Below are 55027 nucleotides of genomic sequence, written 5' to 3'. Positions count from 1 at the left end.
TGTGTGGGCCGACCTATGTGGGCCAGGTGCCAAGATCCCTTGTCGCGAATGAGTACGCGAAGGCGGATTTCTTCGTTCTGCCGACGATCTGCGATAGTTTCGGAATTGTCATTGTGGAGGCCATGGCGGCGGGACTGCCCGTCATTACCACGCCGAACTGTGGCGATATTGTCCGCGACGGTATCGACGGGTTTATAGTGCCGATCCGCGATCCGGAGACATTGGCGGCAAGGATGGAAGAACTATCAGAGGACCGCGGAATGCGTGCGCAAATGTCCGCCGCAGCAAGAGAGCGAGCTATGGAATTTAGCCAAGAAGCCTATGCAAAACGCCTCTTGCACGCGGTTCGAGCGTTGGACGCAACCTTCCAAAATAAGGTTATAGGATAACTGCGCATGCTCGTAAGTGATCTGTATATATTGACGATTGTATTTTTCTTGGCCGTTTGGGGGCAGGCTTGGAGAAAGTTTCGTGATCCATTTCACCCATTGATCTTCCTGATGCCACAGTTTGCCTTTCTCTACGGATTCATGCCGTACAGTTTATACAGGGAAGATCCTCAAAGGTTCCTTCTCTGGGTTGGAGGCGATGATGTCTATAGATATCAGTCAATATCTATTGGATTGGTATTGTGTCTGGTTGCTGGGGTAAGCTACGGTAGCCGAAGATTGACCCGATCCAAGGTTCGCTGGCAAACGGTGCAGCTACACGGAGAGAAGGCCATCCGATTGGTTGGATTGGCTCTTGGTCTGGTTGGGTGGGTGGCCTGGCTTTACATCGTGAGGGCTTCAGGTGGCTTTGAAGGAGCGTATGGGTCCGCGTATGGCGGTGGCTGGGTGCCAAACGGGTACATACGCGAGATGCGGTTTGTAGGTCTTGGCGGAGCACTTCTAATTTTCTTGCCTAGAGTAGGGCGTGGCATGCGTTTGTTAGATTGGCTAATGGTCGCAATGTGTGTTGCGCCAACACTTAGCCACGCCATCTTAGGAGCACGACGTGGCCCAGCACTTCTCTCGCTTGTCGTTCTGGTGGGTGGATATATATATTTTATGCGGAAGAGAGTTTCGGTCATCCTGGTCGCAGGTGGAGGAATGTTGGCTGGATCTTTGATGCTGTTTTTGGTTGCAAACAGGAATTCACTATACCTTGGCTCAAAGGCGGTCAATTTTTCCAGTCCGTTGGAGCATATGAACCGCTGGGTGTCCAACGAGTACCTTATCGGCGGGGCTGCGGTACGATATGCAGATCAGTATGGGGCTTTCTATGGTGCGCGGGAGTTAATTTGGCTTATTGGACGGTTCTTGCCGCGGTCCGTGTGGCCTGATGTGTATGTGCAGTTGCCGCAGCTGTTGGGTGTTGAAGTGGACTTGCGCAAGAACGGTGGCGTGAGTCGCGAGGGCATAGCTTCAGTTGCAAATTTTGAACCCAGCGTGGGGGCTGCAGAGGCATTTACGGGGAGCTTGTGGATGGAGTTTGGTGCCGCCTCATTCATTGTCGCCTTTTTGATCGGTCTATTTTACGTAAGAGTATGGAAAGCCGCGAGGTCCAGCATTTCTGCGCGGTTGATTTATTTGTTCATGGTCGCACTTTCTGTTTACTTGGTTATGCAGTCAATCGACCCATGGCTCTACCGACTGATCCTATTTGGGCTACCGGTGGTTCTTGTTGCTCGCATATTAGATCGGCGAGGTGGGCGCCTTAGCCGGACCGCTGTGGTGGGTCGGAGTCGAGAATCCCAAGTGTACACTTCTCCTCTGAAGCCCGATTTTCGGTTCACTTATGAAAGGATTGAGGATGAGTGAGAAACGGCAGAAGATATTAGCCGGACCTTTTCGCGGAGCGACGACATATCTTGATTGGCGGCGCTCCAAGCGCAAGGTCTTTGGGGTTTATGAGCATGTGTTGAATAATTGGATGACAGAGAAGATTGGCAAGCACGACACATTTTTTGATGTAGGTGCTAATAATGGCTATCACACTTATGGCTTTGCCTGGGCGGCCAAGAAGGCTGGGCACAGGCGGCCTGTTGTAGTGGCTGTGGAGCCGACAGTTAAAGAGCAGCTTCGTGAGCCGATGACATGGAACGAATACACTGGCTGCGATATCCAGTTGGTCGAGAAACTGTGCGGTACCGTCACGGACGATGCGACGATCTCTCTACCTGACCTGCTCGCGGGGCACGATGCCGGTTTGGTGAAAATCGATATTGAAGGTGCGGAGGAACTGCTGTTTGATGAGTGTCCCGAGCTTGCGGAGAACGTCAACTTCGACTGGTGTATCGAGATTCATGGGGATGACCTCATTCCCAAATTGGCAGGTGTCTTTTGTGATGCGGGAAGAAGTTTCTTATTGCAGGAATTAAGGCCATTGCCATTTATCGGTTTGGAAGCTCGGGCGATTCACACGACATGGTTGACCACTATCTAAATCGAAGAATAGCAGTCATCATCCATCGTATCGGACCGTATCACGCGGCCCGTATGCGTGCGCTGCAGCAGAAGACCGGTGCAGTGCTTGCGCTGGAAACCTGCGGGCGGGATCTGACTTACGATTGGGAGGTCGTTACCAAGAGCGACAAATTTGAGCGCGTGACGCTGTTCGCCCGAGAGGAAGAGATCACCGCTAGAGTTCTCGGCCCTGCACTCCGCCGAACCTTGAGCGACTGGCGCCCCGATTTGGTCGCTGTGCCCGGCTGGGGTGACGCGGCGGCGCTCTATGCGCTCGACTGGGCGCATCGCCATAGCGTCCCGGCGATCCTCATGTCCGACAGCCGTGCCGGGGATTCCCCGCGCAGTCGCCTGTCCGAGGCGGTCAAGCAGCTCGTCGTGCGCAGCTCCGCAGGGGGCCTGGTGGCCGGGCAGGGGCATGCCACCTATCTTCAGGCGCTGGGCATGGACGGCGCGCGCATCGCCACCGGCTATGACGTGGTCGACAATGCGCATTTCACCAATGGTGCTGAGGTGGCCCGCTCCGATCCCGGCGTGCGGGGTCGGCTGGGCCTGCCCGACCGCTACATCCTGTCGATTGGCCGACTGGTCCCGAAAAAGAACCTGTCCGCGCTGATCGCCGCCCATGCGGCCGCGCGCGACAAGCGCCCTGAGACGCCTGACCTGCTGCTTGTGGGCAGCGGCCCGGAGGAAGCAGCGCTACGCGCACAGGCGGGCGAAGGCGTCGTTTTCCGTGGTTTCGCCTCTTATGCAGATGTCCCGGCGCTCATAGCTCTGGCGGAGGGGCTGGTTCTGGCGTCGACGGTCGAGCAATGGGGGCTGGTGGTGAACGAGGCCATGGCGGCGGGGTGCCCGGTTCTGGTGTCGGAGCGTGCGGGCGCGGCGGAACTGCTTCGCGACGGCGAGACGGGCATCCTGACCGCGCCCACGGTTTCCGGTCTGACGGAGGGGGTGCAAAGGCTTCTCGACGCCGATCGCCCGGCCCTCGCGCGGGCGGCGCAGGACGCGATCGGCCTCTGGGGTCCAGAGCGTTTTGCCACGGGTCTCCTGAGCCTGGCGGATTGTCGCCCGCTGAAGCCTCTTGCCGCATCTATGCTGTCTCCAATTTTGCGCAAGCTTGCGGCACGGACCTTGGGCGCGGGGGTCGGGGCGTAAGGCAAGGAAACGATAGCAAAACAAGTGCGATGAAAAGATGTGTACATGCAAAACTCAATATGAAATGGAGTTTCATACCGCATCCATCGGCTCCGCGATATGCTTGCTTGGTTGGGATTCTGGTTTTTATACTTTAGGTACTTGGGGGCGATATGACACCTAAAACTATTTCAATTGTGAAGAGTCGTAGGGAATTCAGAGCTAAGCTGTTTCGATTTTTTCTTGCGAAGAATCTCAATAAATTTGCAAGGGACCAGGCAGATAGAGGGGTTCCAAGGCTCGCTTGTTTTTCGCAGGATTTCATTTCAATTGATATATTTTTGAATGGATTCTATGAACGTGAGGATCTAGATCTCACTAAAAGATATTTGCAAGAAAGGTTTCCTGTTGCGCTGTCGGGGACATTTGTGGATGTTGGGGCAAATATCGGAAACCACTCTTTATATTTTTCAAGATACGTAAAGCGCGTCCTTTCAATCGAGCCCAACCCCAGAACTTTCAAGGTTTTGGAAGTGAATGCTGCGATGTTCGGCGGGACTTGCTTGAACCTCGGAATTGGAGATGCTTCCGGGGTTCTAACCCTTTCTGTCCCGTCAGCGGTAAACTCGGGCCGCGCGAGTTTCAAAAGTGATAGCGGAGATAATTCCTCAAAGAAGATTGAGAAACACTCAGTGCAGGTGAAGACTCTGGATGACGTTTTGAGTGTCGTGTCCGATGTTAGCTTGATAAAGGTCGACGTCGAGGGTATGGAGGCTGAAGTGTTCGCGGGTGCAGAGGCCGTGCTGCGCCGACAACGCCCCGTGGTGCTTTTTGAGCAGGGCCGCCGGGACTTCTCTCAGGGACAATCGCGGGCTATAAACCTGTTGAAGAAATATGGCTACGAGTTCAGTGCGATTCAACGATCGCCTAGTGCGCAGGGTGGAAATTATTTGTCTTTCTTCTGGATCAAGGCTCTATTGGGGAGGCTTTTTGTGGGCGAAAGGTTGGAGGTTGTGGACGTAGACTATTTTCGATCGGATGCTTACAGCATGATAATTGCGACGCCCGAAAAAGGGCAGAAATAAGTCTATATGATATTTGAATAATTTGAACGCTTGGATAAAATGGTGACCCATCGTTTTCGATTCCACATCGGATATACTGAATCCGGGTCGAGCTCACTTCGGCAAAACGTGCTGATACATCATCCCGACATCCGTTATCTAGCTGGCAAGACGCTTGATCGGGGCCTAGCGGGTGATTGCAACGCCGGAGCGGGCGCATGCATCTTACCACGCCCTCATATACGAATCCGAACGGAAACTGGTGGCCCTGCGCGGCACCTGGCAAGAGGCGTTCCTGCCGTTTTACGATCCGGCCCGGATGAACGTGGTCCAGGACGAGCGCCTTGTGATGAACAATCGCCCGCCGGCTGTCATCGCCGCCGGCTTGCGCGCCATCGTGGGGCCCGCGCAGTTCCTTATGGTGGCGCGGGATCATGTCGGGCTGAAGCCTTCACAATACGACATGAGCCCATTCTACGAACGCGGTCCGGACCGGGGCGATCTACGCTTCACGCCGTGGCTGCAAGAGATGCTCGACAAGGCCGATGAAAACATGACCTCTTCGCAGCGCTACGGAGACATGGTGGACTTTTACGAGGGATTCTTCGTCGCGGAAAACCTGGAGGCCGCCGCCTTTGAGGAGCTGTCTTCCGACCAGGTGTTGCAGGAGGCCCTGTCGGGGGCTTTTGGGATTGATGCGGCTGAATTCACACGGATAGCAGGCATCAGCAAGAAGGGCGACGCCACCAGCCATGGCTTCAAGAAGATCACCCGCGGTATCCTTGGCGGTCGAAAGGCCGGCAGTTATCTGAGCCCGGGCCAGATCCTTTTTGCGCGGGCGGTGCTGCGCGAGCTGTTTCCGGGAAAAAAGACCGACGTCGACATGGAATACAGGACCCGGATACAAACCTATTTCACGGGCCAGAGGGTAGCCGACCTAGCCGGGCGCGAGGCGATCTCGGTGGTGCACGGGCATGACTGAACGTCCGCGCATCCTCCTCCACCCGGGCTATCCCAAGACCGGGACGACCTCCCTGCAGGCCAATGTCTTTGCCGGTCATCCGCAATTGCGGTATCTTTCGAACCATTCCGCACCGGGAGATGCGTTCCGGGATGCGCCCGAAACCGCCGAGTTTCACGCGTTGATCCGGGACATGGCGCTGGACAGCGGGCTTCGGATCGGAGCCCTGTGGCGGACGCATTTGGTGCCTGCACTCGACCGCGACCGGCTCAACGTGATTTCGGACGAGACCTTCCTGAGCAACGAGGGACCGACCACAGAGATCGCGGAGTTCTTGCGCCGCTTGACGGCCGAAACCGGGGGCCAGGTGCAGATCCTGATCACGCTGCGGACCCAGGACGATATCCTGCGTTCGATGTACGACATGTATCCCTGGCGCCACGGGGACCCGGAGCGGCGCTTCCTGCCCTTTCCGCAATGGGTTTCCCAGACTCTTGACCATGCCGGAGAGAATATTGCGGGCGCGCTGCGCTTTTCCGATGTCGTCACGCTCTACCGTGACCTCTTTGGCGCGGAAAACGTCACCGTGATATCCGTTGAAAGGCTGTTCCGCGACGGTGCCGCGCAGGCGCAGCTTTGCGAACGGCTGGGGATTGACGCAGGGGCCTTCGCTGATTTGATCGCGCGTAAGGCGGCCAATACCTCCGACGATCATGCCACAAAGAAACTGGTGCGTCGGGTGCTGGGGCCTGTCAAGGGGTCGTCGTTTCTGACACCTTGGCAGATCCGGGTCATCCGCAAGCTCCTTGCACGGGTGGTGCCGTCAAGGAAGACAGAGATCGGTACAGCGGAGCGTGCCCGCATTAAGGCATTCTATGCCGGGCAGCGCATCGCCGACCTGCCCGCGCTCGGAACGGAGGGGTTGATCCTTTGAGCAAGTATGACGAGACACCGCTGGTATTCATCCTGGGCGCCGGGCGGTCGGGGACGAACTTGCTGACCTTTGCTTTTAATGCCGAAAGCCCGGATTTCGGAAATCTCGGTGAAAACCGCTATATCTGGACCAAGGGGCAGGCTGACCCATCGGATGACCGGCGCCGGGCCACTGAGGTCACGCCTCGCCTGCGCCGTTACCTCCACCGCCATTTCGCCCTGCGTGCGCGCCGTTTCGATGGGCCGGCCACAGTGTTCCTCGACAAGACGCCGTCGAATGCCTTTCGCATCTCCTTTGCAGCCGAGATCTTCCCCAAGGCGAAGTTCATCCACATTATCCGCGACGGGCGCGACAACCTGCTGTCTCGCAGCCGCCAGTGGAAGGCTCAGGAACCGAACGAGGCCGCTGCCAGCGAACCGATGTCGGCCCTCGCGGGAAAGCTGCGCTTTCTGCGCGGGCGTTTTGCCACACTGCGCCTGCTGCTGCGCGAGGGGGCCCTGCCGGCCGACCGCATTCCCGCCATCCTGCGCGAAAGCGCGCGGCGCCAAATCCTGCCGCTGCTTACGGGGCGGTCGGTGATGTATGGCGAACGTGTGCCGGGGCTTGACCGAGTGCTGGCCGAGGAGGGCGTCGACGCCGCCGCCATCGTGCAATGGCGCGAGTCGGTCATGACGGCGCATCGCGACGGGGCGGCGCTCGGGCCGGAGCGCTATCTCGAACTGCGTTACGAGAGCTTCATCGCCGATCCCGTCGGGGAATGGCATCGCATCATGGCCTTCCTTGGCCGCGCGCCCAGCGGGGCGGGGGATGCCTGGCTGGTGAAAAACGTCATGGAGCGCAACAGCCACAAATGGGTCGACCCAGAAGCAGTCACGCGCATTTCCCGCGTCGAACGCCATTTGCGCCCCGCGCTTGAGGATCTGGGTTATGGCTGGGACATTGAGGCCACGCGATGAAATACCGTTCCGAGGTTGACGGGCTCAGGACGATTGCAGTCGTTCCGGTGATCCTGTTCCACGCAGGCGTGTCGGGGTTTTCCGGCGGGTTTGTCGGCGTGGACGTTTTCTTCGTCATCTCGGGCTACCTGATAACCGGGATCCTCGCCGAGGAAATGGCCACGGGCCGGTTCTCGCTGGTGAACTTCTACGAACGCCGCGCCCGTCGCATCCTGCCGGCGCTTTTCGTGGTGACGGCTGCTTGCCTGCCCTTTGCTTGGGCGTGGATGCTGCCGTCCGAGATGCTGAACTTCACCCGATCGCTGGTGGCAGTTAGCCTGTTTGCCTCGAACATCCTGTTCTACCTGCAGGCGGGGTATTTCGGCCCGAATGCCGAGGAACTGCCGCTTTTGCACACCTGGTCGCTGGCGGTGGAAGAGCAGTTCTACATTTTTTTTCCGCTGCTGTTGCTGCTCCTGTGGCGGCTGGGGCGCACGCGGGTTCAGATCATCCTAGGCGTGCTGGCGCTGGTCAGCCTCGGGCTGGCGCAGGCCTTCGTGATCTCTGAGCCGGACGCGACGTTTTACCTGATCCACACCCGCGCCTGGGAGTTGTTCGCCGGGGCGCTTGTGGCGCTGTGGCAGCGGCGCTCGGGGAGTCGGGTGCAGGGGGCCAACGAGATCGGGGCAGGCGCGGGCCTGCTGGCGGTACTGGGGGGCATTTTCCTGTTCGATGACGCGACGCCCTTCCCCTCGCTCTGGGCACTCTTTCCTGTTGGCGGGACGGCGCTTATCCTCCTGTTTGCCGGGCCGGACACGCTGGTGGCGCGGCTTTTGTCGCTGAAGTCGATGGTCTGGATCGGGCTCATCAGCTATTCGGCCTATCTGATCCACCAGCCCTTGCTGGCCTTTGCGCGGGTGCGTTCGATCGGCGACCCGGAACATTGGCTAATGTATGGTCTTGCGGCGCTGACCTTTCCGCTGGCCTGGCTCAGCTGGCGTTTCGTGGAACAGCCGATCCGCAGCAAGGCGCGCGTGGGGCGCGGGGCGATCTTTGCGGGCTCTGCGCTGGGGCTGGCGGCGTTCATCGCGGTGGGCATGGCGGGGCATGCCACCCGCGGCATGCCGGGGAGGTTGCCTGAGGAGGTGGTCCGAATGGCGGCATCGGGTCAGGAGAAAAACCCCCTGAGTGGGGCCTGTATGTCCTGGGAAACGCCAGAGGTGCCTGAGCCAAAATGCGTCTTTGACGGGTTCCCCAAGGTGGCAATCTTTGGGGACAGTCATGCCGATGCGCTGGCCTTCGGGCTGCGCCCCGCCTTGCGAAAAGCCGGATACGGCGTCTTTGAGGCGACGGCACAGGGATGCTTGCCCCTTCCCGGGTTTCGCAGGATCGCGGATACGGAGGCAAACTGCAGCCGCAAGAACCAGCGCCTGTGGGACCTGGCCGATCAGAATGGCTATGACGTCGTCGTCCTGGGGGGGCGGTGGTCCGTGAACATCCTGGGGACACGGTTCGACAATGGCGAAGGGGGCGTGGAACCGCCTGGCCAGAACGGCGCGCTGGAAACCCTGGACTGGTCGGGTGCTTTCGGCGCGGCCACCGATCCGGCGCGCCGCGCCCGTGTGCTCAAGCTCATGGAAGCGGAACTCAGGGCGCGCCTAGAACATCATCGTATCGTTTTGGTCTACCCGGTTCCCGAGGCGGGATGGGATGTGCCGAAGGTCGGCGCCAAGGCGATGATGCGAGGTGACAAACGGGACGTCAGCACTTCCCACGATCTTTATAAGACCCGCAATGCCGAGGTGATCGCCCTGTTCGATAGCATCAATCACCCGAACCTCTACCGGGTCCGTCCAGAGCAAGTGTTCTGCGACACCGTTCTGCCCGGCCGCTGCGCCACCACACTGGACGGCCAGCCGCTTTACCGCGATGATGATCATCTGGCTCGCCTTGGCTCGGACCTTCTGTCGGAAAAGGTGCTCGAAGTGCTCGCCACCATTTCCCCAAACGTTACGCAGGCCTCCCAGTGACTGCTTCTCTGCCGCGCCGGACCTCTGTGGTCATTCCTTGCTACAACGGGGCCGCCTTTGTGGCGGCGGCCATCGACAGCTGTTTGTCAGAAGGCGTGCCGGGTGGGCAGATCATCGTGGTGGACGACGGGTCAACCGACGCCACGGCCGACGTACTGGCCGGTTATGCCGACCGGATCCGCGTACGCAGGCAGGCGAATGCAGGCGCCTCAAAGGCCCGCAACGCCGGGCTGGCGCTGGTCGAAACACCTTACATGCTGTTTTTTGACGCTGATGACCTCTATGACGGAGGGATAATCGCCGCGCTTGAGGCCGAGATGATCCGCAGTAGGGCCGATATCGGGTTCGGCGCCATACAAAACGTGCGGCCGGATGGCAGCCTGGGCCGCAGGGTCCGCCCGCCCGACCCGACAGACCCGCAGCGCTTCCTGGAGGCTTGGCTGTCCGGGCATACAGTCCAGACCAATTCACACATGTGGCGCAGCGCGTTTCTGCGCGGCATTGGCGGTTATCGCGCCGAGATGAAAACGCTGGAGGAAATCGAGGTGGTGGTGCGTGGCATTCTGGCCGGTGCTACGCTCGCGGTCACGGATACCGGCCAGTCACTCTACATTGATCGCGGCAATGCCGACAGGGTGCGATACGGCAATTCGCCAGAGGTGATCCGCTCTGCGGTGGATGGTTTCGCGGCGGTTGAAGCGTCGCTGAACACGCACGGTCAGCGCCGGGCCCTGGGCAAGCGTTATTATCAACAGGCCCGTTCGGCGTTTCGGCAGGGATACAGCGCCCTTGGCCATGAAGCTCTGGCCCGGGCGCGCGCCTGCGGGTTTCGCGGGCATCTGGGCACACGCGGTCACCGCATCCTCTGCGGAATATTCGGGCTTGAGCGCAAGGAACGCTGGTCGGGGAGGCAATTGAGATGAGCGTTCGCAAGCCGCGCAGTTTCGCTAGGGATGTTTCGATCAACCTGATCTTCCCGCCGCTGATGGTCGTGATCACGCTGATCTCGGTGCCGCTTTACCTCGCGCAGATCGGACTGGAGCGTTATGGCATCCTGACACTAGTCTGGTCGATCACCGGCATGTTCGCCTTTTTCGACTTTGGCATGGGCGCGGCCACGACCTACCTCGTGGCAAAGGCCCGCAATGGGCAGGCGGGGCCATCAGTCGGGTCGGTGATACTGACCACCGGGCTGGCGAACGCGGGGATTGGTATGGTCCTGGCGCTGGTGTTCTGGCTGGGCGTCGGGCCTCTGGTTTTTGGCAACGTCAAGACCGACGCCGCCCTTGCCGCCGAGCTTTCAGCTGCCATGGGCTGGATCACGCTCCTGCTGCCGGTGGGGCTGGTGACATCGATCCTGAGCAATGCCATGGACGGCGAACGGCGATTCTTGAGTGGAAACCTGATCGGAACAAGCGTCAACATCGCCACGGTCATGGGTACGCTGGCCGTTTCATACTGGATCGGACCAGAGCTTCCCAATCTCGTCCTGACGGTCTTAATCACGCGCATTCTGGGTCTCATGACCTATGCAATGGCGGGTTGGTCCTCCTTGCAGGGGGGACGCCTGATGACTTGGTCCGAATTCCGGAGTACTCTGCATTTTGGCGGCTGGCAGGTGGTATTTTCCAGCATCTCGGGCATCACAAGTTCGGCGGACCGTTTCGTCATCGGCTGGATCGCGGGGGCCGGGGCCACGGCGCTTTATGCCATTCCCATGAACTTGACCGCCCGGCTGCGCTTTCTGCCGGAGGCGCTGATCCGGACACTCTATCCCCGCCTTTCAGAAGCCTCCGGCGAGGACGTACGGCAGGACCTGGGGGCGCGCGCTTTGGATGGCATGCTTGCCGGCATGGCCCTTCTCATCATACCGGCCATCCTCGTTGTGCGGCCGTTCTTTGCGGTCTGGCTGGGGTCGGACTACGAAGCCAGTGCCGGTATGATCGCGCAGATCCTGTTGACGGGTGTCTATGTGCAATCTTGCCTGCGGGTGCTTTTGGTGCTGCAACGCGCATCGGGGCGGCCAGACCTGCCGGCACGGCTGCGTGCGGTTTCGGCCCTGCCCTTCCTGTTGGCGCTCGTGCTCGGCGTCTGGGTGGACGGGGCGCGAGGAGCCTCGGTGGTGATTCTCCTCAGGTTCGCCGCCGAATGCGTCTGGGCTCTGCATGTCTCGGGCCTGCTGTCCCGCATGGCGCCCCGGGTCGTTGGCTATTTGTTCTTGTGCCTCCTTGCGATGCTGGTTGCGGCACTTGGCTACGGCATCTGGACCGGTGCGATCCTCACTGCGACAAGCTTTCTTGCCCTGGGTGTTCTGGCGCTCTGTCAATCGCCGGATATCGCCAGTCTCGCCAACCGGCTCCTCCGGAAATCGGTTCGGGCGGAGCAGATCTAATGCAAGTTTCGAGCGCGGTTGCCGCCGCCCGTCTGCGCGGGACCCTGATCGCCATGAAACCTAGGCGGATCCTCCTGCATGCTGGCCGGGTCAAGACTGGAAGCACCTTCCTTCAGGCGGCGCTGATGGAGGCGGCGCTTGATGCGTCCGGATGGCTATTCCCGCGCAGCCTGCTTCACATCGGGCGGTTCCAGCCGCGTGATCGTGGCGTCCGCCTGAATGGCCATGCCATCCTCAGCCGCCTATCGGTCGGCATGACGTTTGATACAGGCTTGCTCAATGCGTTTCACACGGAAGCGCTGGCCAGGCCCGGGCATAGCTTAATCCTGTCCGCCGAGGATCTCGGCCGCGATCCGCGAGACAACCGCATGCAGGCGCTCGGGGAGATATTCGAAGGCTTCGACGTCGAGATCGTGATGTATCTCAGGCGGCCGTCGACCTGGATCAATTCCGTTTACATCGAGCGCATCACCAGTGGCCACGGCCGGGAGTTCCGCTCCTACGACGACTTGGCAAGTGATCTCTTCGCGGCCGCGCGGACCGCGCCATTCATTGCGCAACTCCGGCAGTGGAAGACGCCGCCGAAGCTCGTTTTCCGCAATTACGACACGGCCCGGGAAGCCGACGGGGGCTTGCTCGGCGACTTCGCCCGCGCGTTCGACCTCCCGCGGGTCGAGGCTCCGGAGCGGGTCGACATTAACCGATCCCCGGATTTTGCCGCTGCCCGCGGCATCCGGGTGTTCAATGCCTTGAGCCGGGGCGTGACGGGCGACGTGTACGAAGACCTGTACGGTCAGCTTCTCGACAATCTGGTGACCCTCGAAGGCGAGATGCGTGGATCCTTCCTGACCGAAGAGCAGGCGCGGGAGATCGATGCGCGCTGGTTCGCGGAAAACCGCGCGCTTGTTGACGACGGTCACATGGATGAAGCGGACTATGCCGCTCTGATCGATGGTGACGAGGCGCGCATCTTGCCGGACGCGGTCTTGGAGGGGCAAGTCATGACCATGGTTTGCGAGCACCTAGCGCGAAGCGGGATCAACGGCTTTCAGGCGGCCCCAACTTTGTCCGGGATCGGGAAGCTGTTCTTGCGACATGGTCTCGCCGGGTTGCGGCGACGGTCCAGAATGTTATTGAGGGGGCGGGTATGACCGCTGAAAAACCTGTGTTTCTGCTGGGTCTCGGTGCGCAGAAGGCGGGGACGACCTGGCTGCATGATCATCTTTCGGGGCATCCGTCAGCGAATTTTGGTATGATGAAGGAATATCATATCTTTGATGCGTTGTACGTTGAGGACATGCGCTACTTTCTCGACAGGCGTGATGTCACACCGTCGTCCAGTCCGCGCCAGTTCCTTTCGATCCTGAGGCGGACGGGACGACGGCCACAAACCCTCGAAGCACTACGTGCGCGGCTTCGGGCAGGGGCAGACAGCTACTCCGGGTATTTTCGGGACCTTGTGAACGCGGTGTCCGAATGCCACCTGACTGGAGACATGACGCCGGAATATGGATGCCTTCCGCGGGACGTTTTCGCCGAGATTCGATCGCATCTTGAAGCGGCTGGATTCACTGTTCGGCCGGTCTTTCTCCTGCGTGACCCGGTTGCGCGCTGCATCTCTGCGGCTCGGATGTATATAGGTCGGGAGGCCAACAGGCTGAATGCAAAAACCTATGCCCAAATCGGTCTTTGTACGGCGATGGATGTACATCCGTTCACGCCACACGCGGAAATACGTACGCGCTATGATCGGACCCTGACAGAGGTCGAGGCCGTATTCCAACAAGATGAATTTTTTGTCGGGTTCTACGAAGAGCTTTTCTCGGACGCGGAAATCAGGCGCCTTTCGCATTTCCTGGGAATTCCCCATGTTTCGCCAGATTTCGGCAAAGAAGTGAACGCAAGCTCGACCCCCAAGACCAAAATCGACCCGGCACTGCGGGCCCGGATCGCGACCCATTACCGTCCAGTCTATGAGGACATGTTCCGCCGTTTCGGCGAGGAGCGGATCCGCAGGCTCTGGCCGTCTGCCGTGCTGCTTGACTAGGAGGACGCCATGCCGCCAGAGACACCCGTAAAAACCGCCCTGATCTTGTCGAACCTTCGGGCCGAGGGCGGTCCTGCGCTGGCCGCGGATCTAGCGGCGGTATGGAATGCGCAAGGGCGGGCTGCGCCGGTGGCGCTCCTGCTCAACGACGATGACATGACCATGCGCGATCGCTTCGACGCCCTTAGCGTGCCGATCGTCAATGCCGCTGTCGGGCCGGTCACGCCGAAACGCTATCCCGCGATCGCTTGGCGCATGCGGCACGTCTTCCGGACCGAAAGCATTGGGGCCATCGTTTCCATTCCCAACGGGGTGCATGGAGCACTGTTTGCCGGGGCCGCGCTAGAGGGGATCCGTCAGCGGGTGGTGCATTTGGGCAATTATCCCTGGCACTGGCAGCCGGATTTCTGGAAATACCGCTTGCTTATGCGCGCCTCTGCGCCGCTGACGCCGGACCTTGTCTGCGTGACGGAACATGTGGCGCAAGGAGCGCGGGAACACTTCGGTTCCGTGGCGAAAAACGTGCATGTGGTGTGCAACGGGATTGATCTGTCGGCTTTTGCCTTTCGCGGCGATCCGCGCCCGACCAAAGCGCCAAAGGTGGTGATCGTTGCGCGTATCGACAGCGGCAAGGATCACGCCAACCTGATCGACGCCATCGGCCTGCTGCGCGCGCTGGGCATAGCTGCGACGCTGGACATCGTCGGAGAGGGCAGTCTGCGCGAGTCGCTGGAGGCCCAGGTGGCCAAGGCTGGTCTGGCTGAGGCGGTGCGCTTTCTCGGGCGGCGGCGCGACATCCCGGACCTGCTACGGGCGGCGGATGTCTTTGCCTTTTCGGTTCGCCCGGAGGAAGGCTTGGGCATCGCCCTGATCGAAGCCATGGCCGTCGGTGTGCCGATTGTCGCGACGGATGTGGGCGCCTGCCGCGAAGTGCTAGATGGCGGGGGCTGCGGTGCGCTGGTCCCGGAAAACGACCCGCAGGCCCTGGCCGATGCGATTGCCCGAGCCGCCACGGCGCCCGATGCCGCGCAGGTCCGGGCCGCGCGGGAGCGCGCCGAGAAAGTGTATTCACAGGCTGCCATGGCGGACGGCTATGCAAGGATTCTGGGGATATGAACTGCGGCGCCGCGAAGGAGATCACCACGGTCCTGCATGTGATCGCTACACTGGACCGGGCCGGTACAGAAATTGTCTGTCTTGGGGCTGCACAGGGCTTGGCGGCTCAGGGTGCGACGAACCGGGTCGTGGCGCTGTACCGAAAAAGTGGTAGCATCGTTCCCGCGTTTGAGCCGGTTACAGGCGCGCCGGAGGTCCTACCTGAGGATCGGCGCGGACGCCTTTGCGCCTTTGGCGAATTGCTGGATCGGGTGCGGCCAGACGCAATAGTCTTTCATTTCTTCACTGTGGACCACGTGCTCATGTCGGCTGTGGCACGGCGCAAGGGTATCCGTCGTATCGGGGTGGTGCAGGGTAACCCGGCATCCACCGACCGGAAAACACGGGCAAAGTTGCGTCTTATCCTTTGGGCGAGTCGCCGCCTGCGGCTGCGGTTGATCAGTGTCTCGCGTTACATTGAAGACACCATGGCGGAACTGGGCAGCCTGCCCGCAGGCTCAACCGTGATCCACAATGGTTGCGACATCGGGGCCATCGCGAGCCGGGCCAAAGCGGCGCGATCCGGTGCCGATCCGACGGAGGCGGTGGTCTTGATGGTCGCCCGGCTCGATCCGATAAAGGATCACGCGACGCTGATACGGGCCCTTGCGCTGATGCCCGTGTCCGTCAGCGGGCGCCGCGTTGTGTTGGAGCTTGTCGGCGAAGGCAGTCTGAGAGCTGACCTTGTGGCATTGGCAGCGGCGGAAAACGTGGCCGACAGGGTCCGTTTTCTTGGCGCACGCAGCGATATCCCGGAACTTCTGGGGGGCGCCGCTGTCTTTTGCCTGTCGACGACCCGGGACGAAGGATTCGGCGTTGTTCTAATCGAAGCATTGGCTGCAGGTTGCCCCGTGGTTGCAACTCATGTACCGGCTTGCGCAGAAGTGTTGGACGATGGAAAATTGGGTCGATTGTGTCCTGAGCAGGATCCCGAGGCACTAGCCAGCCACTTAATTGCAGCAATGAACTCGGACGCCGAGCCTCCCCCAACGCTGCCAGAAATTGCCAAGCGATACGATATTAAGTTAATGGCGAACGGTTATCTGGAAGTTCTGTTTGATCGAGATCATACAATATCGGTCGGCGCGGGGCTCAGTTCCTAAACTTCTACTGAGCACGCGATTCCGAAATCGTCTTCGAAACAACTACAACTTTAAAGTCAGCTTGGCACTTTGATTAGGTGCCTTTCTGCTAACACGTTGAACAAAAAGCGCTTTCATTCCAATAAGTTGTCCCATACATTGACTTCTGCATTCTCAATGTATCGTTGAACGACCTCCACACTTTTCCAACCACCGGCCCGCATGATTGCGCTTGTACTTTGTCCTGCCGCGAGAAGGTCTTGGGCCGCGCCAACACGCATCGAGTGTCCACTGAAAGCTGCTGCAATTGATGCGTCAAGACCAGCGGCGCGGGCTGATTGTTTGATGATGTCCTTGACTGTGGTGTCACTTAGACAACGGTCAATGGCGACGTTTTGATAGATTGGACAGAACAAAGGTCCAATCTCGTGCGGCCGCCAGGCGAGCCACGCATCGACCAGTTTGGCTGACCTCAATGACGTGAACGCAACCCGGCCTTTTCCGAATTGGTCGGTCTTGCTTCGCCTGACAAGCACACTCATTGTACCGTCGCTCTGCCAGATGAGATCATCTGCCCACAATGCAATGAGCTCGGATCTCCGGGCGAGGATGTCGTAGCCAAGAGAGAGCATCGCCCTGTTACGCAGACCCCATGGGGTATCTGGCTGGACCGAAAGGAATATCTCGAGGTAGTCCCGCGTCATCCCCTTCGCTTGCCGAGGGCGACTGGTCTTGCTGCGGCGGACGCGCCGCATTGCTAGGTTCACGTCTTCATCTCGCGTTGGATCATCCAGGCCCAGCAATCGGTGTGCTTTTCGGATTCCGTACAGGCGCCTCTGGACAGTCGATGGCGTGAGCGATTTGCCCTGTTCTTCAATGAACGCAGACACCGTAGCCGGGTGAGCAGGGAATGACACAAGATCCGAAGCCGTACACCAAGTCTCGAACGCCTCGACATCCGCGTAGTAGCTGCGCATTGTCGACAGGGCGTAGGCGCCCTCGAGACGTCTAAATGCGGACCTCCAATCTGTGTTCAACGGCGTCGTCATGGTGAAATTTATGATACCAATTAGATCATAATGCAAGAAGAAACCGCCACGTCGGCGCAACTACGTGCTGCGCGATCAGCGATCGGCTGGAGTGTCGTCGAACTGTCCTTGGAGTCTGGCGTGAGCACCGCCACAATAAAGCGCTATGAAGCGGGAGAAGGCGTGCCAAAAACCCGAAAGGGGAACTTGAAAGCGCTCATGAAAGCTTTCCAATCGGTAGGCATCGAGTTCATCGGAACGCCCGAAAGCGCTCCGGGGATTCGAATCCATTCAAGGCCAGTTGATCAACGCACAGAATGATGCCGTCCGAAGTTTTGTCTACCGCAACCCGGCGTTCGATCTGGATGGCCCTCACGCTCGGACTTACTGCAGTGATAGCTTACCTGACCCTAGTCCCGCGCCCGCCTGCGCCGGTGCATTTCCCCCACGCCGACAAAGTGTTCCATACGCTGTCATTCGCGGCGCTCATGTTCCCTACGCCGCTCCTCAGGCCAAGACGCTGGCATCAGGTTGCGGTACTCGCATTGCTTTTCGGTGCAGCCATTGAGCTCATTCAACCGACCTTTGGACGCGAAGCGGAATGGGCGGATTTCGCGTTCGATGCACTTGGCGCGTTATTGGGCACATTGGCGGGTTTTGGTGTAGCGCGCGTTTTTCAGACGTAGCGAGTGATTGACAAGGATCCGACGGACTTCGGTGCTGGACGCATGACGGACCTGACTACATATCGTCAGTAATCTCATGAGTTGCTCTGATTAGGTCGCGTATGTGCTTGCGCATTGCTTTTGCTTCCGCCGAATAATAACCGTGCTTAAGGGCGTTCTTGTTCCCCTTGGGTGCCCCAGAACCCACAGCACCGCCATGCATGCGGCACCGAGCCTTGCCCGCAACGGCCGGTGCACGACATGGTTTGCCGGAACGCGTCTTGGCGCCGCATCTTGGACTTGCGTCAAGCCGAGTGGTGTCGTTCTTCTGGCTCCTCGTCATGCCTTCACCGCGGCTGCTTTTTTCGTGTTGTGTTCTTCAAGCCTTCAGGCGTTTTGTTTGCTGGCACCGGCTTCGCATTTTCGATCTTTTTTCCCTCTCGGCGTTGACCACGTTCCACATGGCCGACGATCGCCTGGCCGCCTTCGTTGACCGTAACGTGCTCAACCGTAACCTTTTGCTGACCTTTCCCTCGGTGTTTGTCGAGCGCAGCAGCTTGTTTGAGATAAAGCGACATGAGCTTCTCGGCTTGTTTCAAGGCCGCATCGCGCCCAATCGACGTCTGGTTTTCAAGGGCTGCGCGGCGCAAGCATTCCAGGGCGGCAGCATGAGTTGCGACCATTTGTTGAGCAAGGAGGCCTTCAAGTCCGTCTTGAGGGTCCAGGCTTTCGATCTGCTCCAAGGCACGGAGCATGCGCTCGTTCCTTTCGGTTTCGGATAGAGAAGCGGGCAACTACAATAGCTCCGAAATCTCTTCCACTTTTCGAAGAACGACACTGATCTCCTTCGTTTCGAAAAGCTTGCGTGCAAAGTCGCCAGGTATGGGTTTGTGGACCGGAACGATAGGTATGCCATCAGGGTCTTTTTTGAGTGTCATCGCGAGACGTCCATCATTGAGTTTGGGTGAACGTTAGCAGAACATTCTCAGGAATTCAGCTCAATAATGCCGACGTATTTTCGGGTGCATGGGGTTGTTCCTCGGATTCCGGACTTGGCCACCCTCCCCCCCACAAGTTGGATATTGCGGCATGTGCGTCGGGCAATCCCCGATAAAACTGAATATCGTGGGTTCGCCGAAGACCCGTCACTGCACCTTGTAGGTCAAAAATGAGCCGCTATGCTGCGCCGCAACAGAATGCATCTCAGGGTAAGATTTTCTATGACGAAACGGGCTTTGATCACCGGTGTTACAGGCCAGGACGGCTCCTATCTTGCGGAGCTCCTTCTCGAAAAGGGCTATGAAGTTCACGGCATCAAGAGGCGCGCGTCGTCCTTCAACACGTCGCGCGTGGATCACATTTACCAAGATCCGCACGCCAATGACCGGGTGTTCAAGCTCCATTACGGCGACCTGACGGACACCTCGAACCTGACCCGGATTATTTCAGAGGTCGAGCCCGATGAGGTCTACAATCTTGGTGCTCAAAGCCACGTCGCTGTCAGCTTCGAAAGCCCCGAATACACGGCCGACGTTGACGCGACCGGAACGCTCAGATTGCTCGAGGCGATTAGGTTTTTAGGGTTCGAGAAGAAGACGCGGTTCTATCAAGCGTCAACTTCGGAGCTCTATGGTCTGGTGCAGGAAATTCCGCAGCGCGAAACGACGCCGTTTCACCCGCGCTCGCCATACGCGGTTGCCAAGCTCTACGCCTATTGGATCACAGTCAACTACCGTGAGGCCTATGGCATGTATGCCTGCAACGGAATCCTCTTCAACCATGAGAGCCCGCGCCGAGGCGAAACGTTCGTAACACGTAAAATCACGCGTGGTCTGGCCAACATTGCTCAGGGTCTTGAACCTTGCCTATACATGGGTAACGTGGCGTCCCTTCGGGATTGGGGTCACGCCAAAGACTATGTTCGGATGCAATGGATGATGCTCCAGCAGGACCGACCAGATGATTTCGTGATTGCAACCGGTCAGCAATTCTCCGTGCGAAAGTTCATAGAATGGGCGGCGGCGGATCTTGGGATCACACTTCGGTTCGAAGGCGAAGGTGTCCAAGAGGTCGGCATTGTTTCGGACGTAGAAGGTGAAAATGCGCCAGCAATCAAAACGGGTGACGTGATTGTCCGGATTGACCCAAGGTACTTTCGTCCGGCAGAAGTGGACACGCTACTAGGTGACCCTACCAAAGCGGAAAGAGAACTTGGCTGGGTCCCCGAAATCACGGCCCGAGACATGTGTGCAGAAATGGTGGCCGAAGACTTGAAAGCCGCCAAAAGGCACGCGCTTTTGAAATTGCACGGCCTTGAGATGCCAGTGTCAGTCGAGAATTGAAGGAGTAGCCATGTCAACCTTTGTTGCTGGGCATCGAGGCATGGTGGGGAGCGCTATTTTGCGCAAGCTTGAAGCCTTGGGGGAGACGATCATCACCCGCAGTCACGGGGAGTTGGACCTCACAGATCAAGCCGCCGTCCGCAGTTTCATGCAAGCTGAGAAACCGGATCGCGTTATCCTCGCCGCTGCAAAGGTGGGAGGGATCTACGCGAATAACGCGTATCCGGCGGAGTTCATTTACGAAAATCTAATCATGCAGGCGAACGTCATCCATCAGGCATTTGAGGCAGGCGTCGGCAAGCTTCTGTTTCTGGGATCATCTTGCATTTACCCGAAGTTTGCGGAACAGCCTATCCGGGAAGACGCACTCCTCACCGATACCCTAGAGGCGACAAACGAACCCTACGCTGTCGCAAAGATCGCAGGGCTGAAACTGTGCGAAAGCTATAACCGCCAGCATGGAACGGATTATCGCTCCGTAATGCCGACAAACCTCTATGGCCCAGGCGACAATTTCCATCCAGAGAAGTCACATGTTCTTCCTGCGCTGATCCGGCGGTTTCACGAGGCGGCACATGCAGGGGCGTCCGACGTTGTTGTATGGGGAACCGGGACGCCGAGGCGCGAATTCCTTCACGTCGACGACATGGCAGAGGCGTCTCTCTTCGTCATGGGCCTGGACAAAGAAACCTATGAGCAAGAAACCCAGCCCATGCTAAGCCAAATTAATGTTGGCCTCGGACAGGACGTGACAATCCGTGAACTTGCGGACGTGGTGGCACGAGTGACAGGGTTTCAAGGGACAATTTCTTTCGACACATCGAAACCCGACGGAACACCACAAAAACTACTCGACGTGAGCCGCTTGTCGCGTTTGGGGTGGACTGCAAATATCGGGTTGGAAGATGGGATTCGAAGCACTTACGACTGGTTTCTTCAGCAAAGTGATGCGGAACTGCGGCAGGTGTAACGCCGATTTATTAAATCGAATTCAATAGCATGTTTATAATATGAAACCCACCTCGATCACGCCGGTTTTGCTTTGCGGAGGCTCGGGAACGCGCCTTTGGCCCCTGTCGCGCAAGAGCTACCCCAAGCAATTCGTGCCGCTGGTGGGCGAGACGACTTTGTTTCAGGCCTCGGCGCAGCGCCTTTCGGGTGGGACCGGAAAGCTGGCCTTCGACAAGCCCATCGTGGTGACCAATTCCGATTTCCGGTTCATCGTGACCGAACAGCTTGCAGGCGTCGCCATCGACCCGGGCGCGATCCTGATCGAGCCGGAGGGGCGCAACACGGCGCCCGCCGTCCTCGCCGCCGCGCTTCAGATCGCGCGGACCGATCCCGAAGGTGTCATGCTGGTCGCGCCATCGGACCACGTCGTGCCGGATGTCGCCGCATTCCACGCCTCGGTCGAAGCCGGCTTGTTGGCGATCAGTCGAGGCGAGCTTGTTACGTTCGGCATCACGCCGACCCGCCCGGAAACCGGCTACGGCTACCTTGAACTGTCGGAAAAGCCCGACGGATCGGGGTCGCCCGTCAAGCTTTCCAAGTTCATAGAAAAGCCCGATGAGAAGCGGGCGGAAGAGCTTGTCGCGGCCGGAACCTACCTGTGGAACGCGGGCATCTTTCTTTTGCGCGTGTCCGACATCATTTCCGCGTTCGAGGCCCATGCCGCAGGCCTCGTCGCCCCGGTGAGCCGTGCCCTGGACGAATCCGAAGTCGATCTGGGGTTCATCCGGCTTGCGCCCGGCCCGTGGGCGGAGGCCGAGGATATCTCCATCGACTATGCCGTGATGGAGCGCGCAAGCAATCTGTCGGTCGTGCCGTTCGCCGCCGCGTGGTCCGATCTCGGCGGATGGGATGCGGTCTGGCGCGAAGAGGGGCCGGATGCGACGGGTGTCGTCACGTCGGGGCCGGCCACGGCGATCGACTGCACCAATTCGCTTTTGCGGTCGGAAAGCGAACGGTTGCAGGTGGTGGGCATCGGGCTCGACAATATCATGGCGGTCGCGACACCCGACGCGGTTCTCGTCGCCGACATGAGCCGGGCGCAGGACGTCAAACTCGCCGTCGAGGCGCTCAAGGCAAAGGGCGCGGCGCAGGCGACCGAGTTTCCCAAGGATCACCGCCCGTGGGGCTGGTTCGAGAGCATCGTGGTCGGCCAGCGGTTTCAGGTGAAGCGCATACTCGTCCATCCGGGCGCGTCGCTGTCGCTTCAAAGCCACTTCCACCGATCCGAACACTGGATCGTGGTCGAAGGAACGGCGAAGGTCACGGTGGACGACGAAGTGAAGCTCGTGACCGAGAACGAAAGCGTCTACATCCCGCTTGGCGCGGTGCACCGGATGGAGAATCCGGGCCGCGTGCCGATGGTTCTGATCGAGGTTCAGACCGGCGCCTATGTCGGCGAGGACGACATCGTGCGGTATGAGGATATCTACGCCCGGACCTAGCCGAACTTTGAGGTGTGGTCCCGCGTTGTGACGGGAACACGCGGGAGGGACAGGATGCAGGTGCCGCAGACGATCAGACGACTGACGGAACGGGTCGAAACGCTGACGATCGTGGTCATCCTGATCGTCGCAGGGGCGCTCTGGGCCTTCGTCGGATTGGTCGACGAGATGATCGAGGGCGATCTTCATGCCTTCGACGAGGCCATTCTGATGGCGCTTCGCGTTCCCGGCGACCCATCGGATGCCATCGGCGGACCGCAGGTGGAAACCGCGATGCGGGATCTGACGGCGCTGGGCGGGATCACGGTGCTGACGCTTCTGACGCTTTCGGTTCTGGCCTACCTGCTCTTGCGGGGAAAACGGGCCTCGGCGCTGTTTCTGGCGGTCGCTATCGTTGGGGGGCAGCTTCTGTCGCACGGGTTCAAGACGCTGTTTTCGCGCCCCCGGCCGGACCTCGTGCCGCATGGCGTGGATGTCGCGACCGCGTCGTTCCCGTCCGGCCATTCGATGATGGCGGCGGTCACCTATCTGACGCTTGCGGTCATGCTCGCTCGTCTGGACGGTCACACGAAGGTCCGGGTCTTTTTCGTCAGCCTTGCCGCGATCCTCGCCCTCGCCGTGGGTGTGAGCCGGGTTTACCTTGGCGTTCACTGGCCGTCCGACGTGCTCGCCGGATGGACGCTTGGCGCGGCGTGGGCGCTCCTCGTCTGGCTGATCGCGCGGTGGCTGGAACGCCGCGGTCGGATCGACCGCGAAACGAGTGGCTGAGGGTCAGCCACGCCGCGATCCGACCTCGTCCAGCACGCGCGCGATCAGAAGCGCGGCCCCACCGAGGATGAGCGAGCGACCCAGCGAGTCGGTGATGTTGCTCGGCGCGAACGCTTCCACCCCGTCCCGGCCCCTGATGGCGGCACGGCGCAACCGGCTGGCCGCGTTTTCGTCCCCGTTCCTGCGGGGCTTCGGCACGTTCCCGATCCGGGGTTTCGCGGCGATGAGCGCGACGCCGAGCGCGAGCATCCCTCCGGCATATAGCACGGGCGCGATCCGGTCATTCGACACGGCCTCAAGGGCCTTGTCCGGCGTTTCGAAATGTTTGGGTAGCTGAACAGTCATACTGATCTCCTTTCGCAAGGAAACCCACGAAGCCCGGCTTCCGTTCCGCGAAGAGTGCGGTGACGGCCTTGCCCAGCGTGTTAGGTGCCGATGAACGCCGCGCGCCGTTCCAGTAGGGCCGCGCAGAGGTAATCGACGAAAACACGGACGCGACGGACTCGTCGAAGGTCGGAATGAAGCAAGACCCAGATCGACCGCGACTCGTCCAGCGTCGTGCCGGGAACGCGCTGGAGTTCGGGGAAAACGTCGGCGGCCCAACCCGGAAGGATCGCCATCCCCGCACCGGCGCGCGCGAGGTGCATGTGCATCTCGGGGTCGGGGATCGAGTGTCGTATCCGCGCTTCGGGATAGGGCGATGTGCGCACCCGCTCCAGAAGCTGCGTCACCGGACCATAGCCGATCCATTGAAGCCCCTGTCCCTTCGGCCCAGCTTTCGGCAGCATCCGGTCGAGGTAGTCGCGCGCCGCGAAGATCCCGATGGAGGCGGGGAACAGCTTGCGCCCCATGACATCTTCATCGACCTCCGCCATCGTGCGCACGGAGATGTCGGTTTCCAGTTTCTCGATGGAATCGACCGAGAACGAGAGCTGGAGCTCGATGTCGATCTCGGGGTAGAGCGCCGAGAAATCGGCGAGGACCGGCGCGAGAAGGAAATGCGCGTTCACCGGGTCGGCAGACAGGCGTATCAGACCCGACGCTTCGCGGTCCAACCCCTGCACGGCATTGAACCCCTGCAAGAGGGCTTCTTCGGCACTCAACGCTTGGGGCAGCAGGGTCCGTCCGGCGGCTGTCAGTTGGAACCCCTCGGTCCCGCGTCTGAACAGCTGCACGCCGAGCTGGGCTTCGAGTGCTTCGACCTGCCGTCGAACCGTTGCATGGGTTCCGCCCAGTTGATCGGCGGCGGCACGCAACGACCCGTGTCGGGCGACCGCGAGAAAGGCGGGCAGGGATTTCCAGTCAAACATAGGTGGAACGTTTTCGATCCATTGTGGAGTGTTTCGGACAATATTCGGATAATTTGTGATCCGCTAGGTCTTCTGCGTCAAGCAAACACAGGAGACGACCCATGCACCCGACAGCCGAAACCCTCACCGCGTGGAGCATCACCGCTTACGGTGGCCCCCAGACACTCGCGCCGGTCACACGCGACGTTCCGGCCCCCGCGCCGAACGAGTGCCTGATCCGTGTCCGCGCCTCGGCGGTCACCCGGGCCGACGGCATGATACGGGCGGGACTGCCCCGCTTCGCCCGCCCATTCATCGGTTGGTCGCGCCCGCGTCACGACCTAATCGGGACGTGCTTGTCGGGCGAGGTCATCGCCGTCGGGAACCGGGTCACGCGCTTTGCCGTCGGTGACGAGGTTTACGGTATGGCGGGCATGTCGTTCAGCGCGAATGCGAGCCACATCTGCGTGGACGAGGGTGGCGTGCTCATGCACAAGCCTGCCGCGCTTTCGCACGAAGAAGCCGCCGTGATGGGGGACGGGGCGACCACCTCGTTCAATTTCCTGCACAACGTCGCCGAACTTCGGGCCGGTGAGAAAATCCTTATTCTCGGCGCTGCGGGGAGCCTTGGAACGGCCGCCGTCCAGATCGCCGCCGCCATGGGAGCCAATGTGTCCGGCACCTGTAGTGCTGGCAACGCAGGCCTCGTCGCGTCGCTTGGTGCAAGCCGGGTGATCGACTACAGGCTCGAAGATTACGCGAAATCCACGGAACGCTACGACGTGATCTACGACACGCTCGGGATCAGTTCGTTCCGCGAAGCCCGGTCCGTCCTGACCCGGAACGGCCGATATGTCTGCCCGGTTCTCGGGTTCGGTTTGCTCTCGGCCTCGCTGCGCACCGCGATCATCGGGGGCCGCAAGGCGCGGTTCTCGGCCACCGGAATGCTGAAACCCGAGGTTCAGCGCGCCATGCACGCCAAACTCGTCGATCTCGTTGAGGCCGACGGTTTCGCACCCGTGATGGATCGCAGCTATCCGCTGGCCGAACTGGTCGAGGCGCACCGGTACATGGAAACCGGGCGCAAGCGCGGCAACGTCGTCGTCGTTTGACGAATGCCGCGGACCTTCGCCCCCCAATCCCAACTTCACCCATCCGCGCCGGGCCTACGGCGCCATCCCATGCCACAGAGGACCAAAACCATGACAAACGACCTGAACGCTCACCGTCCCGCCGCACGCCTGTTCGGCATCTTCTTCATCCTCGCTTTCGCGAGTTACGGCGCAGGCTCTGAATTCGTCGCCTCGGTCACAGGCAATCCACTGGGACTCGACGGCGTTGCGGGCATGAAGACCTCGCTCCTGATCGGTGTGCTCCTGATGGCCGTCGTCCATTCCATCGTAAACATCGGGCTTTCGGTTCTGGCCTTTCCGGTCCTGAGCACCATCAATGGATACGTGGCACGCGGCTACCTTGCAGCCGGTATCGCGGCGACGACCACCGCCATCGTCGGCGCCCTGTTCGTCGCACTCCTCGCCCCGCTCGGTGATGCTCTCGTGGCCGGGGAAGGTGGCGGCCATTTCGAAACCATCGCTATGCTGCTCGAGCGCGGGGGCTTTTTCGGCTACCAGATCAGCATGACGCTTTGGGGCGTCGGGGGGCTCATCCTGTGTTCGGCCCTCTTCATCGGGCGTCTGGTGCCGCGTGCGCTGACGGTGTGGGGCTTTGTCGGCTACATCGTCTTCATGGGCGGCACGATCGCCGAGATGTTCGGATACGGCATCGGCGTGATGCTTGCCCTGCCCGGCGGGCTGTTCGAATTGAGCCTGAGCTTCTGGTTGATCTTCAAGGGCTTCAATCTGCCCAAGACGGTCCTGTGACCCGCGTCCGGACCGGCTTCGGTCCGCCCGGAAATGCGTCGTTCCGCGTATGAGCGAACTTCGGCGCTGGTCTCCACCAAGTTGACAGACCGTTTCAAACTTGGAAATCAGCGCCACATTTCCCGCCTCTCCGCCCAGAATTCCGCACGGTCGAGGGCGTTTCGCACGCCGCGCGCCATAATCGGACCGAGCTGACACGATTTGAGCCGATCCGCCCAAATCGCGCCATTCATGGGCAAGGATCGTGCGAATTTTCGTCAAAGACTGGAGGTAAACCATACCTATGCCGCGGCCAGAACGGTCGCACCAGGGGAAGAATACCATGATGTCGTCCTGCCAGACCGCATTGAGAAAATTCGCCGCCGACGAAGGTGGAGCCGTCACGACAGATGCGGTCGTGTTCTGGGCCGGCCTCATCCTGATGGCCCAAACGGTCGTCACCGATGTTTCGCATGGCGTGATGATCGTCGCTGACGGTATTTCGGGCGCAATCGAAGAAATCGCCGCGACGAACCTGACGCTTCAGGAAATCGCCGGGTTGGCAGGGCAAGACGCGACGCCGACGGCGGGCGAGGGCACGCAAACGCCGTCTTCCGGCAATCCGGGCAACGACAAGGACGTCGGGCGGGCGGGCGAGAATCCGAACGGAACGGATGATTGGGGCACAGGCTCACAGGGCCGCAGCCAATAACGGCGCTCCGTTGTGCCTGACATGCTCTAGGTCGGGAAGCGTTCATGGCTGCTTCGGCGATGCCACGACCCACCGTCAACGCTGCGCTTCTCTTGCGAAGCACAAAGCGAAATCCATCCAGAACATTTGTGATTTCAGTGGTGAGCCGTGCAGGATTCGAACCTGCGACCCACTGATTAAAAGTCAGTTGCTCTACCAACTGAGCTAACGGCCCACTGCGGAGGGCTGACTAAGGTGCGGGGGGCGGGTGGTCAAGAGAAAAAACCGCATTCTCTTTCATTCATTTCTCACGAGGCGTATATGCGCGTCATGAGCGATCTGCCGACCGATACGGGCCTGCCCTTCATGAAGTGGCACGGGGCCGGAAATGACTTCGTGATCTTCGATTCACGGGGGCGCCCGGCTGTGACCACCGAAGCTCTGGCGCGCGGGCTGGGCGACCGGCACCGCGGCGTGGGATTCGACCAGCTCGCCGAGATTCGCGACAGTGATGCGGCCGACATCGACCTCGACTTCTGGAACAGCGACGGCAGCCGGGCCGGGGCCTGCGGCAACGCGACCCGCTGCGTGGCGCGGTATCTGTTCGACCAGACCGGGAAAGACGCGCTCACGATCCGCACGACACGCGGGGTGCTCGAGGCGCGTCTGGTGGAGGGCGAGGTTCATGTGAATATGGGCCATCCCCAGACGATGTGGGACGAGATCCCGTTGTCCAAGCCGATGGACACCGCGCATCTGCCGCTGGACGGTGATCCGATGGCCGTGGGGATGGGCAACCCGCATGTCGTGTTCTTCGTGGATGACGTGAACGCCGTGGATGTCGAAGCGCGTGGCCGGGCGGTCGAGTTCGATCCGCTCTTTCCGCAACGCACCAACGTCGAGTTCGCCGAAGTCCGGTCGCGGGGCGAGATTCGCATGCGGGTGTGGGAACGCGGCACGGGCATCACGCTTGCCTGCGGGTCCGGGGCCTGTGCGACCGCCGTGGCCGCTGCGGAACGGGGCCTGACCGAGCGCAAGGTTCGGATGGAGGTTGACGGCGGCTGGCTGACGCTCGACTGGCGCGACGATGGGGTCTGGATGACCGGGCCGACCGCGCATGTGTTCGACGCCACCCTGACGAAAGCCTTTCTGGAGTCGCTGTGATGACGGCGCAGCCCCCTATCTTCGCGACCCTTGGTTGTCGCCTGAACGCCTATGAGACCGAGGCGATGAAGACACTGGCCGAGGGGGCTGGCGTCGAGGGCGCGGTTGTGGTGAACACCTGCGCCGTGACGGCGGAAGCCGTGCGCAAGGCGCGGCAGGAAATCCGGCGGTTGCGGCGTGAGAACCCCGAGGCGAAGCTGATCGTTACGGGCTGTGCCGCCCAGACCGAGCCCGAGACGTTCGCGGGTATGGTCGAGGTCGATCTGGTCGTCGGCAATGCCGAAAAGATGCAGCCTGCCACCTGGGCGCGGCTCGGCCCCGATTTCGTGGGCGAGACCGAGCGTGTGCAGGTCGACGACATCATGTCGGTGACAGAAACAGCCGGGCACCTGATCGACGGGTTCGGCACGCGCAGCCGGGCCTACGTGCAGGTTCAGAACGGCTGCGATCATCGCTGCACCTTCTGCATCATCCCTTACGGCCGGGGCAATTCGCGCAGCGTGCCGGCGGGCGTCGTGGTCGATCAGATCAAGCGACTGGTGGACAAGGGCTTCAACGAGGTCGTTCTGACGGGCGTCGATCTGACCTCATGGGGGGCGGATCTGCCGGGCGCGCCGCGTCTGGGCGATCTGGTCATGCGTATCCTGCGGCTGGTGCCGGACCTGAACCGCCTGCGCATCTCGTCCATCGATTCCATCGAGGCGGACGAGAACCTGATGCTCGCCATCGCGACCGAGCCGCGCCTGATGCCCCACCTGCACCTGAGCCTTCAGCACGGCGACGACCTGATCCTCAAGCGGATGAAACGGCGGCATCTGCGCGACGACGCCATCGCCTTCTGCGAAGAGGCGCGAAAGCTGCGTCCCGGCATCACCTTCGGGGCCGACATCATCGCGGGCTTTCCGACCGAGAGCGACGCGCATTTCGAGAACTCGCTGAAGCTGGTCGAGGACTGCGACCTCACGTGGCTCCACGTCTTTCCCTATTCCGCGCGTGAGGGCACGCCTGCTGCGCGCATCCCGCAGAAGGTGAATGGCACCATCATCAAGGACCGTGCCGCGCGGCTGCGTGAGGCAGGCGACGCGGCGGTGATCCGGCACCTGACAGCGCAGGTCGGCCAGACCCATGCCGTGCTTATGGAGAACCCGCGCATGGGGCGGACCGAGCATTTCGCCGAAGTCACCTTCGACTGCGACCAGACCGAGGGCGACATCGTGAGCGCCACGATAAAAGGCTTTGCCAACGGTCAGTTGGTCGCCTGATGCACCCGAACCCGGCCTTCCGCAAAGCCGATACGGCCCGCAACCTCGCCTTCGCACGCGAACGCAGTTTCGGAACCCTCAGCATCAACGGGGCCGACGGGCCGCTCATGGCGCATGTGCCGTTCAACCTGAACGAAGACGGCTCCATCGCCGCCATGCACCTCGTCCGCTCGAACCCGATTCTCGCCGCGCTGGACGCCCCGGCGAAAGCCGTGATCGTGGTGAACGGGCCGGACGGCTACGTCTCGCCCGATTGGTACGGGATGGAGGATCAGGTGCCGACGTGGAATTACGTCGCCGTTCACCTGCGCGGGACGCTGGAAAAGCGGCCCGCCGATGTGCTGCCGGGGATGCTTTCGTTTCAGTCCTATGCCTTCGAGTCGCGGATCAAGGGCAAGACGCCTTGGGCCCCCGACAAGATGACGCCCGAGGTGTTCGAGAAGATGCAGCGCGCCATCGTGCCCATTCGCCTGCATGTCGAGAGCGTCGACGGAACGTGGAAGCTGGGTCAGAACAAACCGCCGCCCGCGCGTCTGTCGGCGGCGGCCAAGCTCAAGAAAGGGTTCGGGCAGGAGCTCAAGGTGCTCTCGGCACTCATGCGCCGCCCCGATCTGGACTGACGAATAAGATTGGACAGGATCGCGGCGAGGCCCTAGGCTCAATGTGAAGGAGATTCACATGCCGCTGCCTCTCGTCCCCATCGCCGTCTATGCCGCGACCTACGGGTCTCTGGCCCTCGCCACTTGGAAAGTTGCGCAAAAGGTCGAACGCGGGCGTCGCGACCAGCGGGCCGAGGATGCGCTGGACGATGTGCAGGAGGGGTTGACGATCCGTCGCGAAACGGACCAAGCAAACGGCACGGCCCGCATCCGGCGGGTGTTCCGGTTTTCCGATGACGGCTCTGCCTTCGAACTGGATGCAACGCTATTGGGCCGCGTGAAATTCAAGAAGGTTCCCTGATGATGCAGCTTGTTGGAAACCCCGCCTCGCCCTTCGTGCGCAAGGTGCGCGTGATGCTGATCGAAACCGGGCAGACGGACGAGGTCGAGATGATCGAGACCGTCACCACCGCCGTCGACCCCTCGCCCGAAGCGACCGCCGCGAACCCGCTCAAGAAGATCCCGGCGCTGATCCGCCCTGATGGTTGCACGCTTTACGACAGCCGGGTCATCACCCGGTTCCTTGATGCGCGTGCGGATGCGAACCTTTATAAACACAATCGGTTGTGGGAAATTCTGACGCTCGAAGCCACGGCGGACGGCCTTCTCGATGCCGCTGTTCTCATGGTCTACGAGGGGCGCGTGCGGCCCGAGAACATGCAATACGAAGGCTGGGTCGAGGCGCAGTGGGGCAAGGTCGAAGGCGCGCTCGACGCCATCGAAGCCCGCTGGATGAGCCACCTGCGCGGACCCATCGACGCCGGTCAGATCGCGGTCGGCTGCGCGCTGGGTTATCTCGATTTCCGCCACGGCGCCCGCGAATGGCGCAAGGGCCGCGGCGCGCTTGATGACTGGTATGCGGCGTTCGCGGAACGGCCGAGCATGAAGGCGACGATGCCGACAGGCTAGGGCAGGGCCGCTATCCTGACAAAATCGCTCGCGTTTTTTCCGGTTCAGGCTGCGTCAGGACGCCACACCGCAATCCGTTTAATCCGGGCTTGAATCTCACCTTTGAGGGCTAATGCCTTCTGGACGGGTGCAATTCTAGGCGCTAAACACCGCCGCGATGGGCTACGGGCAACTGCGGCCTTCAAGGGACGTGTCAGCCGCGCACGCGGCTTGGGAAAGGGAGAAACTCTCGTGTCACACGCAGACGATCACGAAGGGACCCGCCGGGATTTCCTCTACTATGCGACCGCCGGTGCCGGCGTCGTCGCGACCGGTGCCGCCGTATGGCCGCTGGTCAACCAGATGAACCCCTCGGCGGACGTGCGGGCGCTGGCTTCGATCCGCGTCGACGTCTCGGGTATCGCCGAAGGCAGCCAGCTTACGGTTCAGTGGCTCGGCAAGCCGGTCTTCATCCGTAACCGGACGCAGGAAGAGATCGACGCGGCCCGCGAAACCCCGATCGACGATCTTCCCGATCCGATCGCGCGCAACCAGAACCTCGGTGGCGAAGAGCCCGCGACCGATGAAAACCGGACCCTTGGCGAAGGTGAAAACTGGCTGGTGATGATGGGCGTGTGCACCCACCTCGGCTGTGTGCCCCTTGGCGACGGTGCTGGCGATTACGGCGGGTGGTACTGCCCCTGCCACGGCTCCCACTACGACTCGGCCGGACGTATCCGTCGCGGCCCGGCGCCCGAGAACCTTCCGGTTCCGATCGCGCAGTTCGTCGACGAAACCACCATTCAGCTGGGCTGAGGGAGAGAGACATGGCTGGTATCCCCCACGACCATTACGAGCCGAAGTCCGGCTTCGAGAAATGGACGCACAAGCGTCTGCCGATCGTGTCGCTGCTTTACGACACCCTGATGATCCCGACCCCCAAGAACCTGAACTGGTGGTGGATCTGGGGCATCATTCTCGCGTTCTGCCTGGTCCTTCAAATCGTGACCGGCGTCATCCTCGTGATGCACTACACGCCGCATGTCGACATGGCGTTCGCCTCGATCGAACACATCATGCGTGACGTGAACGGCGGGTTCTTCCTGCGTTACCTGCACATGAACGGCGCATCGCTGTTCTTCGTCGCGGTCTACATCCACATGTTCCGTGGTCTGTTCTACGGGTCCTACAAAGCCCCGCGTGAGATCACCTGGATCATCGGGATGCTGATCTACCTCGTCATGATGGCGACCGGCTTCTTGGGCTATGTTCTGCCCTGGGGTCAGATGTCCTTCTGGGGTGCGACGGTCATCACCGGCCTGTTCGGTGCCATCCCGTTCATCGGCGAAGGCATTCAGACCTGGCTCCTCGGTGGGCCGGCGGTCGGTAACGCCACGCTCAACCGCTTCTTCTCGCTGCACTACCTGCTGCCCTTCGTGATCGCCGCGCTTGTGATCGTTCACATCTGGGCCTTCCACACCACGGGCAACAACAACCCGACGGGTGTCGAGGTGCGGCGCGGTTCGAAGGAAGAAGCCAAGAAAGACACGCTTCCGTTCTGGCCCTACTTCGTGATCAAGGACCTGTTCGCTCTGGCGATCGTCCTCCTGATCTTCTGGGCCATCGTGGGCTTCATGCCGAACTACCTCGGCCACCCCGACAACTACATCGAAGCGAACCCTCTGGCGACGCCCGCACATATCGTGCCGGAATGGTATTACCTGCCGTTCTACGCGATCCTGCGTGCCTTCACCGCCGACGTCTGGGCCGTGCAACTGGTGAGCTGGGTGACCGGCGGCATCATCGACGCCAAATTCTTCGGCGTGCTCGCGATGTTCGGTGCGATCTTCGTGATGGCGCTGGCCCCGTGGCTCGACACCTCGTCGGTCCGCTCGGGCAAGTATCGTCCGGCGTTCAAGTGGTGGTTCCGTCTGCTGGTGATCGACTTCATCGTTCTGATGTGGGTCGGCGCCCGTGACACGAACTTCCCGCATGACTGGATTTCGCTGATCGGTGCGACCTACTGGTTCGCCTACTTCCTCGTGATCCTCCCGCTGCTCGGCGTGTTCGAGAAGCCGGAGACGCCCCCGGCGACCATCGAGGAGGATTTCAAGAAGCACTACCCCGACGCCCCTTCGGCGGCCGAGTGAGAGAGGATCTGAGACCAATGATCAAGAAACTCACCCTTTCCGCGGTCACCGCGATCACCATGGCCTTGGGCGGCACCGCTGCCCTGGCCGCCGGTGAAGGTGGCCATATCGAAGATGTCGCCTTCTCGTTCGAAGGACCCTTCGGCACCTATGACCAGCAGCAGCTTCAGCGCGGCTTCAAGGTCTACATGGACGTGTGCCGGGCCTGTCATGGCCTGCAATACGTGCCGCTGCGCACGCTCACCGACCTTGGGTATTCCGAGGACGAGGTGCGCGCCTTCGCTGCCGAGAACTTCGAAATCTACGAAGCCGAGACCGACGAATGGCGCCCCGCGCTTCCGCGTGACAACTTCCCGGCCGTGTCGGGCGAGGGCATGGGCCCCGATCTGTCGCTCATGGCCAAGGCGCGCGCGGGCTTCCACGGCCCCGCAGGCACCGGCATCAACCAGCTTCTCAAAGGCATGGGTGGACCGGAATACATCACGGCCTTCCTCACCGGGTTCACCGGCGAAGAGCGTGAAGTGGCCGGTCAGTATCTTTACGAGAACACCGCTTTCGACGGCGGCTGGGTCTCGATGCCGCCGCAGCTTTCGGACGGGCTGGTGGACTTCGACGATGGGCACGCGAACGATGCGCACCATCTGGCCGAAGACGTCGCCGCGTTCCTGATGTGGACGGCGGAGCCGAAGATGATGGAGCGTAAGCAGGCCGGGTTCATCGGTGTGATTATGCTCGTCATCCTCGCGACGATGCTCTACCTCACGAACAAGAAGCTTTGGGCGCCGCACAAGTACGGCAAGGAACTGGATCTCTGATCCGGTCCATCCCGCTGAATGAAAAGGGCGCCTCTCGGGGCGCCCTTTTTCTTTGTCGGCCCTGCCCGAGTCAGTGGCCGAGGTAATCGCGAAGCGCCTCAGGTGGATGTGCGAAAATCTCGGCCGTCGGCACGGGGGCATGGGCCACCCCATCGGCCACGAGTATGACATCGTCCGCGATGCGCCGCGCATCGCCAGGCTCGTGGCTGACCATAAGAAGGGTCGCGCCCGTTTCGTCCGCCAGCGCGGCAACCAAACCAAGCATTTCGACGCGCAGGGCCGGTCCCAGCGCACCGAATGGCTCATCCAGAAGCATGATCGGCTTGTCGCGCAGAAGCGCCCGGGCAAGCGCCACGCGCGCGATCTGACCGCCCGACAAGGCCGCGGGTTTGCGTGGGCCGAGCCCAGCAAGGCCGACCCGGTTCAACGCCTCGTCCACCCGGGCCGCATCGCCCCTGGACAACCGCAAGTCAGGACGCACCCCCAAACCGACGTTCTGGGCGGCGGTGAGATGCGGGAACAGGTTGTTGTCTTGAAAGATGGTTGTGATCGGACGCTGCGCCGGGGGCGTGGCCGACAGGTCGGTCCCTGACCAAAGCACCCGGCCCGACGCGGGTTGATAACCGCCGATCGCCGCGAGCAGCGTCGATTTTCCGGCGCCTGACGGCCCGAGAATGGCGATTTTCCGGCCCGGCTCGACGCTTAGGGTCGCGTCCAGCGTGAAGCCGCCAAGATCGACATGCATGTTTTCAAGCGTCAGGATTCACGCGCCCTCCCCGGTCGAAAATCCAGAACACCGCAAGGCTCGCGGCAAGAAGCACCAGCGCGGCCCCGGCGGCGTCATCCATCCGATAGGCCGACAGCAGACGATAGAGTTGCAGCGGCAGGGTGGGCGTGTCGGGCGACGCGAACAGGGCAATGACACCAAGGTCTCCCATCGACAGGGCCGCGGCAAGCCCGGCAGAAAACCCGAGCGGGCGGCGCAGGCGGGGCAGCCAGACGAGCCTGAACCGCGCCCACCCGGACATGCCGAGACCGTCTGCAAGCCGCCCGAAGTCGGCCTCGATCTGACCAAGCGCCGGCACCAGCGCACGCAGGGCGAAGGGCAACGACATCACGGCGTTGACGAGCGCGGTCACCGGAAGCGCGAAGGCGAACGGATCGGCCACCGGGAATATCAGGATGAACAGGCCCGTCCCGATCACGAGGGGCGAGGCCGCGATCGTGAGCGTCCCGATCGCCTCGACCAGCCGCGAACGGCTTTTCACGGCCCAGGCGGCAATGGGAAGCGCGAGCGAGATCGACAGCACGACAGACGCCATCGCCACGCCGAGCGAGCGCAGGGTCGCCGCGAAGACGGAGGGCGGGAGGGACGCAAGTGCGGGGATGCCGTCCACGGCGATCATCGCCATGGGCAGAACCAGAAACAGCGTGGCGAGCGCGATCAACGCGGCGTCGAGCGCGCGCAACGCGGGCGAATTCGCATCCCAGCGCATCACGGCGCGGTCGAGGCCGGAGCCGAAGCCGGATGGCAAGGCGACCTTCAAGGCGACCAGCGCGACGGCGGCCCCGAGGACGAATTGCACGAGCGCCAGAAGGGCCGCCTTGCCGAGGTCGAAGTCGAGGCGGAACGCCTGATAGATCGCCAATTCGATGGTCGTGGCGCGCGGCCCGCCGCCAAGGGCGAGCGCGACAGCGAAAGACGTTAGGCACAGCAGGAAAATGACGAGGAAAGCCCCCGGAACCACTTCGCGCAGCATCGGCCTTTCGAGATGCCGGGAAATATCGCGGGCAGTCATGCCGAGAGACGCGGCAAGGCGGAAGCGTTCGGCAGGAATGGCGAGCCATCCTTGCAGAACCAGCCGGGTCGCAAGCGGGAGGTTGAAGAACACATGGGCCAGCACGACGCCATGAAAGCCGTAGATCGAAATGGGCTCGAAGCCGAGGGCGACGAGCGCCTGACTGACGATCCCGGACCGTCCGAAAACGCTGATGAGCCCGAAGACCGCCACGATCACGGGCAGGATGAACGGAGCGCCAAGCAACACGACCAGCAGGCTACGGCCCGGAAATCGCCGTCGCGCGAAAGCCCGCCCGATAGGCACCGCCAGCACGACCGACAGGGCCGCCGACAGCGTTGCCTGTAGCAGCGTGAACCGCAGGGCGGCCCAATCCGCCACACCGAACCCGCCCGCACCTTCGGCCCGAACCGCAACCGCCGCGAGCGTCCCCAGCGTCAGAAGGAGAACGAGGGCGAGGGCAATGGCCCCCGCCCCGGCGGTCCGCGTCACCGCGTCGATGCCGCGCGCCATTCCTCGATGGCGTCGTCACGGATCGCTTCGGCCTCGGCCCCCAGATAGATCAGGGCATTCTCCGGCTCATGCAGTGTCTCGAACCCGTCCGGCAGGCCTTCGGTCGGGATCTTTGCCGGGTACATCCAGTTGGTCGTGGGGATCGCGGACTGGAACCCATCCGTGAGCATGAAATCCATGAACATATCGGCCAGTTCGCCCTGTTCGGTCGACGCGACCTTGCCCGCGATTTCGATCTGCATGTAGTGGCCGTCGTCAAAGGCGGCTGCCGCCTTGGTGTCGTCGTCCTCGGCAATCAGGTGGTAGGCAGGGGATGTGGTGTAGGACAGGACCATGTCCGCCTCGCCCTCGACGAACATGCCGTAAGCTTCGGACCATCCTTTCGTCACGGTGACGATCTGGTCGTTCAGACGCTCCCAATACGCGCCCGCCTCTTCGCCGTAGACCGCCTTGACCCAGAGGACGAGACCGAGGCCGGGTGTCGACGAGCGCGGGTCCTGAATGAGGATCGACAGGTCGCTGTCGGCCAGTTCTTCGAACGAGGTCGGCGCAGTGTCCACTTTGGTCTTGTCATAGACGAACGCGAAATACCCCCAGTCGAAGGGCAGGAACAATTCGTCCTGCCATTCGATCGGCAGGTCGAGCTGCGGGCTTTCGATGCCGTGCGGGGCGAACAGCGCGGTTTCGCGGGCGGCCTCGGCAAGGTTTTCGTCGAGGCCGAGCACGACGTCGGCCTCGGTCCGGGCGCCCTCGAGCCGCAGGCGCGACAGGATTTCGGCCCCGTCGCCGACGGCCACGAATTCGAGGTCGCAGTCGCAACGCGCCTCGAATGCTTTTTCGATCACGGGGCCGGGGCCCCATTCGGCGACAAAGCTGTCATAGGTGTAAACGGTAAGGGTGTCTTGCGCGTTGGCGACGCTCGCCAAGCCCACAAGTCCCGCTGCGATGATGGGTGTTCTCATGTCATCCTCCATTGCGACGGGCGAAAGTCCGGCAGGATGACCTGTGATGGTCCTGACCTTCCCTCCGCCGGTGCTAGCCGGTTCAGGTTCAACGGGTTCGCTTTCGCATCTCAGCCGGACGACTTGCGTCGCACGGGCACCCCGAGGTGAGGCAGACACTATGCATCGAACCCGGCGCTCGCAAGGGGGTGTCACCGAAAGGTGTGTGCTGGCGCACGCGCTTTGGGAGCCACGTCCCGCCACTGGCGGGCCGCGGCGGTGCGAGAGGGCGCTGCCCTCTCGCGCTCTCCCGAGGTTTTGCGAAACGAAGAAGAGTTGAGGTTTTCCGGGGGGTCGGCTACCGAAGCGGCAAAGGAGCCGGGCCATGATGAACTCTTTCGGGCATATCTTTCGGGTGACGACCTGGGGCGAAAGCCACGGGCCTGCGCTTGGGGCGACCGTGGACGGTGTGCCGCCGGGGGTGACGCTGGACGAGGCGATGATCCAACACTGGCTGGATCGCAGAAAGCCGGGTCAGAACAAGTACACCACTCAGCGGCGTGAACCCGACGCGGTTCGCATTCTGTCGGGTGTCTACGAGGGCGAGACGACCGGGACGCCCGTGCAGCTCATGATCGAGAACACCGATCAGCGGTCCAAGGATTATGGCGATATCGCCGAGAAGTTCCGGCCCGGCCATGCCGACATCACCTATTGGCAGAAATACGGTATCCGAGATCCGCGCGGGGGCGGTCGGTCATCGGCGCGCGAAACGGCGGCGCGCGTCGCGGCGGGCGGTATCGCGCGTGAGGCGCTCAAGATGCTGGTGCCGGGGATCGAGGTACGCGGCTACATGACCCGCATGGGCGAGCACGAGATCGACCGCAGCCGTTTCGACTGGGACGAGATCGAGCGCAATCCGTTCTGGGTGCCGGACGCCGAGGCTGCCGCGACATGGGCCGACTACCTCGACGGGTTGCGCAAGGCGGGCTCGTCCGTCGGCGCGGTGATTGAGGTGGTCGTGCGCGGTGCGCCCGCAGGCCTCGGGGCGCCGATCTACGCCAAACTCGACACCGATCTGGCCGCTGCGATGATGTCGATCAACGCCGTGAAGGGCGTCGAGATCGGCGAGGGCATGAACGCGGCCTGCCTGACGGGCGAGGCCAATGCGGACGAAATCTACATGGGGAACGACGGCAAGCCGGTGTTCTCGTCGAACCACGCGGGCGGCATCCTTGGTGGCATCTCGACCGGGCAGGACATCGTCTGCCGGTTCGCGGTCAAGCCGACATCGTCGATCCTGACCCCGCGCAAGACGATCACGAAAACGGGCGAGCCGGCCGAGATCGTCACCAAGGGTCGTCACGACCCCTGCGTCGGGATCCGTGCCGTACCCGTGGGCGAGGCTATGGCGGCCTGTGTCATTCTCGATCATCTGATGCTGCACCGGGCGCAGGTCGGTGACGGGCCACGGGGCAAGATCGGCTGATGCTGTCGATCCTCGGGATCACCTTTCCGATCTTCGCGGCGATCGCGCTTGGCTATGGCCTGGTCCGCTGGCGGGTGTTCCGGCCGCAGGACATGCGGGTGTTCGGCGCCTATGTCATGAACATCGCGCTGCCCGCCCTGATCTTCAACGCGGTCGCGACACGGGACATCGGCGAGGTGTTCAACGTGCCCTACATGGCCGCGTATCTCGCCGGGGCTCTGGTCACGATGGGGATCGCGTTCGGCTGGTTTTCGGCCATCACCGGGCCGCAGCGCCGCGCTGTCGGGGCGATGGGTGCGTCCTGTCCGAACTCCGGTTTCGTCGGAGCGCCGCTGATGCTGTTGCTCTTCCCCGATATCGCCGGGCTCATCCTCGCCATGAACATGCTGGTCGAGAACGTGGTCATCGTACCCGTGGCGCTCGCCCTGATCGAAGCGTCCAAGGGCGGGGGGCTGAACATCGGAAAGGTGCTGATCGGCGTCATCCGGCGGCCGATGGTGATCGGCCTGATCCTCGGTCTCGTCGTGTCGGTGATCGGGATGCCGCTGCCGGGTCCGGTCGACCGGCTCGTCGGCATGGTGGCGGGGTCCGCCGCCGCGCTGGCGCTGGTCGTGATCGGCGGATCGCTCGCCGGGCTGTCGGTGAAAGGCAATGTCGCACTGGCGGCCCAGATTTCGCTCGCCAAGCTGGTGGTGCATCCACTGGTGACGGTGGGTGCCGTGATCCTGTTCGGCGTGCTGGGCCTTGGTCTTTCCGGAGATCTGAGGACCGCCGTCATCCTGTCGGCGGCGATCCCTATGTTCACGATCTACACGGTTCTGGCGCAGGAGACGGGGCACGAAGGCCTCGCCTCGCTCGCGCTCCTGATGGCCACGGTCGCGTCTTTCGTGACGCTGAACGTGGCGATTTTCCTGCTGGTCTAGGCCGTCGCGGTGGCGAGCGCCGCGTCGAACAGAGCCTTGATATCCTCGTAGGCCGTTCCCGCGACGATCCGGGCGATTTCCTTGCGGTCGGGACCGATCGCGATCAGGGTCGAACGGCGCGGAACCTTGAACGACGTGGTGATGTCGTCGCGTTTGTAGGTGTCCCAATCCACCTCGATATACGTGATCTTTTCCTTGTAGGCCGGGTTCTCGTCGAACAGGCGCGAGATCACGCGGCGTTGCGCCTGACATGTGCCGCACCACGGGGCGAAGTAGTCGAGGACCACGGGCGTTCCGGCATCGAGAGCCCGATTCACAGCGCCCGGCGTATAGGCGATGGTGGCGGATTGGCCGAGCGTCGGGATCAGAGCGACGGCGGATACTGTGGCAAGGAATGAGCGACGGTTCATAAGGACCTCCCTAGATGGAAACGGACAGATCGACGAGCCAGGCGGGCATGTTCGACAACAGCCAGGCATCGATCATGTGGTTGATACGGAACAGGATGGCGAAGCCGACCAAAAGAAACGCGGCGCCAAGAACGGGGCGTGACACGTTGGCGAATTTCCTGAGCGCCGTGGCCCGCAGGCCGTAGCCGATGGCGAGGATCAGGGTCGAAACCCCGGCGGCGAACATCACCATGATCGCGAAGGCCCGGATCAGGCTTTCACCCTGCGACGCGAGCGCGATGGCCCCGCCGAGCGTGGGGCCGATACAGGGGGACCAGACCGCGCCGAGCAGCAGGCCCCCGCCGAACTGACCCCAGAGCGAGGTCCGGTCGAAACTGTCGATGCCGCCGTCGGCACGCGCGGCGAGTCCCGCCGTGGCCGAGGCGAAGACCGCGTTCGCTTGCGGCACCAGCATGACGAGGCCGAAGCCGATCATCAGGACGGCGCCAGCGGTCGCAACGGTGTCTTCGGTCAGGCCTATGGCGTAGCCCACGGTGGAGACCAGCATTCCGAAGGTGACGAACGACAGGCTCATCCCGGCGGCGAGCACGACGGGGCCAAGGCGATGCGCCTGCAAGGCGGAGGCAAGCACAATCGGCAGGACCGGCAGAACGCAGGGGTTGATGAGCGTCAGCAGGCCCGCGCCATATGCGAGGATCAATTCCATGCCTTCTCATTGCCGTGACAGCCCGATCACTGTCACCCGACAAGCGCGTGAGTTTCGTTTCAGCCGGAATAGGTTTCCGACATCATCTCACGCAGCAACGGCACGCGGCGGGGGCGGAAGCTTTCCCGCGTTTCGCTGACGGATGCGACGCGGGAGATCAGGAAGCGGCGAAATCCCCGTCGCAGGCAACACCATGCGAGAATCCACGGTTCGTAATCGGTGTAAACCACCGACAGCGGCCAGATGCGCCGTTCCGTGAACGACCCCTCTCGGTCGGTGTAGGTGATATCGACCGCGCGCTCCTCCCATGCGGCTTCACGCAAAGTGGGCATGAACTCCGGCACTTCGGGCTTCTTGTCGAAGGCGTAGGCGAGCAGGGCGACGTGCCGCGCCTCGTCGGCTTTGCGCGTGGGGAGCGAGGCGGTGACCTTGGCGATGGCGCGCTTGGCGGCCTCCGCCAGTGCCGGGTCGCCCTGCCATTCCAGCCAGCCGAGGCCCAGCATCACCGCCTCGAGCTCGAGACGGTCGAACATCTGCGGGGGCACCGCATTGTCCTCGGTCAGCGTGTAGCCAAACCCGGCCTCGCCATCGATGATCGCCCCGGCGGCGCGCAGGCTTTCGATGTCGCGATAGATGGTGCGCTCAGATACGCCGGTTTCACCGGCCAGACGGGCGGCGGTGACAGGTGGGGGCAGTCGCCGTAGGGTATCGAGCAGACGAAATAGGCGATCTGAACGGCTCATGTCCTCTCCTGACGGAAATTGTCAGTATGGGGGGAGCATAACGCGGGCAGTCACACAGGCAACGCGAAAGGAAAACCGATGCTGACGCTTTACCATTCCTACTGGTCCCGCGCGACGCGGATGCTCGCCCTTGTCCATGAACTCGGCATCGTCGACGAGGTGACTCGCGTGCATGTCGACCTGAAACGGCAGGACGGATCGGGTCGGTTCGACCCGAACAATCCGCATCCCGACCACAAGGTGCCCGCGCTCGACCATGACGGGACCGTCATCACCGAAAGCGCGGCGATCGCGCTTTATCTCAGCGATATGTTCCCCGACGCGGGGCTGGCACCTGTGTTGGGCGATCCGAAACGTGGCCCGTTCCTGACATGGCTCGTCTATTCGGTGTCGGTGATGGAACCCGTCTACAATCACAAGGCCGCAGGTCTGGATCACCCGATCCTGCGGGCATCGTTCCGGGGTGTGCCCGAGGTCGAGAAACGCCTGATCGATACGTTCGCGGATGGTCGCCCGTTCCTTCAGGGTGACACGTTCACCGCCGCTGATCTGATGGTGCAGTCGCCCTATCAGTGGATGCGTGACTGGGCGCCGCAGGACGACAACGTGCTTGCATGGGTCGACCGGGTGAACGCGCGCCCGTCCTATGCTTGGGCTCGGGAGATCGACGCGCAATATGCGCCGGCCATGACCTGAAGCGTCGGCTCAGGTGGCGGCGCGATCCGCCGTCACCGGGGCCGGTTTCTGCTTGGACAGCTGCACGGCAAGGATGCCGACCGTCACGACCGCGACACCGATCACATCGAGCAGGCCCAGTTGTTCACCCAGCAGAACCGCGGCAATCGCCACCCCGAAGAATGGGTTGAGGAAGTGGAACGTCGCCGCCCGCACCGCCCCGATGCGTTGCACAAGTTCGAACCAGACCCATGTGGCCGCAAGGCCGGGAACCAGCGTGGTATAGGCGAAGGCCGCGATGAGACCGGGGTTCCAGTTCACCTCGAACGGCTCCAGCGCCAATGCGAAGGGGGCGAGCGCGATGGCCCCCACCAGCATCTGAAGGCCGACCACCATCAGCAGGTTGCCCCCGCCCGACGCGGTGCGCACCGAAAGCGTTGCGACGGCCAGTGCGACGGCGGCGATGACGCAGAGGATCAGACCATACATATCGACGCCACCGGAAATCCGGCTGCCCATGATGAGGGCGACCCCGGCAAAGCCCACGACCAACCCGACGACCGCCAGCATCGGCAGACGGTCGCGGAAGACGACCCAGCCGAGCAGGCCCACGATCAGCGGCATGGTCGAGGCGATGATGGAGGCGAACCCGGCTTCGATCGTCTGCATCGCGATGAAGTTCAGGCCAAGGTAAAGCGCGTTCTGGCAGACACCGAAGACGACCACCGAAATCCACTGGCCCCGCGTCAGCCTGATCCGCTGACCCAGCATACGGGCGAGTCCCATTGCCATCAGGCCGGAGATCACGAACCGGATGGCAAGCGCGGTCATCGGCGGCGCATCGGCCACGATGATCCGGGCGGAGGTGAACGCGGACGACCACATCACGGCAAAGGCAAGTCCCATCATGATCGCGCGAATATCCATCTGGTGCTCCTTGCCGCTGTGCCCGGCGACCCTAGCCAAATCGCACCGGTGCACAACCCCGCGCGATGCGATCCTCGCCATGTCCGAATGCCGGTCGTAAGCTCGCCCCGGAGGTGCCCATGACCACAGAACCCAAAGCGTTCGAAACCATCGAAGATCTGGAAAGCTGGCTGTCCGGGAACCACGCCACCCAGACCGAACTGATCGTGCGGCTTTACAAGGTCCAGAGCGGGATACCTTCGATCACGTGGGACGAACTGGTGCAGGGCATCCTGTGTTGGGGCTGGATCGACGGGATCAAGCGGTCCTATGACGCGGTCAGCTACACGCAACGGATCACGCCGCGCAAACCGCGCTCGTCATGGTCGAAACGCAACGTGGCGCATGTCGAACGTCTGATCGCAGAAGGGCGTATGCAGCCATCGGGTCTGGCGCATGTCGAAGCGGCCAAGGCGGACGGACGGTGGGATGCGGCCTATGCCGGCCCCGCCGACATGGTGATCCCGCCGGATTTCCTTGCCGCCCTCGATGCCGTGCCCGAAGCGCGGGCGACCTATGACGGGCTTGCCAGCGGATGGCGCTATTCGATCTATCACGCCCTGCATTCAGCCAAGAAGCCCGAGACGCGTCTGGCCCGGATGGACCGCATGATCGCGCGCATGGCGGATGGCCTGCCGCCCGTGAAGCGGTAAGAGTTTCTCGCCCCCACAAAGCAAAAGGGCCGCCCTCGGGCGACCCTTTCGGAAATTCTGATGGCCGGAACTTACGAGTTCACGGAGTCCTTCAGAGCCTTCGCAATGGTCATCTTGACTACCTTGTCGGCTTCTTTCTTGATCTGCTCACCGGTGGCCGGGTTGCGAACCATACGCTCGGGGCGCTCACGGCAATAGATCTTGCCGACACCCGGAAGGGTCACGGCACCGCCGCCCGACACTTCCTTGGTGATGATCGAGGTGATCGCGTCAAGCGCGGCGGATGCCGATTTCTTGTCGGTGTCCATCTCCTCGGCCAGCGCTGCAACGAGCTGGGTCTTGGTCATCGGTTTTGCCATGTGATTACTCCTCACTGTCCCGTCTTCGGGGTTTCATTGGCCGCATTTAAAGGAGGTTGCGGGGGGCACACAACTCTTTCTGAACGGAATCGGCAAGAAAACAACGGGTTTCCGCTCAGTCAGGGGGGTTTTCCTTATTCAAAGGAATGCCGTTTCGTCGAATGAGCGCAACTTCCGGCTGTGGATGCGTTCCAACGGCATATCGCGCAGGCGCTCCATCGCGCGAATGCCGATCAACAGATGGCGCCCGACCTGCGTGGTGTAGAAGTCGCTCGCCATCCCCGGCAGTTTCAGTTCGCCGTGCAATGGCTTGTCCGACACGCACAGAAGCGTGCCGTAGGGCACGCGGAACCGGAACCCGTTGGCCGCGATCGTCGCACTTTCCATGTCGAGCGCGATGGCCCGCGACTGGCTCAGGCGCTGCACGGGTCCGGAATTGTCCCGAAGTTCCCAGTTGCGGTTGTCGAGCGATGCGACCGTGCCCGTTCGCATGATCCGCTTCAATTCGTAACCTTCCAGCTCGGTCACATCCGCCACCGCGTCTTCCAGCGCGATCTGGATTTCGGCTAACGGCGGGATCGGCACCCAGATCGGAAGATCGGCGTCCAGCACCTTGTCCTCGCGCAGATAGGCGTGCGCCAGAACGAAATCGCCGAGCCGTTGCGAGTTCCGCAGACCGGCGCAATGCCCGACCATGAGCCACGCGTGGGGGCGAAGCACCGCGATATGGTCGGTCGCAGTCTTGGCGTTCGACGGTCCCACCCCGATATTGACCAGCGTAATCCCGGACCCGTCCGCGCGTTTCAGGTGATAGGTCGGCATCTGCGGAAGCTTCGACAGAGACGGGATTTCCCCGTCCGGCTCGGTCAGAGCAAAGTTTCCGGGGCTGACGAAGGCGGTATATCCGCTCGACTTGTCCGCCAGCATCGCGCGGGCGAACAGCTCGAATTCCTCGACATAGAACTGGTAGTTCGTGAACAGCACGTGGTTCTGGAAATGCTCGGCCAGCGTCGCGGTGTAGTGGCTGAGGCGCGCGAGCGAATAGTCGATGCGCTGGGCCGTGAACGGTGCGAGCGGCTCGGACCCGTCCTCGTGCCGGTAGCCCAGCCCGTTGACGATGTCGTCATGCGTATTCGTCAGGTCCGGCACGTCGAACACGTCGCGTAGGGGAAACGCCATCGCCCCCTCTTGCGGAACGGTGATGTCAGAGCGTCCCGCCACCGCGAAATGGACCGGCATCGGTGTGCTGGACTGGCCGACCGCGACCGGAACCCCGTGGTTCTGGATCAACAGGCCGATCTGTTGTTCGAGATAGTTCCGAAACAGGTCAGGTCGGGTGATCGTCGTCGAATAGGTGCCGGGGCCGGGCACATGACCGAAGGATAGGCGATTGTCCGTCGCCGCATGCGTCGTCGTACGGAACCGTATCTCAGGATAGAACGCCCGGAACCGGTTCGCAGGCTGTTCCGTAAGACCGGCGGAGTCCGAGAATTTAACCGTCAGGAAATCGCAGGCGGCGTCGTAAAGCTCGCACAGGCGGTCCACCGCGAGACTCGCGTCGGTGAAGAACTCCGCCTGAACTTTGGACGGTGTCTTGATCGGCAGGGTCAGGTCAGCGGGGGACATCAAGGCTCCTCAAACAATTCGGTCAACTCGAACTTGGTCACGTCCACCAAACCGAGATCGGAGATGCGTAGTTCAGGGATGACCACCAGCGCAAGCAGCGAGTGCTGCATGTAGGCGTTGTTGAGCGTGCAGCCGCAGGCCGCCATCGCCTCGACCATGTTCTGCGCCTTGGCGGCCACCGTTTCGGCCGGTTCGTCGGACATGAGGCCCGCGACCGGCAATTCGACGAGCGCGATTTCCTTGCCGTCTTTGAAGACGGTGATGCCACCGCCCACTTCGCCCAGCCGGTTTGCGGCCAGCGCCATGTCGCGGCGCGACGTGCCGACGACGATCATGTGGTGGCTGTCATGGGCCACGGTCGAGGCGATGGCCATGTCGCCACGGTAGCCGAAGCCCGAGACGAAACCGTTGGTCACGTCGCCCGTGCCACGATGCCGTTCGACAAGCGCGATCTGCGCGATGTCGTTTGCCTCGTCCGGTTCGACGATCCCGTTCGAGACATGCAGGTCGACGGTCAGCGCCTTGGTCGGGGCCTGGTTCTCGACCACGCCGATCACCTTGGCGGTGACGGTGTTCGCGCCATCCGGGGCTGCGATCTCGAAATCGGCCCCCTCCAGCGTCTTGCCGAGGTGCACGGTGTTGCGCGCGTGATCCGGCCAGTCGAGGTGGGGGCACGCGACCTTGATGCGGCCCTTTTCTGCGACCAGCACGCCGCGCGCATAGACCCGTTCGATCTGCAATTCGGTGAGCGAGGGGGTCAGGATCATGTCGGCCCGCCGCCCCGGCGCGATGGACCCGAGCTCGCGTTCCAGCCCGAAATGGGTGGCCGTGTTGATCGTGGCCATTTGCAGCGCGATCAGCGGATCGCAACCGCAGGCGATGGCGTGCCGCACCACGCGGTTCATGTGACCATCGTTGACGAGCGTACCGGAATGGCTGTCGTCCGTGCACAGGATGAAGCTGCGCGGGTCGAGGCCTTTTTCGGTGACGGCGGTGATCTGGGTTTCCACGTCATACCAAGCCGACCCCAGCCGCATCATGCTCCGCATACCCTGACGCACACGCGCGATGGCATCGGCCTCGCACGTCCCTTCGTGGTCGTCGGCAGGGCCACCCGCCGCATAGGCGTGGAAGTTCGGGCCGAGGTCGGGCGAGGCATAGTGGCCGCCAACCGTCTTGTTCGCGTTCTGGGTCGCCGCGATCTCGGCCAGCATCTTGGGGTCGCCGTGGACCACGCCGGGAAAGTTCATCATTTCGCCCAGACCGATGATGCCGGGCCAGTTCATCGCTTCCGCCACATCCTCGGGCGTGATCTCGCGCCCCGTGGTCTCGAGCCCCGGCGCCGAAGGCGCACAGGAGGGCATCTGCGTGAAGATGTTGACCGGCTGCAAGGCGGCCTCGTCATGCATCAGCCGCACGCCTTCCAACCCCAGCACGTTCGCGATTTCGTGCGGGTCGGTGAACATGCTCGTCGTGCCGTGCGGGATCACGGCGGCGGCGAATTCCGCCGGGGTCAGCATACCGCTTTCGATATGCATATGGGCGTCGCACAGGCCGGGGATCAGGTACATGCCGTCGGCGTCGATCACCTCGGTGTCGTCGCCAAGGCAATGGCTGGCGTCCGGCCCGACGTAGGCGAACCGCCCCTCAGCGACTGCGACCTGCCAGCCGTCCAGCACTTCTCGCGTGTGGACGTTCACGACCTTGGCGCCTTTGATGACGAGGTCGGCAGCCTCACGACCCGCGGCCACGGCGACAAGGCGCGGTGCGGTTTCGGCCCAAGTTTTCAATGGAGTGTCTGTCATGGAGCAATTGTCCAGCAAATTTGATCATATGCAAGCGGGTTCCGGGGCGCAGTTTGCCAAACGGTCCGCGAACCCTTACATCTGGCCATGTCAATCCGATGAAGGACGAAACGATGGACCTGCACCCGACCCCGATGAGCCCCCTGTGTTCCCCGGTCGAGGTGTCCCATGTCTGCCTTTCTGTCCCTCCACGAACTTTCTCTCAAAACCCCTGACGGACGCCCGCTCGTCCGTGATCTGACGCTGGCCTTCGGGGCCGAACGTACCGGCATCGTCGGTGCGAACGGGTCAGGAAAATCCACGCTGCTCGCCGCGATGTCGGCAGGCGGTCCGCATGTCTCGCACATCGGCACCTGCGGGCTGTTCGATCAACGGCTCGACCCGGCGCAGTCCGTGCCGGAGGCGCTGGGCGTGGACGCCCCGCTTGCGCAACTCGGCCGGATCGAAAGCGGGATCTTCGAGCCGGCCGACCTCGACACCGCCGACTGGACGTTGCCTGCACGGATCGAAGGCGTGGTCGCGCGTCTTGGCCTGCCCGCCGATACGCTCGCGCGTCGCGTCGGTGACCTTTCCGGCGGGCAGCGCACACGGCTGTCGGTCGCCCGCGCCCTGATCGCCGCGCCGGACCTGCTCCTGATGGACGAGCCGACGAACAATCTGGACCGCGCGGGCCGAACTTTGATCTCCGAGCTGATCGCGGGGTGGTCCGGCGGTGTCGTGGTGGTGAGCCATGATCGGGAATTGCTGGACGGGATGGAGCGCATACTCGAACTGTCCCCGACAGGCTGGCACCTGCACGGCGGCGGCTGGTCGGTCTATGCCGAAGCCCGCGCGGCCCGCGAAGCACGCGCACAAGCCGCGCTGGAGACAGCCGAACGCGACCTGGCGCGGACCAAGCGCGAGATTCGAGCGCGGGAAGAAAAGAAAGCGCGCCGCGACCGCGCCGGGCGCGCCCTGCGCGCGAGTGGCAGCCAGCCCAAGGTGTTGCTCGACGCGATGAAGGACCGGGCCGGGCGCACGGCGGGGCGCGAGGCCGCGCTGTCGCAGAAGCTCGAGGACCGCGCCGCCGCCGCGCGTACAACGGCTTCGGCCCAGGTCGCGGCACGGCGCGACCTACGGATCGACGCGACGCCGGGATCGGCGCAGGGACACGTCGTGGCAATGGCGGGTGCGGCGACGATGCGCGGTGCGTTTCATGTCGGCCCCATCGACCTTACGATTCACGCCGGGGAGCATGTCGCGCTTGAAGGTGCCAACGGCGCGGGCAAGTCCACACTGCTCGACATGCTGCGCGGCCATCTTCCCACCACGGGCGACATTCGCAGACCGGGCCGGATCGCGATGCTGGACCAACATGCCGAAACGCTCGCGCATGATGAAACCATCGTCGCGGGGCTGCGCCGTCTGCATCCGGACATGACCCTGAACGATGCACACACCGTCCTTGCGCGTTTTGCGTTCCGGAACAGCGATGCCGAGAAGCTGGTCGGCACGCTGTCGGGCGGCGAACGCCTGAGGGCCGGGTTGGCCGCCGCGCTGGGCGGGCCGCCACCGGATCTGCTGATCCTCGACGAGCCGACCAATCACCTCGACATCGAGGCGGTCGAGGTGCTGGAGGCCGCGCTTGCGGACTATCCCGGTGCGCTGCTTGTGGTCAGCCATGACAGCGCCTTCCTCGACGCCATCGGCATTGATCGGGTGCTCACGCTTGCCAACGGGCGGCTGGCGGATTGACCTTGCATCCCGGTGTGAGGTGCAGATGATCGCGCCCATGACCAGAACGCTTCTTTCCTTCGGCTACGGCTTCTCTGCCCGCGCCTTGTCGCGCATCCTTATCCCTCAAGGCTGGCGGGTGATCGGCACCACCCGATCCGAGGACAAGGCTCAGGCGCTGCGGGACGAAGGGGTCGAACCGCTTGTCTGGCCGGGCACCGACATGACCGAGGCCATCGGGCAGGCGACACATATGCTTATCTCGACCGCGCCCGGCGAGGACGGCGATCCGGTGCTGGCGGAATGGCGCGACACGATTGCGGCGCGGGCGGATCGGTTCGACTGGGTCGGCTATCTTTCGACGACCGGGGTCTACGGCGACCATCAGGGTGGCTGGGTCGATGAGGAAACCGGGCTGACACCCGGCACCAAGCGCGGCAAGCAGCGCGTGAAGGCCGAGGGTGAATGGTGGATGCTGGCGAAGGAGACGCGGATGCTCCCGCTCCACATTTTCCGGCTCGCGGGCATCTATGGGCCGGGGCGCGGGCCGTTCGCCAAGGTGCGCAACGGGACGGCGCGGCGGATCATCAAGCCCGATCAGGTGTTTTCACGCATCCATGTGGACGACATCGCGCAGGTGCTTGCCGCGTCCATCGCCAAACCGCGACCGGGCCGCATCTACAACGTCTGCGATGACGAGGCCGCGCCGCCGGAGGATGTCATCGCATATGCGGCAGACCTGCTTGGGAAACCCATCCCGCCTTCGGAGGATTTCGCGGATGCGGACATGACCCCGATGGCGCGCAGTTTCTATGCCGAGTCCAAACGCGTGCGCAACGACCGCATGAAGCGGGAGCTTGGCGTCACGTTGAAATACCCGACCTATCGCGAGGGGTTGTCGGCCCTGCTGAATGAGCAGGGCGCATAGGCGTCAGAGGATCAGGCCGAGGCCCACGAAAAACAGAAAGAAAAGCGGCGGGATCACGTGGTGGTTGAAACCCGATGTCGCCGTTTCCTGTGCGATGACCGCCTGATTCATGACCGGATCTACGAGGGTGCCCGCAAAGGCCGACCCTGCGATGACGGCGATGACCGCGCCAAGGATGATCTTGTTCATTCTCTTCCCCTAACACTAAATACGCTAGTGATTGGGTGATTATGCCCCACATGCTGTGCAGGTCTAGAAAAAAGCGTCGGTTTTTGGCCCGGTGTTGCGTGCCGAAAACGCTTTCTCAGGCGCGCTGCGATCCGAGTGTCGAGATATCCAAAGCCGACATCACTTTCGCAACCATATCGTCGGCGGTCAGGCCCGCGACCTCGTACATCTGATCCGGCGTCGCCTGATCGATGAAAGTGTCGGGCAGGACCATCGAGCGATACTTCAGCCCCGAATCGAAAACGCCGTTCTCGGCCAGCAACTGTGCGACGTGGCTTCCGAAACCGCCGATGGCGCCTTCTTCGATCGTGATGAGAACCTCGTGCTCGCGCGCGAGTTTCAGGATCATGTCCTCGTCCAGCGGCTTGGCGAAACGGGCGTCGGCAATCGTCGGGGTGATCCCCTTGGCCGTCAGCGTCTCGGCGGCCTTGTGGACCTCGGCGAGGCGCGGACCGAGCGACAGGAACGCGACGCGCTTGCCCTCCGCCACGATGCGGCCTTTGCCGATCTCGAGCGCGGTGGGCGTCTCGGGCATCTCGGTGCCGACCCCGGCACCGCGCGGATACCGCACGGCCGACGGGCGGTCGTCGATCCCGCGCGCGGTTTCGATCATGTTCACCAGCTCCGCCTCGTCCGACGGGGCCATGATGACGAAATCCGGCAGGTTGGCGAGATAGGCGATGTCGAAGCTGCCCGCATGGGTCGCGCCATCGGCCCCGACCAGACCGGCCCGGTCGATCATGAAACGCACGGGCAGGCGCTGGATCGCCACGTCATGCACGACCTGATCGTAGCCGCGTTGCAGGAAGGTCGAGTAGATCGCGCAGAACGGCCGCATCCCGCCAGCCGCGAGCCCGGCCGAAAACGTCACCCCGTGCTGCTCGGCAATGCCCACGTCGAATGTCCGGCTCGGGAATCGCGCCCCGAAGATGTCGACGCCCGTTCCGTCCGGCATGGCCGCCGTGACGGCGACGATCTTGTCGTCGGTCTCGCCCAGCTTGGTCAGGGTCTTGCCGAAGACGCTGGTGTAAGACGGCGCATTCGACGGCGCCTTGTGCTGTTTTCCGGTGGGAACGTCGAACTTGGCGGTCGCGTGGCCCTTGTCGTCGCGTTCCTCGGCGGGGCGATAGCCCTTGCCCTTGCGGGTGATCGCGTGGATCAGGACCGGCCCGGTCGCGCGGGCTTTCACCGTCCGCAACACCTGTGCCAACTGATCCATGTCGTGTCCGTCGATGGGACCGACATAGGAAAAGCCGAGCTCTTCGAACATCGTGCCGCCGACGGTCATGCCCTTGAGCATTTCCTTGGCGCGTCGTGCCCCTTCCTGAAACGGCGGGGGGAGCAGGCGCACCGCACCCTTGGCGGCGGCCTTGAACTCCTGAAACGGTTCGCCCGCATAAAGGCGCGACAGGTAAGTCGACAGGGCACCGACAGGCGGAGCGATGGACATTTCGTTGTCGTTCAGGACGACGATCAGGCGTTTGTTCAGATGACCCGCGTTGTTCATCGCCTCGAAGGCCATGCCCGCGCTCATCGCGCCGTCACCGATCACGGCGATACAGTCGCCGATCCCGTTCTCGGGCGATCCCCCAAGATCGCGCGCCACGGCAAAACCAAGCGCGGCCGAGATTGAGGTGGAGCTATGGGCCGCACCGAAAGGGTCGTAGGGCGACTCGGTCCGCTTGGTGAAGCCCGACAGACCGTCCTTCTGCCGGATCGAGGTCATCCGGTCGCGGCGGCCCGTCAGGATCTTGTGCGGATAGCACTGGTGCGACACGTCCCAGATCAGCTTGTCGTGCGGCGTGTCGAAAATCGCGTGAATCGCGACGGTCAGTTCGACCACGCCAAGACCCGCGCCAAGGTGCCCGCCGGTTTTCGACACGGAATAGATCGTCTCGGCGCGCAGCTCGTCGGCAAGCTGGCGCATTTCCGCTACGGACAGCCCACGCATGTCGGCGGGCGACGCGATCCGGTCGAGAAGGGGCGTTGCGGGTTTTTCGGGCATCGGGGGCCTCGTCTTCAATTCTTCCGCGAAATAGCGAAGCGCGCGGCCTCTCGCAAGTTGTCGGCCTTCGGACCAAAGGGCGCGAGAACGTCGCAGGCATTGTCCACAAGCATATGGGCACGCTTGCGCGCCCCGTCCATGCCGAGAAGCGAAACGAAGGTCGCCTTGCCGGCGTCCTTGTCTTTCTGAACGGCCTTGCCGACGGTTTCGGCATCGCCTTCGATGTCCAGAATGTCGTCGGCGATCTGGAACGCCTGACCCAGCGCGGCCCCGTATTGGCGCAGCGGTTCGCGGTCTGCCTCGCCCAGTATCGCCCCGGCGAAAGCGGACCATTCGAACAGCGCCCCGGTCTTGCCCGCCTGAAGCGCGATGATTTCGTCGAGGGTGAGGGGGTTCGGCGCCACCTCTGCGGCGAGATCGAGCGATTGTCCCATCACCATGCCGAATCCCCCGGCACCGTGACCGAGCGTTCGGGCGAGTTCCGCGCGTATGTCGCCGCTTCCGACCGCCGGGTCACCGACCAGTTCGAAGGCAAGGAATTGCAGCGCGACTCCGACCAGAACGCCCGTCGCCTCGTCCCATTTGACATGGACGGTCGGGCGGCCGCGCCTGAGGTCGTCGTCGTCCATGCAGGGCAGGTCGTCATGGACGAGCGAGCTGGCGTGGACCGCTTCGATCGCGGCGGCGGCATAGGACGAGCGGTCCGGCGACACGTCGAACAGCGACGCCCCTTCGATGACCAGAAACCCGCGCAGGCCCTTGCCGCCTTCGACCGCATAGGCCATCGGCTCGGCCAACGGCCCGGTTTTCGGCAGGGCATGTGCGAGTCGCGCACGCGCGCGCCGATTCGCTTCTTCCAGCGCGTCGTGAAACATCAGTCGGTCTCGACCGGCGTCGTCCCCGTCGGTTGCCCGTCCCGGTCCAGCGTGATCGCCGCGACCTTTTCCTCGGCCGCCTTCAGCTTTTCTTCGCATTGCGCCTTGAGCGCCGCACCGCGTTCGTAAAGCTTGATCGATTCTTCGAGCGCCACGTCGCCGCGCTCCAACTGGCTCACCACCTGTTCAAGCTCGCGCATCGCCTCTTCGAAGCTCATGTCTTTCACTGGCTTGTCGGTCATGCGCCACGCTCCATCAGGGTTTTCACATGCGCTGCGGTGCCCTGCGCCAGCGCGTCGAGATCATATCCGCCCTCGAGTGAGGACACCACCCGGCCCTCGCAGACCTTTTCGGCCACATCCACTATCCGATCGGTTACCCACGCATAGTCTTCGGTGCGCCAGTTCAGCCCGGCAAGCGGGTCGGCGGCATGTGCGTCGAACCCTGCCGACACGAGGATCAGTTGCGGCTTGTAGGCCTCGATCCAGGGCAGAATGTGCTCGCCCCAAGCCTCGCGCATCAGCTGCGAGCCCGATCCGCTGTCGAGTGCGGCGTTGCGGATCTGGTCATAGGCGCCGGTTTCATTCGGTGCGCCGGTGCCGGGGTAAAGCGGCATCTGGTGCGACGAGGCGAAGCGCACGCCACTTTCGTTCCAAAGCACATCCTGCGTGCCGTTGCCGTGGTGCACGTCGAAGTCCAGCACGGCCACGCGGTCGAGCCCGTGGTGCTCAATGGCATGGAGCGCCGCGATGGCGACGTTGGCGAACAGGCAGAACCCCATCGGCTTCGCCTTTTCGGCGTGGTGTCCGGGCGGGCGGGTCATGACGAAGGCATTGCTGGCTTCGCCCGACAGAACGGCATCGACCGCTGCGATGTTGCCGCCGATGGCCCGCATCGCGGCATTGAAACTGCCCGGCGCCATCGAAGTGTCGGCGTCGATCTGGGCGTAGCCCTCGACCGGCTCCGATGTGCGTATCCTGTCGAGATGGGCCAGCGGATGCGCCAGCCGCACGTGCTTTTCCTCGCCCATCGGCGCGGCGCGGCGGTCGAGCGCGTCGAATTCGGGTTTGGCGAGGGCGCGCCCAATGGCCTCCAGACGTTCGACCCGTTCCGGGTGTCCCGGCGGCGTCACGTGGTCAAGGCATTGGTCATGCGAAAAAAGCAGCGTTGTCATGCGCGGACGCTAGGCGAATAGACAGGGCGCTTCAAGGTCGCGAAGGCGCTCTTGGCGATCATTCAGGCAGCCTTTCGGACAGCGCCTGATCCAGCGTCGCCCAATCGTCTGCCTCCATCCTGACGGGAAGGACAAGCACCTTGGGCCGGAACGCCATCGGCAGGCGCACGGCGTCTTTCTCGGTCGTGACCAGTTGCGCGCCCGCCATGGCCGCCTCACGCTCCAACCGGGCGAGCAGGGTGGGTGTCATTTCCTGATGATCCGCCAACGCCTGCGCGCGCA

59 protein-coding genes, 1 tRNA gene and 1 riboswitch (2 of these 61 only partly in view) are annotated in these 55027 nt (G+C 62.3%); of the genes, 38 read left to right on the top strand and 22 right to left on the bottom strand.

The window, feature by feature from the left end:
* From HOY44_RS09045 to HOY44_RS08975, 15 genes are all read left to right on the top strand, one after another.
* On the top strand, positions 1-389 hold the 3' end of the coding sequence (locus HOY44_RS09045) for a glycosyltransferase family 4 protein (RefSeq protein WP_287434403.1). Its footprint begins 613 nt before the window's first position; the window shows 389 of its 1002 coding nt (coding positions 614-1002); its start codon lies off the left edge, out of view; its stop codon occupies positions 387-389.
* A gap of 6 nt (positions 390-395) precedes the next feature.
* Positions 396-1802, top strand: a complete 1407-nt coding sequence (locus HOY44_RS09040; protein WP_287434401.1) for a hypothetical protein — start codon at positions 396-398, stop codon at positions 1800-1802.
* Entirely contained in the window at positions 1795-2427 is a 633-nt protein-coding gene (locus HOY44_RS09035; RefSeq protein ID WP_287434399.1) for a class I SAM-dependent methyltransferase, read from the top strand. Before HOY44_RS09040 ends, HOY44_RS09035 begins: the two co-directional genes overlap by 8 nt.
* Positions 2428-2480: 53 nt before the next feature.
* Positions 2481-3602 carry a glycosyltransferase family 4 protein gene (locus HOY44_RS09030; RefSeq protein ID WP_287434397.1) on the top strand — a complete coding sequence of 374 codons (1122 nt, stop codon included), beginning with the start codon at positions 2481-2483 and terminating at the stop codon, positions 3600-3602.
* Positions 3603-3754: 152 nt separating this feature from the next.
* Positions 3755-4666, top strand: a complete 912-nt coding sequence (locus HOY44_RS09025) for an FkbM family methyltransferase (RefSeq protein WP_287434394.1) — start codon at positions 3755-3757, stop codon at positions 4664-4666.
* A gap of 241 nt (positions 4667-4907) precedes the next feature.
* Positions 4908-5627, top strand: coding sequence for a hypothetical protein (locus HOY44_RS09020; RefSeq protein WP_287434392.1), 720 nt, complete (start codon positions 4908-4910; stop codon positions 5625-5627).
* Positions 5620-6540, top strand: coding sequence for a hypothetical protein (locus HOY44_RS09015; RefSeq protein WP_287434389.1), 921 nt, complete (start codon positions 5620-5622; stop codon positions 6538-6540). Before HOY44_RS09020 ends, HOY44_RS09015 begins: the two co-directional genes overlap by 8 nt.
* Positions 6537-7496: a sulfotransferase family protein gene (locus HOY44_RS09010; protein WP_287434387.1), complete on the top strand. Its 960-nt coding sequence runs from the start codon at positions 6537-6539 to the stop codon at positions 7494-7496. The genes HOY44_RS09015 and HOY44_RS09010 overlap by 4 nt, the downstream gene beginning before the upstream one ends.
* Positions 7493-9505, top strand: a complete 2013-nt coding sequence (locus tag HOY44_RS09005; protein WP_287434385.1) for an acyltransferase family protein — start codon at positions 7493-7495, stop codon at positions 9503-9505. The genes HOY44_RS09010 and HOY44_RS09005 overlap by 4 nt, the downstream gene beginning before the upstream one ends.
* Positions 9502-10428, top strand: coding sequence for a glycosyltransferase family 2 protein (locus HOY44_RS09000; protein ID WP_287434383.1), 927 nt, complete (start codon positions 9502-9504; stop codon positions 10426-10428). Before HOY44_RS09005 ends, HOY44_RS09000 begins: the two co-directional genes overlap by 4 nt.
* Entirely contained in the window at positions 10425-11897 is a 1473-nt protein-coding gene (locus HOY44_RS08995; RefSeq protein WP_287434381.1) for an oligosaccharide flippase family protein, read from the top strand. The genes HOY44_RS09000 and HOY44_RS08995 overlap by 4 nt, the downstream gene beginning before the upstream one ends.
* Positions 11897-13048, top strand: coding sequence for a hypothetical protein (locus tag HOY44_RS08990; protein ID WP_287434379.1), 1152 nt, complete (start codon positions 11897-11899; stop codon positions 13046-13048). Before HOY44_RS08995 ends, HOY44_RS08990 begins: the two co-directional genes overlap by 1 nt.
* On the top strand, positions 13045-13944 hold the full coding sequence (locus HOY44_RS08985) for a sulfotransferase (protein ID WP_287434377.1): 900 nt from the start codon (positions 13045-13047) through the stop codon (positions 13942-13944). The genes HOY44_RS08990 and HOY44_RS08985 overlap by 4 nt, the downstream gene beginning before the upstream one ends.
* A gap of 9 nt (positions 13945-13953) precedes the next feature.
* The gene (locus HOY44_RS08980) at positions 13954-15060 is read left to right on the top strand and encodes a glycosyltransferase (protein WP_287434376.1); all 1107 of its coding nucleotides are present in this window, start codon (positions 13954-13956) and stop codon (positions 15058-15060) included.
* Complete coding sequence (locus HOY44_RS08975; protein ID WP_287434374.1) at positions 15057-16202, top strand: glycosyltransferase; 1146 nt, start codon at positions 15057-15059, stop codon at positions 16200-16202. The genes HOY44_RS08980 and HOY44_RS08975 overlap by 4 nt, the downstream gene beginning before the upstream one ends.
* A 113-nt stretch (positions 16203-16315) precedes the next feature.
* Here the strand turns inward: HOY44_RS08975 and HOY44_RS08970 are convergent, their stop codons facing one another.
* Complete coding sequence (locus HOY44_RS08970; RefSeq protein WP_287434372.1) at positions 16316-16885, bottom strand: tyrosine-type recombinase/integrase; 570 nt, start codon at positions 16883-16885, stop codon at positions 16316-16318.
* Positions 16886-17260: 375 nt separating this feature from the next.
* On the opposite strand from HOY44_RS08970, the gene HOY44_RS08965 reads away from it, so the two are divergent.
* Together HOY44_RS08965 and HOY44_RS08960 are read left to right on the top strand one after the other, a co-directional pair.
* A complete protein-coding gene (locus tag HOY44_RS08965; RefSeq protein WP_287434370.1) occupies positions 17261-17530 on the top strand; it encodes a helix-turn-helix domain-containing protein in 270 nt (89 codons plus the stop codon).
* A 44-nt stretch (positions 17531-17574) separates the two neighbouring features.
* Positions 17575-17895: a VanZ family protein gene (locus HOY44_RS08960; protein ID WP_287434368.1), complete on the top strand. Its 321-nt coding sequence runs from the start codon at positions 17575-17577 to the stop codon at positions 17893-17895.
* A gap of 55 nt (positions 17896-17950) precedes the next feature.
* On the opposite strand, the gene HOY44_RS08955 is transcribed toward HOY44_RS08960, so the two are convergent.
* Together HOY44_RS08955 and HOY44_RS08950 are read right to left on the bottom strand one after the other, a co-directional pair.
* Entirely contained in the window at positions 17951-18217 is a 267-nt protein-coding gene (locus HOY44_RS08955) for an HGGxSTG domain-containing protein (RefSeq protein ID WP_287434366.1), read from the bottom strand.
* 4 nt (positions 18218-18221) lie between these two features.
* The gene (locus HOY44_RS08950; RefSeq protein ID WP_287434364.1) at positions 18222-18629 is read right to left on the bottom strand and encodes a hypothetical protein; all 408 of its coding nucleotides are present in this window, start codon (positions 18627-18629) and stop codon (positions 18222-18224) included.
* A 465-nt stretch (positions 18630-19094) separates the two neighbouring features.
* On the opposite strand from HOY44_RS08950, the gene gmd reads away from it, so the two are divergent.
* Genes gmd through HOY44_RS08930 form a run of 4 tightly spaced genes read left to right on the top strand, consistent with a single transcriptional unit; the run spans position 19095 to position 23437 of the window.
* Positions 19095-20216, top strand: a complete 1122-nt coding sequence (gene gmd / locus HOY44_RS08945) for a GDP-mannose 4,6-dehydratase (protein ID WP_287434741.1) — start codon at positions 19095-19097, stop codon at positions 20214-20216.
* A gap of 10 nt (positions 20217-20226) precedes the next feature.
* Positions 20227-21186, top strand: a complete 960-nt coding sequence (gene fcl, locus HOY44_RS08940; protein ID WP_287434363.1) for a GDP-L-fucose synthase — start codon at positions 20227-20229, stop codon at positions 21184-21186.
* Positions 21187-21226: 40 nt separating this feature from the next.
* Positions 21227-22669: a mannose-1-phosphate guanylyltransferase/mannose-6-phosphate isomerase gene (locus HOY44_RS08935; RefSeq protein ID WP_287434361.1), complete on the top strand. Its 1443-nt coding sequence runs from the start codon at positions 21227-21229 to the stop codon at positions 22667-22669.
* Between the two features lie 54 nt (positions 22670-22723).
* Complete coding sequence (locus HOY44_RS08930) at positions 22724-23437, top strand: phosphatase PAP2 family protein (RefSeq protein ID WP_287434360.1); 714 nt, start codon at positions 22724-22726, stop codon at positions 23435-23437.
* Between the two features lie 3 nt (positions 23438-23440).
* Here the strand turns inward: HOY44_RS08930 and HOY44_RS08925 are convergent, their stop codons facing one another.
* On the bottom strand, positions 23441-23782 hold the full coding sequence (locus HOY44_RS08925) for a hypothetical protein (RefSeq protein ID WP_287434358.1): 342 nt from the start codon (positions 23780-23782) through the stop codon (positions 23441-23443).
* An 80-nt stretch (positions 23783-23862) separates the two neighbouring features.
* Positions 23863-24747: a LysR family transcriptional regulator gene (locus HOY44_RS08920; protein WP_287434357.1), complete on the bottom strand. Its 885-nt coding sequence runs from the start codon at positions 24745-24747 to the stop codon at positions 23863-23865.
* A 101-nt stretch (positions 24748-24848) separates the two neighbouring features.
* Here HOY44_RS08920 and HOY44_RS08915 point away from each other — a divergent pair, with 101 nt between their 5' ends.
* The 3 genes from HOY44_RS08915 to HOY44_RS08905 all read left to right on the top strand — a co-directional run bounded on the left by HOY44_RS08915 (position 24849) and on the right by HOY44_RS08905 (position 27297).
* On the top strand, positions 24849-25838 hold the full coding sequence (locus HOY44_RS08915; protein WP_287434355.1) for an NAD(P)-dependent alcohol dehydrogenase: 990 nt from the start codon (positions 24849-24851) through the stop codon (positions 25836-25838).
* A gap of 90 nt (positions 25839-25928) precedes the next feature.
* Entirely contained in the window at positions 25929-26606 is a 678-nt protein-coding gene (locus HOY44_RS08910; protein ID WP_287434353.1) for a DUF4386 domain-containing protein, read from the top strand.
* A 322-nt stretch (positions 26607-26928) separates the two neighbouring features.
* Positions 26929-27297 carry a hypothetical protein gene (locus HOY44_RS08905; protein WP_287434352.1) on the top strand — a complete coding sequence of 123 codons (369 nt, stop codon included), beginning with the start codon at positions 26929-26931 and terminating at the stop codon, positions 27295-27297.
* A gap of 138 nt (positions 27298-27435) precedes the next feature.
* Here the strand turns inward: HOY44_RS08905 and HOY44_RS08900 are convergent.
* Positions 27436-27511, bottom strand: a tRNA-Lys gene (locus HOY44_RS08900).
* Between the two features lie 95 nt (positions 27512-27606).
* Between HOY44_RS08900 and dapF the strand changes: the two genes are divergently transcribed.
* The 8 genes from dapF to HOY44_RS08860 all read left to right on the top strand — a co-directional run bounded on the left by dapF (position 27607) and on the right by HOY44_RS08860 (position 34214).
* A complete protein-coding gene (gene dapF / locus HOY44_RS08895; protein WP_287434740.1) occupies positions 27607-28440 on the top strand; it encodes a diaminopimelate epimerase in 834 nt (277 codons plus the stop codon).
* Positions 28440-29702, top strand: coding sequence for a tRNA (N(6)-L-threonylcarbamoyladenosine(37)-C(2))-methylthiotransferase MtaB (gene mtaB / locus HOY44_RS08890; RefSeq protein WP_287434350.1), 1263 nt, complete (start codon positions 28440-28442; stop codon positions 29700-29702). The genes dapF and mtaB overlap by 1 nt, the downstream gene beginning before the upstream one ends.
* The gene (locus HOY44_RS08885; protein ID WP_287434348.1) at positions 29702-30322 is read left to right on the top strand and encodes an FMN-binding negative transcriptional regulator; all 621 of its coding nucleotides are present in this window, start codon (positions 29702-29704) and stop codon (positions 30320-30322) included. Before mtaB ends, HOY44_RS08885 begins: the two co-directional genes overlap by 1 nt.
* A 58-nt stretch (positions 30323-30380) precedes the next feature.
* Positions 30381-30662, top strand: coding sequence for a hypothetical protein (locus HOY44_RS08880; protein WP_040884946.1), 282 nt, complete (start codon positions 30381-30383; stop codon positions 30660-30662).
* Between the two features lie 2 nt (positions 30663-30664).
* Complete coding sequence (locus HOY44_RS08875; RefSeq protein WP_287434739.1) at positions 30665-31270, top strand: glutathione S-transferase; 606 nt, start codon at positions 30665-30667, stop codon at positions 31268-31270.
* Between the two features lie 231 nt (positions 31271-31501).
* Positions 31502-32065 (top strand): ubiquinol-cytochrome c reductase iron-sulfur subunit, encoded by a 564-nt coding sequence (gene petA, locus HOY44_RS08870; RefSeq protein WP_040884948.1) that lies wholly within the window; start codon positions 31502-31504, stop codon positions 32063-32065.
* 11 nt (positions 32066-32076) lie between these two features.
* Positions 32077-33399: a cytochrome b gene (gene petB, locus HOY44_RS08865; RefSeq protein WP_287434346.1), complete on the top strand. Its 1323-nt coding sequence runs from the start codon at positions 32077-32079 to the stop codon at positions 33397-33399.
* A gap of 17 nt (positions 33400-33416) precedes the next feature.
* Positions 33417-34214: a cytochrome c1 gene (locus HOY44_RS08860; RefSeq protein ID WP_008332856.1), complete on the top strand. Its 798-nt coding sequence runs from the start codon at positions 33417-33419 to the stop codon at positions 34212-34214.
* Positions 34215-34284: 70 nt separating this feature from the next.
* Here the strand turns inward: HOY44_RS08860 and HOY44_RS08855 are convergent, their stop codons facing one another.
* Genes HOY44_RS08855 through thiB form a run of 3 tightly spaced genes read right to left on the bottom strand, consistent with a single transcriptional unit; the run spans position 34285 to position 37488 of the window.
* Complete coding sequence (locus tag HOY44_RS08855) at positions 34285-34959, bottom strand: thiamine ABC transporter ATP-binding protein (RefSeq protein WP_502710686.1); 675 nt, start codon at positions 34957-34959, stop codon at positions 34285-34287.
* A gap of 4 nt (positions 34960-34963) precedes the next feature.
* The gene (locus HOY44_RS08850) at positions 34964-36526 is read right to left on the bottom strand and encodes a thiamine/thiamine pyrophosphate ABC transporter permease ThiP (RefSeq protein ID WP_287434344.1); all 1563 of its coding nucleotides are present in this window, start codon (positions 36524-36526) and stop codon (positions 34964-34966) included.
* Complete coding sequence (gene thiB / locus HOY44_RS08845) at positions 36502-37488, bottom strand: thiamine ABC transporter substrate binding subunit (RefSeq protein ID WP_287434342.1); 987 nt, start codon at positions 37486-37488, stop codon at positions 36502-36504. The genes HOY44_RS08850 and thiB overlap by 25 nt, the downstream gene beginning before the upstream one ends.
* Positions 37489-37530: 42 nt before the next feature.
* Positions 37531-37642, bottom strand: a riboswitch (TPP riboswitch).
* Positions 37643-37852: 210 nt separating this feature from the next.
* Between thiB and aroC the strand changes: the two genes are divergently transcribed.
* Positions 37853-38956, top strand: coding sequence for a chorismate synthase (gene aroC / locus HOY44_RS08840; RefSeq protein ID WP_287434341.1), 1104 nt, complete (start codon positions 37853-37855; stop codon positions 38954-38956).
* Complete coding sequence (locus HOY44_RS08835; protein ID WP_287434339.1) at positions 38956-39879, top strand: AEC family transporter; 924 nt, start codon at positions 38956-38958, stop codon at positions 39877-39879. The genes aroC and HOY44_RS08835 overlap by 1 nt, the downstream gene beginning before the upstream one ends.
* On the opposite strand, the gene HOY44_RS08830 is transcribed toward HOY44_RS08835, so the two are convergent.
* From HOY44_RS08830 to HOY44_RS08820, 3 genes are read right to left on the bottom strand one after another with little or no spacing between them, the layout of a single operon-like run.
* Positions 39876-40289 (bottom strand): thioredoxin family protein, encoded by a 414-nt coding sequence (locus HOY44_RS08830; RefSeq protein ID WP_008332876.1) that lies wholly within the window; start codon positions 40287-40289, stop codon positions 39876-39878. The two genes, HOY44_RS08835 and HOY44_RS08830, sit on opposite strands and share 4 nt — an antisense overlap.
* Before the next feature lie 10 nt (positions 40290-40299).
* On the bottom strand, positions 40300-40995 hold the full coding sequence (locus HOY44_RS08825) for a cytochrome c biogenesis CcdA family protein (protein WP_138422143.1): 696 nt from the start codon (positions 40993-40995) through the stop codon (positions 40300-40302).
* Positions 40996-41054: 59 nt separating this feature from the next.
* Positions 41055-41738: a helix-turn-helix transcriptional regulator gene (locus HOY44_RS08820; RefSeq protein ID WP_287434336.1), complete on the bottom strand. Its 684-nt coding sequence runs from the start codon at positions 41736-41738 to the stop codon at positions 41055-41057.
* A 78-nt stretch (positions 41739-41816) separates the two neighbouring features.
* Between HOY44_RS08820 and HOY44_RS08815 the strand changes: the two genes are divergently transcribed.
* Positions 41817-42434 (top strand): glutathione S-transferase family protein, encoded by a 618-nt coding sequence (locus HOY44_RS08815; protein WP_287434334.1) that lies wholly within the window; start codon positions 41817-41819, stop codon positions 42432-42434.
* A 9-nt stretch (positions 42435-42443) separates the two neighbouring features.
* On the opposite strand, the gene HOY44_RS08810 is transcribed toward HOY44_RS08815, so the two are convergent.
* Complete coding sequence (locus tag HOY44_RS08810) at positions 42444-43340, bottom strand: DMT family transporter (protein WP_287434332.1); 897 nt, start codon at positions 43338-43340, stop codon at positions 42444-42446.
* Positions 43341-43459: 119 nt separating this feature from the next.
* On the opposite strand from HOY44_RS08810, the gene HOY44_RS08805 reads away from it, so the two are divergent.
* Positions 43460-44032, top strand: coding sequence for a YdeI/OmpD-associated family protein (locus HOY44_RS08805; RefSeq protein WP_287434330.1), 573 nt, complete (start codon positions 43460-43462; stop codon positions 44030-44032).
* 71 nt (positions 44033-44103) lie between these two features.
* On the opposite strand, the gene HOY44_RS08800 is transcribed toward HOY44_RS08805, so the two are convergent.
* From HOY44_RS08800 to ade, 3 genes are all read right to left on the bottom strand, one after another.
* The gene (locus HOY44_RS08800) at positions 44104-44391 is read right to left on the bottom strand and encodes an HU family DNA-binding protein (RefSeq protein WP_008332906.1); all 288 of its coding nucleotides are present in this window, start codon (positions 44389-44391) and stop codon (positions 44104-44106) included.
* A 138-nt stretch (positions 44392-44529) separates the two neighbouring features.
* Entirely contained in the window at positions 44530-46017 is a 1488-nt protein-coding gene (locus tag HOY44_RS08795) for an AMP nucleosidase (RefSeq protein WP_287434328.1), read from the bottom strand.
* A complete protein-coding gene (gene ade, locus HOY44_RS08790; protein WP_287434326.1) occupies positions 46017-47822 on the bottom strand; it encodes an adenine deaminase in 1806 nt (601 codons plus the stop codon). Before ade ends, HOY44_RS08795 begins: the two co-directional genes overlap by 1 nt.
* Positions 47823-47990: 168 nt before the next feature.
* Between ade and HOY44_RS08785 the strand changes: the two genes are divergently transcribed.
* Together HOY44_RS08785 and HOY44_RS08780 are read left to right on the top strand one after the other, a co-directional pair.
* Complete coding sequence (locus HOY44_RS08785) at positions 47991-49556, top strand: ABC-F family ATP-binding cassette domain-containing protein (protein ID WP_287434324.1); 1566 nt, start codon at positions 47991-47993, stop codon at positions 49554-49556.
* Positions 49557-49593: 37 nt separating this feature from the next.
* Complete coding sequence (locus tag HOY44_RS08780; RefSeq protein ID WP_287434323.1) at positions 49594-50463, top strand: SDR family oxidoreductase; 870 nt, start codon at positions 49594-49596, stop codon at positions 50461-50463.
* A 3-nt stretch (positions 50464-50466) separates the two neighbouring features.
* Here HOY44_RS08780 and HOY44_RS08775 read toward each other — a convergent pair whose 3' ends face one another.
* The 6 genes from HOY44_RS08775 to lpxK all read right to left on the bottom strand — a co-directional run.
* On the bottom strand, positions 50467-50652 hold the full coding sequence (locus HOY44_RS08775) for a hypothetical protein (RefSeq protein ID WP_040884971.1): 186 nt from the start codon (positions 50650-50652) through the stop codon (positions 50467-50469).
* Between the two features lie 115 nt (positions 50653-50767).
* The gene (gene dxs, locus HOY44_RS08770) at positions 50768-52696 is read right to left on the bottom strand and encodes a 1-deoxy-D-xylulose-5-phosphate synthase (protein ID WP_287434320.1); all 1929 of its coding nucleotides are present in this window, start codon (positions 52694-52696) and stop codon (positions 50768-50770) included.
* Positions 52697-52710: 14 nt separating this feature from the next.
* Positions 52711-53571, bottom strand: coding sequence for a polyprenyl synthetase family protein (locus tag HOY44_RS08765; RefSeq protein WP_502710685.1), 861 nt, complete (start codon positions 53569-53571; stop codon positions 52711-52713).
* On the bottom strand, positions 53571-53813 hold the full coding sequence (locus tag HOY44_RS08760) for an exodeoxyribonuclease VII small subunit (protein WP_008332952.1): 243 nt from the start codon (positions 53811-53813) through the stop codon (positions 53571-53573). Before HOY44_RS08760 ends, HOY44_RS08765 begins: the two co-directional genes overlap by 1 nt.
* A complete protein-coding gene (locus HOY44_RS08755) occupies positions 53810-54745 on the bottom strand; it encodes a histone deacetylase family protein (protein WP_287434318.1) in 936 nt (311 codons plus the stop codon). Before HOY44_RS08755 ends, HOY44_RS08760 begins: the two co-directional genes overlap by 4 nt.
* 58 nt (positions 54746-54803) lie before the next feature.
* Positions 54804-55027: the 3' end of a tetraacyldisaccharide 4'-kinase gene (gene lpxK / locus HOY44_RS08750; protein WP_502710692.1), read on the bottom strand. The gene runs 658 nt beyond the window's last position; 224 of the gene's 882 nt are visible here — the last part of the coding sequence; its start codon lies off the right edge, out of view; its stop codon occupies positions 54804-54806.

Origin of the sequence: Maritimibacter sp., from assembly GCF_016774595.1 — a bacterium.
Classification (GTDB): Bacteria; Pseudomonadota; Alphaproteobacteria; order Rhodobacterales; family Rhodobacteraceae; genus Maritimibacter; species Maritimibacter alkaliphilus.
Note: the sequence above shows the minus strand (reverse complement) of the source record. Positions and strands in the feature narration are given on the sequence as shown.

Excerpts from the sequence above, each read along its gene's own strand:
- HOY44_RS09040 (WP_287434401.1), top strand. The coding sequence starts at position 396 with ATGCTCGTAAGTGATCTGTATATATTGACGATTGTATTTTTCTTGGCC.
- HOY44_RS09035 (WP_287434399.1), top strand. The coding sequence starts at position 1,795 with ATGAGTGAGAAACGGCAGAAGATATTAGCCGGACCTTTTCGCGGAGCG.
- HOY44_RS09030 (WP_287434397.1), top strand. The coding sequence starts at position 2,481 with ATGCGTGCGCTGCAGCAGAAGACCGGTGCAGTGCTTGCGCTGGAAACC.
- HOY44_RS09025 (WP_287434394.1), top strand. The coding sequence starts at position 3,755 with ATGACACCTAAAACTATTTCAATTGTGAAGAGTCGTAGGGAATTCAGA.
- HOY44_RS09015 (WP_287434389.1), top strand. The coding sequence starts at position 5,620 with ATGACTGAACGTCCGCGCATCCTCCTCCACCCGGGCTATCCCAAGACC.
- HOY44_RS09005 (WP_287434385.1), top strand. The coding sequence starts at position 7,493 with ATGAAATACCGTTCCGAGGTTGACGGGCTCAGGACGATTGCAGTCGTT.
- HOY44_RS08995 (WP_287434381.1), top strand. The coding sequence starts at position 10,425 with ATGAGCGTTCGCAAGCCGCGCAGTTTCGCTAGGGATGTTTCGATCAAC.
- HOY44_RS08990 (WP_287434379.1), top strand. The coding sequence starts at position 11,897 with ATGCAAGTTTCGAGCGCGGTTGCCGCCGCCCGTCTGCGCGGGACCCTG.
- HOY44_RS08985 (WP_287434377.1), top strand. The coding sequence starts at position 13,045 with ATGACCGCTGAAAAACCTGTGTTTCTGCTGGGTCTCGGTGCGCAGAAG.
- HOY44_RS08980 (WP_287434376.1), top strand. The coding sequence starts at position 13,954 with ATGCCGCCAGAGACACCCGTAAAAACCGCCCTGATCTTGTCGAACCTT.
- HOY44_RS08975 (WP_287434374.1), top strand. The coding sequence starts at position 15,057 with ATGAACTGCGGCGCCGCGAAGGAGATCACCACGGTCCTGCATGTGATC.
- HOY44_RS08970 (WP_287434372.1), bottom strand. The coding sequence starts at position 16,885 with ATGACGCGGGACTACCTCGAGATATTCCTTTCGGTCCAGCCAGATACC.
- HOY44_RS08965 (WP_287434370.1), top strand. The coding sequence starts at position 17,261 with ATGCAAGAAGAAACCGCCACGTCGGCGCAACTACGTGCTGCGCGATCA.
- HOY44_RS08960 (WP_287434368.1), top strand. The coding sequence starts at position 17,575 with ATGGCCCTCACGCTCGGACTTACTGCAGTGATAGCTTACCTGACCCTA.
- HOY44_RS08955 (WP_287434366.1), bottom strand. The coding sequence starts at position 18,217 with ATGACGAGGAGCCAGAAGAACGACACCACTCGGCTTGACGCAAGTCCA.
- HOY44_RS08950 (WP_287434364.1), bottom strand. The coding sequence starts at position 18,629 with ATGCTCCGTGCCTTGGAGCAGATCGAAAGCCTGGACCCTCAAGACGGA.
- gmd (WP_287434741.1), top strand. The coding sequence starts at position 19,095 with ATGACGAAACGGGCTTTGATCACCGGTGTTACAGGCCAGGACGGCTCC.
- fcl (WP_287434363.1), top strand. The coding sequence starts at position 20,227 with ATGTCAACCTTTGTTGCTGGGCATCGAGGCATGGTGGGGAGCGCTATT.
- HOY44_RS08935 (WP_287434361.1), top strand. The coding sequence starts at position 21,227 with ATGAAACCCACCTCGATCACGCCGGTTTTGCTTTGCGGAGGCTCGGGA.
- HOY44_RS08930 (WP_287434360.1), top strand. The coding sequence starts at position 22,724 with ATGCAGGTGCCGCAGACGATCAGACGACTGACGGAACGGGTCGAAACG.
- HOY44_RS08925 (WP_287434358.1), bottom strand. The coding sequence starts at position 23,782 with ATGACTGTTCAGCTACCCAAACATTTCGAAACGCCGGACAAGGCCCTT.
- HOY44_RS08920 (WP_287434357.1), bottom strand. The coding sequence starts at position 24,747 with ATGTTTGACTGGAAATCCCTGCCCGCCTTTCTCGCGGTCGCCCGACAC.
- HOY44_RS08915 (WP_287434355.1), top strand. The coding sequence starts at position 24,849 with ATGCACCCGACAGCCGAAACCCTCACCGCGTGGAGCATCACCGCTTAC.
- HOY44_RS08910 (WP_287434353.1), top strand. The coding sequence starts at position 25,929 with ATGACAAACGACCTGAACGCTCACCGTCCCGCCGCACGCCTGTTCGGC.
- HOY44_RS08905 (WP_287434352.1), top strand. The coding sequence starts at position 26,929 with ATGATGTCGTCCTGCCAGACCGCATTGAGAAAATTCGCCGCCGACGAA.
- dapF (WP_287434740.1), top strand. The coding sequence starts at position 27,607 with ATGAGCGATCTGCCGACCGATACGGGCCTGCCCTTCATGAAGTGGCAC.
- mtaB (WP_287434350.1), top strand. The coding sequence starts at position 28,440 with ATGACGGCGCAGCCCCCTATCTTCGCGACCCTTGGTTGTCGCCTGAAC.
- HOY44_RS08885 (WP_287434348.1), top strand. The coding sequence starts at position 29,702 with ATGCACCCGAACCCGGCCTTCCGCAAAGCCGATACGGCCCGCAACCTC.
- HOY44_RS08880 (WP_040884946.1), top strand. The coding sequence starts at position 30,381 with ATGCCGCTGCCTCTCGTCCCCATCGCCGTCTATGCCGCGACCTACGGG.
- HOY44_RS08875 (WP_287434739.1), top strand. The coding sequence starts at position 30,665 with ATGCAGCTTGTTGGAAACCCCGCCTCGCCCTTCGTGCGCAAGGTGCGC.
- petB (WP_287434346.1), top strand. The coding sequence starts at position 32,077 with ATGGCTGGTATCCCCCACGACCATTACGAGCCGAAGTCCGGCTTCGAG.
- HOY44_RS08860 (WP_008332856.1), top strand. The coding sequence starts at position 33,417 with ATGATCAAGAAACTCACCCTTTCCGCGGTCACCGCGATCACCATGGCC.
- HOY44_RS08855 (WP_502710686.1), bottom strand. The coding sequence starts at position 34,959 with ATGCATGTCGATCTTGGCGGCTTCACGCTGGACGCGACCCTAAGCGTC.
- HOY44_RS08850 (WP_287434344.1), bottom strand. The coding sequence starts at position 36,526 with ATGGCGCGCGGCATCGACGCGGTGACGCGGACCGCCGGGGCGGGGGCC.
- thiB (WP_287434342.1), bottom strand. The coding sequence starts at position 37,488 with ATGAGAACACCCATCATCGCAGCGGGACTTGTGGGCTTGGCGAGCGTC.
- aroC (WP_287434341.1), top strand. The coding sequence starts at position 37,853 with ATGATGAACTCTTTCGGGCATATCTTTCGGGTGACGACCTGGGGCGAA.
- HOY44_RS08835 (WP_287434339.1), top strand. The coding sequence starts at position 38,956 with ATGCTGTCGATCCTCGGGATCACCTTTCCGATCTTCGCGGCGATCGCG.
- HOY44_RS08830 (WP_008332876.1), bottom strand. The coding sequence starts at position 40,289 with ATGAACCGTCGCTCATTCCTTGCCACAGTATCCGCCGTCGCTCTGATC.
- HOY44_RS08825 (WP_138422143.1), bottom strand. The coding sequence starts at position 40,995 with ATGGAATTGATCCTCGCATATGGCGCGGGCCTGCTGACGCTCATCAAC.
- HOY44_RS08820 (WP_287434336.1), bottom strand. The coding sequence starts at position 41,738 with ATGAGCCGTTCAGATCGCCTATTTCGTCTGCTCGATACCCTACGGCGA.
- HOY44_RS08815 (WP_287434334.1), top strand. The coding sequence starts at position 41,817 with ATGCTGACGCTTTACCATTCCTACTGGTCCCGCGCGACGCGGATGCTC.
- HOY44_RS08810 (WP_287434332.1), bottom strand. The coding sequence starts at position 43,340 with ATGGATATTCGCGCGATCATGATGGGACTTGCCTTTGCCGTGATGTGG.
- HOY44_RS08805 (WP_287434330.1), top strand. The coding sequence starts at position 43,460 with ATGACCACAGAACCCAAAGCGTTCGAAACCATCGAAGATCTGGAAAGC.
- HOY44_RS08800 (WP_008332906.1), bottom strand. The coding sequence starts at position 44,391 with ATGGCAAAACCGATGACCAAGACCCAGCTCGTTGCAGCGCTGGCCGAG.
- HOY44_RS08795 (WP_287434328.1), bottom strand. The coding sequence starts at position 46,017 with ATGTCCCCCGCTGACCTGACCCTGCCGATCAAGACACCGTCCAAAGTT.
- ade (WP_287434326.1), bottom strand. The coding sequence starts at position 47,822 with ATGACAGACACTCCATTGAAAACTTGGGCCGAAACCGCACCGCGCCTT.
- HOY44_RS08785 (WP_287434324.1), top strand. The coding sequence starts at position 47,991 with ATGTCTGCCTTTCTGTCCCTCCACGAACTTTCTCTCAAAACCCCTGAC.
- HOY44_RS08780 (WP_287434323.1), top strand. The coding sequence starts at position 49,594 with ATGACCAGAACGCTTCTTTCCTTCGGCTACGGCTTCTCTGCCCGCGCC.
- HOY44_RS08775 (WP_040884971.1), bottom strand. The coding sequence starts at position 50,652 with ATGAACAAGATCATCCTTGGCGCGGTCATCGCCGTCATCGCAGGGTCG.
- dxs (WP_287434320.1), bottom strand. The coding sequence starts at position 52,696 with ATGCCCGAAAAACCCGCAACGCCCCTTCTCGACCGGATCGCGTCGCCC.
- HOY44_RS08765 (WP_502710685.1), bottom strand. The coding sequence starts at position 53,571 with ATGTTTCACGACGCGCTGGAAGAAGCGAATCGGCGCGCGCGTGCGCGA.
- HOY44_RS08760 (WP_008332952.1), bottom strand. The coding sequence starts at position 53,813 with ATGACCGACAAGCCAGTGAAAGACATGAGCTTCGAAGAGGCGATGCGC.
- HOY44_RS08755 (WP_287434318.1), bottom strand. The coding sequence starts at position 54,745 with ATGACAACGCTGCTTTTTTCGCATGACCAATGCCTTGACCACGTGACG.